General features: G+C 63.2%; 58 protein-coding genes and 1 tRNA gene (1 of these 59 running past the window's edge). 32 read left to right on the top strand and 27 right to left on the bottom strand.

Going from position 1 to position 56,018, the window contains the following annotated elements:
- Positions 1 to 306 carry the 5' portion of a hypothetical protein gene (locus BG61_RS17540; protein WP_035941763.1) on the bottom strand. Its footprint begins 36 nt before the window's first position, so only the first 306 of its 342 coding nucleotides appear in the window; it begins with the start codon at positions 304 to 306; its stop codon lies off the left edge, out of view.
- Between the two features lie 31 nt (positions 307 to 337).
- On the opposite strand from BG61_RS17540, the gene BG61_RS41300 reads away from it, so the two are divergent.
- The 17 genes from BG61_RS41300 to BG61_RS17460 all read left to right on the top strand — a co-directional run bounded on the left by BG61_RS41300 (position 338) and on the right by BG61_RS17460 (position 12,943).
- A complete protein-coding gene (locus tag BG61_RS41300) occupies positions 338 to 742 on the top strand; it encodes a hypothetical protein (protein ID WP_206540596.1) in 405 nt (134 codons plus the stop codon).
- Entirely contained in the window at positions 739 to 1,653 is a 915-nt protein-coding gene (locus BG61_RS41960) for a hypothetical protein (protein ID WP_129572326.1), read from the top strand. Before BG61_RS41300 ends, BG61_RS41960 begins: the two co-directional genes overlap by 4 nt.
- A gap of 67 nt (positions 1,654 to 1,720) precedes the next feature.
- Positions 1,721 to 3,145 carry a baseplate J/gp47 family protein gene (locus BG61_RS17525; protein ID WP_232256427.1) on the top strand — a complete coding sequence of 475 codons (1,425 nt, stop codon included), beginning with the start codon at positions 1,721 to 1,723 and terminating at the stop codon, positions 3,143 to 3,145.
- Positions 3,146 to 3,149: 4 nt separating this feature from the next.
- The gene (locus tag BG61_RS17520) at positions 3,150 to 4,055 is read left to right on the top strand and encodes a hypothetical protein (protein WP_051672600.1); all 906 of its coding nucleotides are present in this window, start codon (positions 3,150 to 3,152) and stop codon (positions 4,053 to 4,055) included.
- An 11-nt stretch (positions 4,056 to 4,066) separates the two neighbouring features.
- On the top strand, positions 4,067 to 4,891 hold the full coding sequence (locus BG61_RS17515) for a hypothetical protein (RefSeq protein ID WP_035939469.1): 825 nt from the start codon (positions 4,067 to 4,069) through the stop codon (positions 4,889 to 4,891).
- A complete protein-coding gene (locus BG61_RS17510; protein ID WP_035939471.1) occupies positions 4,892 to 5,110 on the top strand; it encodes a hypothetical protein in 219 nt (72 codons plus the stop codon).
- A gap of 21 nt (positions 5,111 to 5,131) precedes the next feature.
- Complete coding sequence (locus BG61_RS17505) at positions 5,132 to 6,838, top strand: beta strand repeat-containing protein (RefSeq protein ID WP_035939473.1); 1,707 nt, start codon at positions 5,132 to 5,134, stop codon at positions 6,836 to 6,838.
- Between the two features lie 100 nt (positions 6,839 to 6,938).
- Positions 6,939 to 7,280 carry a hypothetical protein gene (locus tag BG61_RS17500; RefSeq protein WP_035939474.1) on the top strand — a complete coding sequence of 114 codons (342 nt, stop codon included), beginning with the start codon at positions 6,939 to 6,941 and terminating at the stop codon, positions 7,278 to 7,280.
- Positions 7,277 to 8,809, top strand: a complete 1,533-nt coding sequence (locus BG61_RS17495; protein ID WP_035939476.1) for a hypothetical protein — start codon at positions 7,277 to 7,279, stop codon at positions 8,807 to 8,809. The genes BG61_RS17500 and BG61_RS17495 overlap by 4 nt, the downstream gene beginning before the upstream one ends.
- A gap of 53 nt (positions 8,810 to 8,862) precedes the next feature.
- On the top strand, positions 8,863 to 9,309 hold the full coding sequence (locus BG61_RS17490) for a glycoside hydrolase family 73 protein (protein WP_035939477.1): 447 nt from the start codon (positions 8,863 to 8,865) through the stop codon (positions 9,307 to 9,309).
- Positions 9,310 to 9,321: 12 nt separating this feature from the next.
- Entirely contained in the window at positions 9,322 to 9,735 is a 414-nt protein-coding gene (locus tag BG61_RS17485) for a hypothetical protein (protein WP_035939479.1), read from the top strand.
- Positions 9,736 to 9,755: 20 nt separating this feature from the next.
- A complete protein-coding gene (locus tag BG61_RS41955; protein ID WP_129572327.1) occupies positions 9,756 to 11,117 on the top strand; it encodes a hypothetical protein in 1,362 nt (453 codons plus the stop codon).
- Positions 11,114 to 11,473 (top strand): hypothetical protein, encoded by a 360-nt coding sequence (locus BG61_RS17480; protein WP_129572328.1) that lies wholly within the window; start codon positions 11,114 to 11,116, stop codon positions 11,471 to 11,473. The genes BG61_RS41955 and BG61_RS17480 overlap by 4 nt, the downstream gene beginning before the upstream one ends.
- An 80-nt stretch (positions 11,474 to 11,553) precedes the next feature.
- Complete coding sequence (locus tag BG61_RS17475) at positions 11,554 to 11,778, top strand: hypothetical protein (protein ID WP_035939597.1); 225 nt, start codon at positions 11,554 to 11,556, stop codon at positions 11,776 to 11,778.
- Between the two features lie 65 nt (positions 11,779 to 11,843).
- Positions 11,844 to 12,089, top strand: a complete 246-nt coding sequence (locus BG61_RS17470; RefSeq protein WP_035941761.1) for a hypothetical protein — start codon at positions 11,844 to 11,846, stop codon at positions 12,087 to 12,089.
- 9 nt (positions 12,090 to 12,098) lie between these two features.
- Positions 12,099 to 12,554, top strand: a complete 456-nt coding sequence (locus BG61_RS17465; RefSeq protein ID WP_035939484.1) for a hypothetical protein — start codon at positions 12,099 to 12,101, stop codon at positions 12,552 to 12,554.
- Positions 12,554 to 12,943: a DUF1353 domain-containing protein gene (locus BG61_RS17460; RefSeq protein ID WP_051672598.1), complete on the top strand. Its 390-nt coding sequence runs from the start codon at positions 12,554 to 12,556 to the stop codon at positions 12,941 to 12,943. Before BG61_RS17465 ends, BG61_RS17460 begins: the two co-directional genes overlap by 1 nt.
- Here BG61_RS17460 and BG61_RS44970 read toward each other — a convergent pair.
- From BG61_RS44970 to BG61_RS17440, 4 genes are all read right to left on the bottom strand, one after another.
- A complete protein-coding gene (locus BG61_RS44970; RefSeq protein WP_075584174.1) occupies positions 12,857 to 13,237 on the bottom strand; it encodes an AP2 domain-containing protein in 381 nt (126 codons plus the stop codon). The genes BG61_RS17460 and BG61_RS44970 overlap by 87 nt on opposite strands.
- 91 nt (positions 13,238 to 13,328) lie before the next feature.
- Positions 13,329 to 13,496, bottom strand: a complete 168-nt coding sequence (locus tag BG61_RS42830; RefSeq protein WP_161783681.1) for a hypothetical protein — start codon at positions 13,494 to 13,496, stop codon at positions 13,329 to 13,331.
- A gap of 32 nt (positions 13,497 to 13,528) precedes the next feature.
- Positions 13,529 to 16,126 carry a glycosyltransferase family 2 protein gene (locus tag BG61_RS17450; RefSeq protein ID WP_035939485.1) on the bottom strand — a complete coding sequence of 866 codons (2,598 nt, stop codon included), beginning with the start codon at positions 16,124 to 16,126 and terminating at the stop codon, positions 13,529 to 13,531.
- Between the two features lie 544 nt (positions 16,127 to 16,670).
- Positions 16,671 to 16,991 (bottom strand): ATP-dependent DNA ligase, encoded by a 321-nt coding sequence (locus BG61_RS17440; RefSeq protein WP_051672596.1) that lies wholly within the window; start codon positions 16,989 to 16,991, stop codon positions 16,671 to 16,673.
- A 92-nt stretch (positions 16,992 to 17,083) separates the two neighbouring features.
- Here BG61_RS17440 and BG61_RS17435 point away from each other — a divergent pair, with 92 nt between their 5' ends.
- On the top strand, positions 17,084 to 17,329 hold the full coding sequence (locus BG61_RS17435) for an AP2/ERF family transcription factor (RefSeq protein WP_161783680.1): 246 nt from the start codon (positions 17,084 to 17,086) through the stop codon (positions 17,327 to 17,329).
- Between the two features lie 217 nt (positions 17,330 to 17,546).
- On the opposite strand, the gene BG61_RS17430 is transcribed toward BG61_RS17435, so the two are convergent.
- The 9 genes from BG61_RS17430 to fdnG form a co-directional block, all read right to left on the bottom strand.
- Positions 17,547 to 17,783 carry a hypothetical protein gene (locus BG61_RS17430; RefSeq protein ID WP_051672595.1) on the bottom strand — a complete coding sequence of 79 codons (237 nt, stop codon included), beginning with the start codon at positions 17,781 to 17,783 and terminating at the stop codon, positions 17,547 to 17,549.
- A gap of 321 nt (positions 17,784 to 18,104) precedes the next feature.
- Positions 18,105 to 18,560, bottom strand: a complete 456-nt coding sequence (locus tag BG61_RS17425; RefSeq protein WP_035939489.1) for a GIY-YIG nuclease family protein — start codon at positions 18,558 to 18,560, stop codon at positions 18,105 to 18,107.
- A 122-nt stretch (positions 18,561 to 18,682) separates the two neighbouring features.
- A tRNA-Sec gene (locus BG61_RS41950) sits at positions 18,683 to 18,775 on the bottom strand.
- Between the two features lie 37 nt (positions 18,776 to 18,812).
- The gene (selB, locus tag BG61_RS17420) at positions 18,813 to 20,723 is read right to left on the bottom strand and encodes a selenocysteine-specific translation elongation factor (protein ID WP_035939490.1); all 1,911 of its coding nucleotides are present in this window, start codon (positions 20,721 to 20,723) and stop codon (positions 18,813 to 18,815) included.
- The gene (gene selA / locus BG61_RS17415; RefSeq protein ID WP_370818104.1) at positions 20,720 to 22,138 is read right to left on the bottom strand and encodes an L-seryl-tRNA(Sec) selenium transferase; all 1,419 of its coding nucleotides are present in this window, start codon (positions 22,136 to 22,138) and stop codon (positions 20,720 to 20,722) included. Before selA ends, selB begins: the two co-directional genes overlap by 4 nt.
- 60 nt (positions 22,139 to 22,198) lie before the next feature.
- A complete protein-coding gene (gene fdhE / locus BG61_RS17410) occupies positions 22,199 to 23,191 on the bottom strand; it encodes a formate dehydrogenase accessory protein FdhE (protein WP_035939492.1) in 993 nt (330 codons plus the stop codon).
- Positions 23,192 to 23,478: 287 nt separating this feature from the next.
- Entirely contained in the window at positions 23,479 to 24,138 is a 660-nt protein-coding gene (locus tag BG61_RS17405; protein WP_051672594.1) for a formate dehydrogenase subunit gamma, read from the bottom strand.
- Complete coding sequence (gene fdxH / locus BG61_RS17400) at positions 24,135 to 25,061, bottom strand: formate dehydrogenase subunit beta (protein ID WP_035939494.1); 927 nt, start codon at positions 25,059 to 25,061, stop codon at positions 24,135 to 24,137. The genes BG61_RS17405 and fdxH overlap by 4 nt, the downstream gene beginning before the upstream one ends.
- A gap of 10 nt (positions 25,062 to 25,071) precedes the next feature.
- On the bottom strand, positions 25,072 to 28,140 hold the full coding sequence (gene fdnG / locus BG61_RS17395; RefSeq protein WP_152565223.1) for a formate dehydrogenase-N subunit alpha: 3,069 nt from the start codon (positions 28,138 to 28,140) through the stop codon (positions 25,072 to 25,074).
- Between the two features lie 305 nt (positions 28,141 to 28,445).
- Here fdnG and BG61_RS17385 point away from each other — a divergent pair, with 305 nt between their 5' ends.
- The 3 genes from BG61_RS17385 (at position 28,446) to BG61_RS17375 (ending at position 32,453) form a co-directional block, all read left to right on the top strand.
- Complete coding sequence (locus tag BG61_RS17385) at positions 28,446 to 29,765, top strand: YihY/virulence factor BrkB family protein (protein ID WP_035939499.1); 1,320 nt, start codon at positions 28,446 to 28,448, stop codon at positions 29,763 to 29,765.
- A gap of 301 nt (positions 29,766 to 30,066) precedes the next feature.
- Positions 30,067 to 31,224: a porin gene (locus BG61_RS17380; protein ID WP_035939607.1), complete on the top strand. Its 1,158-nt coding sequence runs from the start codon at positions 30,067 to 30,069 to the stop codon at positions 31,222 to 31,224.
- A 221-nt stretch (positions 31,225 to 31,445) separates the two neighbouring features.
- Positions 31,446 to 32,453: a glycerophosphodiester phosphodiesterase family protein gene (locus BG61_RS17375; protein ID WP_035939609.1), complete on the top strand. Its 1,008-nt coding sequence runs from the start codon at positions 31,446 to 31,448 to the stop codon at positions 32,451 to 32,453.
- 67 nt (positions 32,454 to 32,520) lie between these two features.
- On the opposite strand, the gene BG61_RS17370 is transcribed toward BG61_RS17375, so the two are convergent.
- From BG61_RS17370 to BG61_RS17355, 4 genes are all read right to left on the bottom strand, one after another.
- A complete protein-coding gene (locus BG61_RS17370) occupies positions 32,521 to 33,381 on the bottom strand; it encodes a proteasome-type protease (protein ID WP_035939500.1) in 861 nt (286 codons plus the stop codon).
- A 138-nt stretch (positions 33,382 to 33,519) separates the two neighbouring features.
- Positions 33,520 to 34,317, bottom strand: a complete 798-nt coding sequence (locus BG61_RS17365; RefSeq protein ID WP_035939502.1) for a transglutaminase family protein — start codon at positions 34,315 to 34,317, stop codon at positions 33,520 to 33,522.
- A 28-nt stretch (positions 34,318 to 34,345) separates the two neighbouring features.
- Positions 34,346 to 35,299 (bottom strand): alpha-E domain-containing protein, encoded by a 954-nt coding sequence (locus tag BG61_RS17360; RefSeq protein ID WP_035939503.1) that lies wholly within the window; start codon positions 35,297 to 35,299, stop codon positions 34,346 to 34,348.
- 100 nt (positions 35,300 to 35,399) lie between these two features.
- Complete coding sequence (locus tag BG61_RS17355; protein WP_035939505.1) at positions 35,400 to 36,806, bottom strand: circularly permuted type 2 ATP-grasp protein; 1,407 nt, start codon at positions 36,804 to 36,806, stop codon at positions 35,400 to 35,402.
- Positions 36,807 to 37,100: 294 nt separating this feature from the next.
- Here BG61_RS17355 and BG61_RS17350 point away from each other — a divergent pair, with 294 nt between their 5' ends.
- Positions 37,101 to 37,823, top strand: coding sequence for a hypothetical protein (locus BG61_RS17350; RefSeq protein ID WP_035941759.1), 723 nt, complete (start codon positions 37,101 to 37,103; stop codon positions 37,821 to 37,823).
- A gap of 75 nt (positions 37,824 to 37,898) precedes the next feature.
- On the opposite strand, the gene BG61_RS17345 is transcribed toward BG61_RS17350, so the two are convergent.
- Positions 37,899 to 38,798, bottom strand: a complete 900-nt coding sequence (locus BG61_RS17345; RefSeq protein ID WP_051672593.1) for an alpha/beta fold hydrolase — start codon at positions 38,796 to 38,798, stop codon at positions 37,899 to 37,901.
- 147 nt (positions 38,799 to 38,945) lie between these two features.
- Here BG61_RS17345 and BG61_RS17340 point away from each other — a divergent pair, with 147 nt between their 5' ends.
- Together BG61_RS17340 and BG61_RS17335 are read left to right on the top strand one after the other, a co-directional pair.
- Positions 38,946 to 39,509: a CGNR zinc finger domain-containing protein gene (locus tag BG61_RS17340; protein ID WP_035939509.1), complete on the top strand. Its 564-nt coding sequence runs from the start codon at positions 38,946 to 38,948 to the stop codon at positions 39,507 to 39,509.
- A 53-nt stretch (positions 39,510 to 39,562) separates the two neighbouring features.
- Entirely contained in the window at positions 39,563 to 40,483 is a 921-nt protein-coding gene (locus tag BG61_RS17335) for a LysR family transcriptional regulator (protein WP_035939511.1), read from the top strand.
- Positions 40,484 to 40,492: 9 nt separating this feature from the next.
- On the opposite strand, the gene BG61_RS17330 is transcribed toward BG61_RS17335, so the two are convergent.
- Complete coding sequence (locus tag BG61_RS17330; RefSeq protein ID WP_035939513.1) at positions 40,493 to 40,912, bottom strand: hypothetical protein; 420 nt, start codon at positions 40,910 to 40,912, stop codon at positions 40,493 to 40,495.
- Between the two features lie 163 nt (positions 40,913 to 41,075).
- Complete coding sequence (locus tag BG61_RS17325) at positions 41,076 to 41,819, bottom strand: SDR family oxidoreductase (protein ID WP_035939515.1); 744 nt, start codon at positions 41,817 to 41,819, stop codon at positions 41,076 to 41,078.
- A 146-nt stretch (positions 41,820 to 41,965) separates the two neighbouring features.
- Here BG61_RS17325 and BG61_RS17320 point away from each other — a divergent pair, with 146 nt between their 5' ends.
- Complete coding sequence (locus BG61_RS17320; RefSeq protein WP_035939517.1) at positions 41,966 to 42,856, top strand: LysR family transcriptional regulator; 891 nt, start codon at positions 41,966 to 41,968, stop codon at positions 42,854 to 42,856.
- Between the two features lies 1 nt (position 42,857).
- On the opposite strand, the gene BG61_RS17315 is transcribed toward BG61_RS17320, so the two are convergent.
- Positions 42,858 to 44,171, bottom strand: coding sequence for an MFS transporter (locus BG61_RS17315; RefSeq protein ID WP_035939519.1), 1,314 nt, complete (start codon positions 44,169 to 44,171; stop codon positions 42,858 to 42,860).
- Between the two features lie 34 nt (positions 44,172 to 44,205).
- Complete coding sequence (locus BG61_RS17310; RefSeq protein WP_035939521.1) at positions 44,206 to 45,387, bottom strand: M20 aminoacylase family protein; 1,182 nt, start codon at positions 45,385 to 45,387, stop codon at positions 44,206 to 44,208.
- 184 nt (positions 45,388 to 45,571) lie between these two features.
- On the opposite strand from BG61_RS17310, the gene BG61_RS17305 reads away from it, so the two are divergent.
- Both BG61_RS17305 and BG61_RS17300 read left to right on the top strand, forming a co-directional pair.
- Positions 45,572 to 46,474 carry a LysR substrate-binding domain-containing protein gene (locus BG61_RS17305; protein WP_035939524.1) on the top strand — a complete coding sequence of 301 codons (903 nt, stop codon included), beginning with the start codon at positions 45,572 to 45,574 and terminating at the stop codon, positions 46,472 to 46,474.
- Positions 46,475 to 46,537: 63 nt separating this feature from the next.
- Positions 46,538 to 46,951 (top strand): hypothetical protein, encoded by a 414-nt coding sequence (locus BG61_RS17300; protein ID WP_035939525.1) that lies wholly within the window; start codon positions 46,538 to 46,540, stop codon positions 46,949 to 46,951.
- 164 nt (positions 46,952 to 47,115) lie between these two features.
- Here BG61_RS17300 and BG61_RS17295 read toward each other — a convergent pair whose 3' ends face one another.
- The 3 genes from BG61_RS17295 to BG61_RS17285 form a co-directional block, all read right to left on the bottom strand.
- On the bottom strand, positions 47,116 to 47,598 hold the full coding sequence (locus tag BG61_RS17295) for an HU family DNA-binding protein (protein ID WP_035939527.1): 483 nt from the start codon (positions 47,596 to 47,598) through the stop codon (positions 47,116 to 47,118).
- Positions 47,599 to 47,775: 177 nt separating this feature from the next.
- Positions 47,776 to 48,537: an endonuclease/exonuclease/phosphatase family protein gene (locus tag BG61_RS17290; RefSeq protein WP_232256429.1), complete on the bottom strand. Its 762-nt coding sequence runs from the start codon at positions 48,535 to 48,537 to the stop codon at positions 47,776 to 47,778.
- A 5-nt stretch (positions 48,538 to 48,542) separates the two neighbouring features.
- Entirely contained in the window at positions 48,543 to 50,819 is a 2,277-nt protein-coding gene (locus BG61_RS17285; RefSeq protein ID WP_035939532.1) for a VTT domain-containing protein, read from the bottom strand.
- 339 nt (positions 50,820 to 51,158) lie between these two features.
- Between BG61_RS17285 and BG61_RS17280 the strand changes: the two genes are divergently transcribed.
- The 3 genes from BG61_RS17280 (at position 51,159) to BG61_RS40110 (ending at position 52,649) form a co-directional block, all read left to right on the top strand.
- Positions 51,159 to 51,773 carry a LysE family translocator gene (locus tag BG61_RS17280; RefSeq protein WP_035939533.1) on the top strand — a complete coding sequence of 205 codons (615 nt, stop codon included), beginning with the start codon at positions 51,159 to 51,161 and terminating at the stop codon, positions 51,771 to 51,773.
- A 313-nt stretch (positions 51,774 to 52,086) separates the two neighbouring features.
- Entirely contained in the window at positions 52,087 to 52,257 is a 171-nt protein-coding gene (locus tag BG61_RS42825; RefSeq protein ID WP_158447157.1) for a hypothetical protein, read from the top strand.
- Between the two features lie 230 nt (positions 52,258 to 52,487).
- Entirely contained in the window at positions 52,488 to 52,649 is a 162-nt protein-coding gene (locus tag BG61_RS40110; RefSeq protein ID WP_035939535.1) for a DUF1328 family protein, read from the top strand.
- 132 nt (positions 52,650 to 52,781) lie between these two features.
- Here BG61_RS40110 and BG61_RS17270 read toward each other — a convergent pair whose 3' ends face one another.
- The gene (locus BG61_RS17270) at positions 52,782 to 54,191 is read right to left on the bottom strand and encodes an aminotransferase-like domain-containing protein (RefSeq protein WP_035939537.1); all 1,410 of its coding nucleotides are present in this window, start codon (positions 54,189 to 54,191) and stop codon (positions 52,782 to 52,784) included.
- 145 nt (positions 54,192 to 54,336) lie between these two features.
- Between BG61_RS17270 and aptA the strand changes: the two genes are divergently transcribed.
- Positions 54,337 to 55,665, top strand: coding sequence for an omega-aminotransferase AptA (gene aptA / locus BG61_RS17265; protein WP_035939539.1), 1,329 nt, complete (start codon positions 54,337 to 54,339; stop codon positions 55,663 to 55,665).
- A gap of 29 nt (positions 55,666 to 55,694) precedes the next feature.
- The coding region (locus tag BG61_RS17260) for an aldehyde dehydrogenase family protein (protein ID WP_035941757.1) at positions 55,695 to 56,018 on the top strand (324 nt) is incomplete at its 3' end.

Raw genomic sequence — 56,018 nt, 5'->3', positions numbered from 1 at the left:
ACGGTCTTCCCACATGCTGAATTTGTGCATGAAGTCCACTTCCCCGTTGCTCCAGCGGACAGTGATGTAACAGTCGATGCGATGAAGGCCCGGATAGTACTCGTAAGCCGGCGTACCGCCGACGTTCTTGATAGACGATATCTTCGCGGCGTTGGGACCGAGGTCCAACAGATACGGAATGTTCGACAGTTCCATATCCCGCGCGAGCGGCGCCTCGCAGTTTTGCGGAATGCCAGCGAGGTCGACGTCTTGTGCGTTGGCCGCCGATGAGACCAGCAAGATAGACAGCAGGGTTATGCGAATCATGGTTTCTCCATTTGCTCTTTGAGGGATTGAAATGCGTACGTGGGGAAGAATCGCCAATGCCGATGGCACTAAAACATGGGTCAAGGTTGAAACGGATGCGAACGGCTTTGATGACAATTGTTGGCTGACCACTCTAGCTCAAGCGCTAAAGCTGAATCTGGGAGAGAGCCCATTTTTTGCCAATACGGGCATTCCGCAGATGCAAACGATCGTCACTCAAGTCCTCCCTGATTTTTACGTAAATCAAATTCAGCAGCAGTTTTCCCCGCACTTCGCATCGCTCACTATCGCGCGCGTACAGGGATCATTCCCGCCGGTCTATCAAGTGACCGCCGTTTGCCACAACGGGGCGATATTGACTCCCTATGTGGACTCTTCGATCGTTGCTCCTCAACTCGATAACACGTTCACTCTCAATTCATCGACCCTAGCATGATCAAACGTCTTGCATTCCTGTTGCTGCTCGCCTGTTCGACGGCGAACGCACAGTTCACCTCAGGTCAGATTCTGACGGCGGCACAGCTTAACAATGCGTTTTCGAACGTTCTGTCGCTGTCGGGCGGGGTTCTAAATGGGCCGCTCACCGTCCCGACTCTTACGGTGACGGGTGTCCTCAATGCGCCGAATATTTCGATCCCGATCTCTGGTCTTTCGCCTGTTGCAGCGAATACGGTGCTCGCGAACGCAACTGGCTCGAGCGCTGCGCCGACAGCATTCAGCATGCCGAGCTGCAGCAGCTCGAACAGCTCTCTGCAATGGTCAAACGGCACCGGGTTCGTATGCCTGACGGGTGTCGCTCGAACGGGCAACCCGCTGTCTCAATTCGCCGCGACGACCAGCGCGCAGCTGCTCGGTGTGATCTCGGACGAAACGGGGAGTGGCTCGCTGGTCTTTGGCACGTCGCCGACGATCACAACGCCGAATATCGTCGGCACGACGACGAACAACAACGCGAACGCGGGTTCGGTCGGCGAGTATCAGTCGAACTCAACCGCAGGAACGTCGCTAACGAGTTCGACGGCGGCAAATGCAACGAGCATCACGAACCTGCCGGCGGGAGATTGGGATGTTTCGTGTGCGGTGACGTTCGCTCCGGCAGCCGGGGTAACGCCAACTGTCCTCGCGGCCGGCATCAATACGACCTCAGCGACTGTGCCGGGGTCTAATCTCGGCGGCTTCGTCCAGCTAGCCAGCGGGTTTCCTATCGCAGCAGCCCAGGTTTTGGAAACGCCGACCGTGCGTGTGAGTCTCGCGAGTCCGACGACGACGTTTTGCGTAGCGCAATCGACGTTCTCAGGCGGCACGATGACGGCGAACGGGTTCATCCGCGCGCGGCGAGTTCGATAACCAACACGCAAGTCTTTTAATCAGTCACAAGCCCGCTTAGGCGGGCTTTTTTATTGGCCCGACCTAGATGGCTACAACCATTAACCCAACGAACATCCCGTTGGTGATGACCGCGGCAGGGCCAACGACCACGCCCGTACAGACTCTGTATCAGAACCTGATCAATTTCGTGGCGTCGCAGTCGCCCGGCTTCACTGTATTGCCGGCTGGTTTGATCGACGACATCACCGGCACAGACGTCGGCGCACTTATCACCATTGATCAGGCTCGAGTCGACGCGATCAACTCTGTGACGCCTTTCGGCGCCAACGCATTCATCCTCGCCCAGCTCGGCGCGCAATTCGGCGTTCCGCAGGGCGTGGCGGCCAACGGCAGCGTCTTTGTGCAGTTCTCCGGGCCGCCAGGATTCGTATTTCAGCCGGGCTTCTTGGTCGGCGACGGTACAAACCAATATTCGCTGCAGGACGGCGGCGTTATCCAGGCGGGTGGCACCAGCCCTCTCCTGTTAGCTGTATCGACGAACAGTGGAACCTTCGCGATTCCGGCTGGAACGGTCTCGAAAATCGTCACGTCTGTCCCGAGTGCGTTTGCGGTCACGGTGACGAACCCGGAAGCGGGGACGCCGGCCACGACAACGGAAAGCGTTCAGGACTATCGGGCGCGCGTGCTGCAGGCTGGCCTCGTCACAGTGACGGGAACGCCGGCGTTCGTTAAGACTCTGCTCGGCAAGGTCACCGGCGTCCAGCAGCGTCTTATATCGGTCAATCAGTTGCCTGGCGGATGGCAGATCGTCTGCGGTGGCGGCGATGAATTCTCTGTCGCGACGGCGATCCTTCAGAGCGTTCCCGACATCGCGGCGCTTCAGGGTTCTCAGCTTGGCATCACCGCCATGACGGCAGCGAACCCCGTTGTCATCACGACGAACTTGCCTACTGGATTCAGTGTGGGTCAGACGTTCACGGTGACAGGCGCAACGCCGACTGCATACAACGTCACCTATACGGTCGGATCCATCGCTGGAAACACGATCACCACGACGACAAACGGCACCGCCTTCGGTGCCTATGTCGGAGGCGCCACGTTCTCGCCGAATCCGCGCGACGTTGTCGTTTCGTTGTTTCAGAACCCGAACACGTATTCCATTCCGTTCGTCAATCCGCCGCAGCAAAACGTGACGGCGGCGGTCACGTGGAATACGACGCTTCCGAACTTCACCGCGGGTCCATCGGTTAATCAGTTGGCGGCACCGGCATTGCAGTCTTACCTGAACAGTATTTTTGTGGGCCAGCCGATCAACCTGCTCGAGATGACGGCCACGTTTCAAAACGCCGTCGCATCGGTTATCGCGGCGCCGAATATCACTACTTTGCAGTTTGCCGTAGTCATCAACGGAGTCCCGGCAACGCCGGCCGCAGGCACCAGCATTATCCAAGGTGACCCCGAAGGCTTCTTCAACTGTTCCGCGACTGGTGTGACGGTCACGCAAGGCTAAATGTATGGCCGACATCGAGTCATTTTCCACGCTGCCGATGCAGCAAATAATTCCATCGTATTTATACCGGCAGTATTCCGACGATGTGAATCTTAGGGCGTTTGTTGACGCCTACAACTCGCTGTCTCAAGGGTATCTCTCGTGGTTCACCAGCACGCCGTTAGCGCTCTACACGTCGCCTAACATCACCGGCCCGCTACTGGACTGGATCGCGCGAGGAATCTACGGTATCCCGCGCCCGGTGCTGTCATCCTCGACGACAAGTAGAGTCGCTGGATACGACGCCTACGCCTACAACACGATGCCCTACAACGGGCAGAAGATCTCGTCCTCCGGCTCCGCGGCGCTGGCTTCCGATGACATCTACAAGCGGGTGATGACGTGGAATCTGTATCGCGGCGATGGGAAGGTCTTCACGATCGGATGGCTGAAGAACCGGATTAATCGGTTTCTCAACGGCGTGAACGGGACGGATTGGCCAGTTCAAAACAATCCTCCGTCCATAACCGTTTCCGGGAACATCTTCTCTATCACAGTGTTCTCGACGCCCGAGGCGCAGGCACTTCAGCAGTTATTCGCAAACAACGAACTGGCTGTGCCGTTCCAGTACGTCTATCAGTTTGTCAACGTCAATCTGATCAATAACGGCGGCATTTTGCAGATGACGCTGCCTCTCAATTTCCCAACGTCTCCGGATGGACTGGTGCCGGGAGCGCTTTGGTACAACGGCGGCGTCATATCGGTCATCCCTGGCGTCACGCCAAACCCGTCTGCGCCACCCGTGTTCTTCAGCCAAACGCTTACGCCTCAGGAGTTGCTAACCCTTGGCGGCGGCAATCTACCGCTCACGAATCCGGGCGACGGCACCCTCCAGTTATGGAATGACGCCGGCGTTATTTCGATTGCCTAAAAGGTGTATCAGTGGCTATTTTCACATTCGCGAACAACATCAGCACGACGCTGGCGGGCGCCGTCGCGCCCTCTGATACGTCGCTAACGCTTTCGAGCTCGGCGGGTCTGCCGGCCTCGATTCCTGCCGGCATGTCGTTGGTCATTACCCTCAACGATCAAGCGACGCGGGACAACTTCGAAGTCATCTATGCGGGCGCTGTCAGCGGAGCGACGCTGAGCAACCTGTCCCGTGGGCAGGAAGGAACGTCTGCGCTCGCGTGGCTAACCGGCGATTTCGCTTTTAGCGGACCGACCGCAGGTCAACAGCAATCGTTCGGGCAATTGGCTAAGGACAATGACTGGACCGGCTCGAACTCTTTCGAGCAATCCGTCGACGTAACGGGAGAAGTGACGGCCACTCAAGGCTTTCTCGTGCCGCATAACACGAGCAGCCTCGGCTATCAGCTGAGTTCGACTTTCGGCCCGTTCTCTGCATTCTTCTGCTCGCCTACCAATCAGGTAATGATTGGCAACACGTCCTTTCCGTTCTTCATTAGAGGCGCAAACGGAGGCAACGTATTTGGCATCGGTCAGACGCAAATCACCGTTATTCGCACATACAACACGCCCTTCGTTAACAACACGCCCGCTCCGATCATGGTTTCCGCAGCCACTTCTTCAACCGGAACGGGATCGATCGGCATCTTTATCAATGGCGTCGAATTCACCAATTCGTCGGCAACATCCTCCGGCCAAGCTTTGTGCGTATGGGCAATTGTGATGCCGGGGAGCACATACCAATACGTTACAACCGGATCAGTTTCACCAACCGCAACATTCACGGAAATACGATAAATGCCGGAAATCTTTGGTCTGCCGCAACCGCTGACGGGAAACGAGACGGTAACAATTCAGCAGGTTCAAAACGGGCAGATCGCACTTTGCACGATGCCCCTGTCGCAGCTCACGCAAATCCTCGGTTCGTCCACTCAATGGGCGACCAACCTCCCCACTACACGTCCTGATACGCCCGGAATTCTCTGGGACAACGGCGGCGTCGTTTCGATTTCCTGATTTCCATCCCCGGAAAATAAAATGAAAAAGTTTGTTGTTGCGGCACTCTTAGTGCCGCTGACGGCGTTCGCCCAGAGTTTTCCGTCTCCGACATTCAGCTCTCTCACGCTGCAAAATCCGCTTAGCTCCGCTAGCGGTGGCACGGGTGCTGCGAATGCTGGGGCAATCTCGGTAGGCGGCGACTTTACGGTCTCCGGCGCCAATCCGGTGACGCTCACGACGACCGGAACGACCAGCATCACGCTGCCGACAAGCGGCACGCTGCTCAATGGCACCACAGGTGCAACGGCCGGCGCGAACTCCAATATCACGTCGCTATCCGGACTGACGACGCCGCTGTCGGTTCCGCAAGGTGGGATTGGGAAGAACTCTCTGACGGCACACGGCGTCGCAATCGGCGCAGGTACGTCAGCCATCAACGTGACGGCCGCAGGGGCAGCCGGTACGTTGTTTGCCGGCAATGGCGCATCTGCCGATCCGTCCTTCCAGACGTTGAGCTCGCTCGGTATCGCTCCGCTTGCTTCGCCGGCATTCACCGGAACGCCTTCCGCGCCCACTGCACCACTCGGGACGAACACGACGCAGGTCGCGACGACGGCGTTTGTCGCTAGCCACTCGGACTGCGCGTCGATCCTCGATTTCGGCGGAAATAACCTCGGTGCGGCGAACAATGATGCAGCCTACGTGGCAACCATCGTTGCCAACCAGGCGACTCATCCCAACAACGTATGCATTTTTTTCCCGGCGGGTACGTACAACTTTGCTAGCCAGGCGGCTTTCGGATTTCCGAACGCGCCCGGTAGCATAACCGTGCGCGGTGCGGGCGCGGATAATACCGTGCTGAACTGGGCAAATGGCGGCGGTCTTTCGTTCAATTACCTGCTTGCCTCCAATTCCGTACACGTCGATGGATTGACCATTGCAAGCGGCGCATTGGGCGTCGGCCAGGGCATTTTCCTAAATCAATCGTCGGCCACGTTTGCTAGCGCTGCACTAAGTACCATCACGAACGTCACGATCCGTGGGACGGATGGATACTTCGGGGCCAAATTTTTCGGGATCGGCATCGATATTCGAGGCGTATCTAACGTCAATATCGATCACGTCCAGGCGATCGGGCCAGGTACGCCTGCTGGGACTGGGGTTCTCATTGCATCATCGGGAACGCTGCCACTGATCGTTTTCAACCTTAGCAATTCCAGTTTTGACCAGTGGAACGTCGGGCTTGAGTACGGCAACTTGGTGCAGGGCGTTCAGATGTCCAACATGAACTTCACCAACAATGTCAACGGGGTACGTGCATCGGGTGGATTGTCTGGACTGGATCAACTTAGTATCGTTGGAAGTCAATTCAACTCTGTTGCCAACGGTTTTAACATCCTTTTGCAGTCTGCCATTCCGAACGTACAAATCGCAAATAACCTGTTTTTGATCAACAGCAACTCGAGTGGCGTAGACCTTCAAAGCGCTTTGTCGACAACGACCATCACTGGAAATAGTTTCGAATCGAACACGGGCTCTACGTCTGGCATATTTGGCATTATCGTGAACGGATTTACGAATGGTGGAACGATCATCACCGGAAATTCATTCTTCACCCTAGGCAGTGGCATCACCCTGCAGGCGGCATCGAGGAACGTAAATGTTCAATCGAATGTGTATATAAACTGTGTTACGACCGTAGACAATTCCGGTACGAGCAATGTGATCGGCGGCGGCTCGCCCTGATGATCTGTGGCCCGATACAGTCGGGCCGCACCTAAAGTTCACGCATTCAAAACAACACACCCAGCCCCGCAAGGGGCTTTTTCTTTTCCTGGACCGATTCATGGATTTCACCGCCGTCGTCGAAGTGGGTTGCGCGGGCTTTGCCGCTGTCAGTGGCGTCTTTGGGTGGCTTTGGCAGCGGTCAGAGGCGCAGCGAGACAAGACGAGCAAGGAACAGGGCGACGCCATCAAAGAGCAGTCGCTTGCCATCAAGGAACTGAACAAAGCGCTCGACGCGCACAAGCTCCACATCGCCGAGACGTACGTGACACAGACCGAGCTGACGAAAGCGGTGGGCAGTCTCGAGCGCTCCATTGAACGCCTTATTGAGGCGGTCAACCAGAACGCAACCGAAATGCGCGAGGGGTTCCGACTCCTACAACAGACAAAGGCGGACAAGTGAACGTCACACGTATTTCCAGCGTCACCTCGTTTGTAGCGGATACGACGCTGAGCGGACGCTACATCTTTGAAGAAGGCGGAATGCTCCAGCCGGCGGCAGGCGTGACCCTCACGTTCTCGAAGGCGCTGATCGACGCGAACGACTTCCAGCAGATCTTCGACCTGTCCAAAGGCGGCACGATCGCCGGGACCATCTACAACGAATACCACTCCGCGTCGTGGTTCGGCGCGGATTACACCGGGCTCAGCCAATCTGGCACAAAGGTGCAAGCCGCGTTCGATTCGCCTCTCACGCAAAACGTAAAGTGCGTTCGCGGGATGTACCTGTGCAGCGGCGCGGAGCTCACGCTGGTCGACAAGCACCTGATTTGCGCGAGCTACCCTTCGGGCAACACGACGGACGGCGTTATGTTCCGTTGGTCGCAAGACATGGGGCCAGGCACGGCAGCACTGCGCGTCTTTTCGGGCGGCAGGAAACTGGAAAACGCGCAGTATCGTGGTTTCCGCATGCTTGGTCCGGGACAGAAAGGCGCCGTCATGGGTACGACGTCGGCTGGCTGCCAGATGGATGGCATCGTTTTCGGCAACGGCGGCAATCACAAGTTCGACGCGAAGGACATCTTCGTGACCGGCGTGCGCTTCGCCTATACCGCATGGACCAACAACGGGCATAGCTCGCTCGATAACCTGGGCGGAACCGGCAACTTCGCAACGTGGTGCATCCTCAGCACCGGCGGCGACTGGAAGTGGACGAACTGCTCGAGCAACGCGGAACTCTGCGCTGCCTTCTACTTGCCGAAGAACGGGAGCATGGGCGTTCACGCCGACATTGAGGACTATTTCAGCGGTTTCAGCCCGTATTTCGTCTATCAATCAGATACGCTCGATCCGCGCCTTCCTGGCACGGCGACAGCTGGGCTTACCGTGGCGTCCGTCTGGAAGCGCGTCGCGTGCGAACGGCTGGGCAACGCGTTCATCAATCTCGTTCCGGTTGATTCGAGCATCTTCCAACTGAAATTAATTGCGACCGGCTGGGACTCGTTTGTCAGCGGCGCTGCGACGATTCAAGCGGAAGCGTCCGATTACGCGATCAAGGCGGGCTACATCGAAGGTCTGGACCTGGACGACGCTCTCGACTCCGGCGGTGCGGGAACGCTCGCGACGTTCGACCTCGGCGTCATTCAGGTCAGGAACTCGAACGCGCGCGGAATCACCGCGCGCAACGTCCACAACGTCCCTGCCGCCGGGAAGACCTTCCTAGAAGGGACAACAAACGCGCTCATCGCCGCGCAGACGTCCAAGCTGCCGGTTCTGACGATCCCTGCCGGCGCAACGATCGGCACCTACTCGGCCACGGACCTCGAGGCGTGCAGCCGCACGAACTGGTTCCCCATGGCCCGCACGGCTCAAAGCCTTGGTGCTGCGCGTGCAGTTCTTTCCACAAGCGGCGACGTTGCAACTATCACGCTGTCGGAGGCACTGCCCAACGCAGTGTCATTCACCGTCAACCTGCTCCCTTCAGCTAACTAGCTGACGCCTCACCGTTCCCCGGCCATTTTGGCCGGGGATTCACGGAGACACTGATGAAACCCGATGACTTCATTGCCGCAATTTCGCCGGCGGCTCAAGCATGCGCGGCAAAAACCAAGATCCCCGCGTCATTCACTATCGCACAGGCCGCTCTTGAATCGGGCTGGGGTGCCGCATGCCCCGGCTTCAATCTGTTCGGCATCAAAGCGGATGCGTCATGGCATGGCCCCGTCACCGAACAGGTGACGCATGAAGTCGTGAAGGGCAAGCCAATCACGATCACGGCGAAATTCCGCGCGTACAGCGATTGGCTTGGGAGCATCGAAGACCACGCATCGTTTTTGACGGGCAACCCGCGATATAGCGGTGCGTTCGCCTATGCGAGCGGATCGACGTTCGCTCGAGCTGTGGCTGCCGCAGGGTATGCCACTGATCCGGACTACGCAACTAAGATCATCAGCATCATCAAGGCGCACAACCTTTCGACACTGGATTCGTGATAAGGGAATTCCATGGCATCGAACCTCAAATACAGCGTCACGCTTAAGAATGACCAGCAAGCAGCGATAACGACGAGACTCGGCGCCAGCGCCGCATACGATCTGTATGACGGCACGCAACCGACGTCGCCCGAAACCGCCGTCACCACACAGAACCTTCTCGCCACACTTGTCTGCTCGACGACTCTGGCACCAGCACCTTCGGGCGGCGTGCTCATCCTCAACGCCATCAGCAACGGCACTGGCACCGCGGCTGCAGGCACGGGCAAGACGGCCAATTGGTACCGTCTACGAACTTCGGCTGGCGTCGCTCATGTAGACGGTACGGTCGGCATCAGTGGCTGCGACCTGAACCTCAACAACCCGAACATCGCCACCGGTCAAACGGTTAGCGTGTCGTCGAGCACGTACACGAACGGAAACTGATCTCGTAATCGGAGGCACGCATGGGGAGCCTATCCGGTTCGACAACCATTCTCGCGGGCACAGAGACATTCAATCTCTCGTCGCCCGCACAGACGGACTGGATCGAGTTTCACGCGTCAACAACGCCGAACCGCATGAGCGGAGCTGGCTCGACCATTGGCTTGCCGACACTGCTAGGTTCCGGCGTCTCGTGGGGCACGTTCGCATTCGGCCTTGGCTACACGTGGACCGGCGGCACTCCGCAAGCCTCTGGAACCGCCGTCAAGGAAGGCATTTTCGTCAGCGCGACAACGGCAACAGCCGGGCAGGGTTTTAAATTCACCCTCCCAGCGGACACGACTAGTCGCACGGTTACGATTTATTGGGGTGGAAATAGCTGCGCCTCGCAGATTGATATTTCGCTGTCAGACGGAAGCGCAGCCCCGGTACAGCATCTGCCTGCCGCACCGGGTTCAGGTGCGTCTCAGTTTCTAGCCACTACGCTTACGTATAGCGCGGACTCGGCAGGCAAACAGCTGATCTGTCAGCTTACTGCCAAGTCGATTATAGGCGGCGGCGGTAACGTGTGGATGGGGGCAGCTAAGTACCTGAATGCCACGGCTACATCCACTGGCGCAGGGGCCTCAATTCAGGGTGGGAATACTGGCTCTGCCATCGGGGCGGTGTCGATTTCCCGATCTGCTGCACAGGGCCAGGCGAAGAATTCTGGAGCCACTTCCGGGGCCGTGGTTGTGAGTGGTTCAGGCGCCGGCACGCAGACGGCAAATGCGGTCTCTTCGGTGGCGCGAAGTGCCATATCTGGCACTTCGGCATCGACTCAGGCAAGCAACACGGCGGCGGCATCTGGCTCTGTCGGAATCTCCGGCGCGGCGGCAAGCACTCAAGCGCCGAATGCCTCGACCGCATCTGGCGCAATCGGCAATGTCTCGCAAGGCAGCGCGGCGAGCACGCAAGCGAAGAATGTGTCGGCGGCGGCCGGCGGCGTATTGGTTTCTGGTTCTGGCGCGTCTGTCCAATCGGAAAACGTCGTTGCGGCATCGGGAAGCGTCGTCTATTCGGTCATTTCTGGTGCGGGATTATCAACCCAAGCCAAGACATTATCCCTGGCGATTGGTGCAGTTTCCGTCTCCGGTTCGGCGGCATCGATGCAGGCGCCCAATAGCGATTCTTCGACTGGCGTCGTTGTTGTGTCGGGTTCTCTCGCGTCAGTGACTCAGCGACCCAGCTTGAGTGCTGCGATCGGCCAGGTTACTGCGACTTCGTACGCTGCCGATCAGAACTATCTCGTCACAGTCGCGCCGCGGCCATTCTGTTCCATCGCTTCGGTTCGACCATTCTATTCGGCGGAATTAGCCCGCTATTTCTACGTGAAATGCGCATGAACTTCAATCTGACTCCACAGTTGAGCCTGAAAGACCCGCGCGAGACGGTTGTGATAACGATGGATGCGACGGCTATGCTGGCACCCGGAGAAACATTAACAGGGACGCCGGAAGTTTCTATCAAAGCGACTGCAGGCGCCGATTCAACGCCCTCTCTGGTTCTCTCGGGCGTGGTCATAAATTCGGTTCCTCTGACGCTACTCAAGGGCAAGGCGATCGCAATTGGCGCTGCAGTTCAGGCCGTCTGCTCGGCGGGCACATTCGGCAGTCAGTATTGGATCGCCATTACGTGCCAGACCAGCAATCCGAACAAGATATTGGTTTTGAAGGCAGCGTTGCCGATGTCGTCGCAGTAATCGCCGGTCCCTACCGACCTTACCCAATCTTATGCATCTTACGGCCGCCTACGGGCGGCTTTTTTGTTGGAGAAATGGAAATGAACAACGCATCGTCCTTGATCACCGGCGGCGCCACTCTGACCGCAGCTTCGCTCGTGCCGGCCGTCCAATGGGCCTCGATGGGCTTCCCAATGCCCATGCCGCCCGAAGTGCAACTGCTCGTCGCGGGCGCACTCGTGACGGCGATTCACGCGGTCTGCAACGTCCTTGCGGCCCGTGCCGCGGCGAAAGCAGAGCCCAAAGCGCCTGCAGTGCAATCGTGAATCGCGCTCTGTGCTGCCTCGCGGTGGCGTCTCTCGCCGGCTGTGCCGGCACGGCGTCATATAGCGTGAAACCGTTCTATGAGCCGAACACGAAGCAAATCATCTGCTGTGAGGCCTCCGCCCAAAACGGAAAGGATATCAGTTCACTCACGTTCGATCTGTCTATGGCGCCAGACAGCACCGTCACCGTTCACTTCGCTGAAAACGGCGTCGGAGCCACGGCTCCACTGAATGCGCAAGGCGCCGTCATCAGCAATGTCGCTGGCGCGGCCTCCAATGCCGCAGCCGCGGCTATCAAACTCGCTCCTTAAGGAAATCCCATGCTTCGCAAATTCGCGCCCTTCATTGCGGCAGGCGTCATCGCGTCCGTTGTCTCGGCATGCGCCTCCGCTCCCGCTCAATCGCCCGCTCAATTGCTGTCCGCTGTGCATACCCAAGTCGGCATCGCTTGCACCGCCGCCGTCCCGTCTCTCAACTCCATCAAGGCGCTCGAGCCAGGCCTGACCGCGGATCAAGCGGCAGTCGTCGACAAGGTGTATTCGGATGCAATCGCGTTCTGCGCTGTGCATGATTCGGTCAGCGTCGCAAGTGTCCAGGCGTTTGCGAACACGTCGATTCCGGCCGCGCTGCAACTCGTGAACGATTCGTCGCTCTCGCAGAACGACAAGACGCTCGTGGCCATCGGCGCAATTGCGCTGCAGACCGCACTGAACACGGCAATTGCTCAGTTCAATGCGGCGGCTCCCGCTTCGGCTCCGGTCGGCGCGAGCGCGTAATGAGCAAGTTCCTGACGTCTCTCGTGATGCAGAACGCGACCGACCAGGATGACGGGAAGTGGCGGCTCACGCAGCCGCTCGTCTATGACTCGGACGTCGCCGGACGAGTGTTCGTTGTGCCGGTGGGGTTTGTGACTGACTTGGCATCAGTGCCGCGGGTGCCGATCGCTTACCTGCTCGCGGGCGGCACTTCCGCAGAGGCATCGGTCGTTCACGATGCCATCTATACCTATCACTGGGTATCTCGGGAGATTGCGGATGCTGTTCTGCGCGAAGCATCCGCTGTCACTCAGGTTCCCTGGCTACGCCGCCAAATCATGTGGCTCGCAGTTCGCTGCTTCGGTGGCAGTCACTGGGATGCCCCCATGATTAGCGAAAAGTCCGTGTAATTCGTCGGCCGCCTTGCAGTAAGCTAGGTGCGCCTCTTCGGGAGTATCGAAGAGGCCAAGATGCCTTTGCTTCCAGTTCACCACAATGTAGGCCCTCCATTTTCGATTCTGAGCATGCCAGCAAACGCCTTTGAATCCTGACTTGTTGTTCTTGCTCAGCGACCGGTTATGCTGGTTTTGCGAGTGAGTGGCCTTGCGGAGATTGTCTATCCAATTTTCGCTCGGGACCAGATTCTTATGGTCAATGAGCGGCACGAACTCCCCATAATAAATGGCCCATGCTTCGAAGCCCATCACGGCATAACAGGCGATCTCTTGTATTCGCCTTTTACAGCCAATATGCTGTATCCCGCTACGCCAGCATGATCGGCGTAGCGGCACCCCTCTACGCGCCTACGCGCACATCAACCAGCGGCACCAGCGGGACGATACGACAACCGCGATCTCCCGCTTCGTCCGCTTCCCGCTTGCTCTGCGTGACAAAGGTAAGATCCCGCTTCGGATCGTACACATGCCACGCAACAACATTCTCTTCTGCACTATTATTGTTCATTGCTTCCCCGATTTTTAGGTGTGGGTTTCTTGTTATTCGATGTCTAACGTCATAAACGGTGTCGGGCTTACGAACCGTAGCCCGAGCACTCGTCTATTGATGAACTCAAACACATACACAGGCACTGCCGACCTCGCAAATACTCTAATTCCCCAAGTCTCGCCCTCCCGGACTCGAATATCTGTCAACTCGAAGCGCACCGGCTTTCCGAGGTCTGCCTTGGTCAGGTCTAGAACGACGTGATCCTTAATCTCGTTGTTAGGACTGACTATCTCGACTCCCACCAGTCCCTGCTTCACGAAGTCCACAGACATGACGAAAGAGACTGCGGCCAGCTTCCCGGCACGCGGTGCGACGCGGTATTCCCTGAACGGCATGGAGGACAGCGAGTCGCTCAGCTCCAGCGAAGATCCGGCGTTCCTCCATCCCATCCGATCGCTGAACTGCTTCACCGGCACAAACTGCGGAGCAACGGCGCCCCATAGGTCAGCCCTCCTGCGGAAGACACGCAATCTCCACGAATAACGAGCCATATGGCGAAGGCCAGCTAGCTCGCTTGCCTGGGCGAGGGATAGAGATGACTGACCACCCTCCACAGTAGGAAATCCTGTCGTGGCGCGCACCCAAGCTGGCAGCCTATGGAGACGCCGCGCTTGTTCCGACCAACTTGCCTCGCCGCCATGACGACGCTGCATCTCAGCGATAACGCGGGCGTTTTCCTTTCCAGAGAAATGCTCTTCGCAATACGACGAGTTCGCCTCTTTTATCTTTTGCTGATCGTACTTACCGGAGACGACGTCCTTCAAGCCAAAAAGCCAAGACGTCGACGCGAATGGGTAGTTAACGACAATGGCGTTCTCACCGTCCTCAATATTGTCAAACGGCGGGGTATTCGGAACGATCGCGACGGCGTTTAACAGTTTCGCCGTGAGCAATGCGTGTTGGGTCTTAAACCGATTATTCCGCGTCTCACTCGGAGCGTGCAGAACATAATCAGGAGAGAACCGAGCGAAGCGCCGCATCGCAAACAAGTATCCCGTTTCGAAAGGCAATAGAGTGACCCGCATGCCAGTCGGAAGGCGGTCAAGGTCGGTCCGTTCATCGTCGTCTGGCTTTGGCGCCACGAGGTGAATTCTTGCCCCTTGCTCCGCGAGGCTGACCAACGCCGGGAAAACTATCGACCACAATCCCTTATTCCGGTGTGACCCGCCTGCACACGCAATGACTATCTCGCCTTCCGCTTTGTGCTCGCGGAAATCGACGGAAAGAGCACGCTGATCGAAGCTCGATACTGGAAAAACGGTCAGATTCTCGTGAAGTTTGTTCTCTTTAAAATAACCCAGCAGGTTGGCGCTCGATAGCAGCACGCCACTGAACAGTTTCAGGTCCTCGCGAAGCTTGGGTAAACGGAAATCTTCGCCGGGCACGGACACCTCTTTGTTCTCAACCAACATTGGCAAGTTGTCGTCGAGGAAAAAGTAAGTGGGAATGCCCAGTGCTTTAGCCGCTTCAATCCAAGGTCGGAACGCAGAAATATGTCGAACGAAGATAACCGAGGTGGCTCGAGCGAGTTCCTCTACGCCGAAACCTCCGTGGTAGGAGATGACGCGCACTCGACGGGCAACTTCCGCGGGAAGCATGTCGAAATACAGAGTCGTTGAAGCGTTGTAGTGGAGGTTGACGACGAGTGTGTATCCATCGTCGGACTTCTTCGGCGGCTGCCATTCCGGGATTTTCCAGCCGCGCGCTTGTGCATGCTTTTGCGCCAAGCTGTCGCAAACGGACTGGGTACTGATACCGTGGTCTGGATTGGGCAACAAAACCTCGTACTCAGGGATGTTCGCCGGCCGAAGCGCTTCGTTTCTTGACGTTCGCATCCACTCGTCTACAGCCCAACTATCGAGCGCATATGTGTTGCCCAGGCTGTCGGATGTCATCGGACCGTCTTCGCGTCCGACCGCGACGTCGACGAACCTAACTTCGTACCGCTCGGCCGCTCTGCACCAAAGATCCCAGTCGCAGACTCGAGCGATGACGATGTGGGGGTCGTAGAAACCGATGTCTTCGATCATGTCCCTTGGCATGAGGACCCCGTTGTTGGGAATGAAATTCCCAAGCCGAAGGTGGCCTTGTGACCTTGCGGACCCGAGCCGCATGTCAATAATTTCTCCCGTCTTCTGGTCCTTATGCGACCACTCAACGTGCCCATAAACGATCGCCGTAGGAAACTTCTCGGATTCCGCAAGAAGCTTTTCAAGGGCGTCATCATTGAACATTGTGTCATCGAAGGCGAACGAAATCCGGTCGGCGCGAGCGCGCACGTACGCCTCATACTCAGAGATTGCGGGCAGACCTATGTTCTTCGGGTGACGAAGGCAACTGATTCGCCCGTCTCTACGCTGAAATTCCGCGATCTGATCGGCAGTTCCATCAGTGCTTGCGTCGTCGATTATGATGAGTTCGATATCGTCGAGCGTCTGTGACAGGATTGACTCCACAGCCCTCTTGAAGAGGCCGCTTTTGCCGCGCCGAAAAGTGGGAAGCAGGACCGATAGCTTGGGTTTGACGTCTGCGTCGTACGAAAAACCCGGGATCCAGATGGTGTCGGAGATCAGTTCTTTTACTTTCATTCTGTAATTTTTTCCGGCTGGCCGAAGTTGGCGTGGATTTTACCGTAAGGGCTTACAGTAAACGCTATTCGTCTTATCGAATTTTTGTCTGAGCTTGGCGCCATAAAAAAGTCCCGCCAACCAGCGAAGGTTGAGCGGGACCATCAAGCGCAGCGCGCCATGCAAAACGCGCTTGTTTCTATTATCAGATGTTTGGCGCCTAGTTCAAGGCGCGAAATGATTCGCTGTATTTCAGATTTAGTTGTCGCCCTTCCTCGCCCACTGCAGCAGCTCAGTCCGGGGGCTAAACCGAGGCGAGACGAGCCATGCCGCAAAGACCGGTTCCCATTCCTCCCAAACGTAATCGTCGAGATCGAACTCCTCATCGATCCGGCCGGTGCCGTGCTCGCACAAAAACGCGAAGACTATCTGGCTTCCGTTCCAATACGCGGTCATGCAGTCGGCAAATCGGCGGCGGTGCCACGCGGTTGGTCCTTGAGCAACATCGCCAACTGAGATTCGAATTCATCGGCGGTCATTGGGAGTTCTCCGATTGAGGGTTTCTCTATCTAAGCGAGGCGCGGCCCCAGCCCAGCGCAGCCGGTCGCCCGAAATCCGCATTCTTGATTTTCAGCCAATCGAGCGACCTCCCGCGCTCATACCGCGACGAAAGCCGCTTGGCTATCATGCCTTCGAGGTCTAGGGCCTGCGCTTGCTCGAAAACCCATTCGCCGGCGCCGAAGATGCCGTTCGCGAAAATCAGCGTCTTCGTGTCGGTGATGGCTTCGCGGAGGTGGCTCTTGCGCTCGGCGAGCGGCAGCGCGCGCAGATCTTCGCCGTCGATCGAGAGGGCGTCGAATAGGTATAGGCGCGCCGGATGCCACAATTCAACCTTCGAGGCAGATGTGGGGTGACGAACAAAACGGCAGCCGCTGCACATGTATGGTGCATTAGTTTACAACACTAATGGCCCTCCATATGGACCGTCTATCCCGGACCGTCAACCCGCTGGAGCGCGTGGGTGTCTGCCGCCGTGAGACGGCGCGTGGTCTGCGCTTCGAGGCATACATCTACGTGACAGAGCGGCGTCGCTCGCGGCGCGTCTACATCGGGACGTTCGATACGCTCGATGAGGCATCACACGCCTACAACAAGGCAGCGATAGAACTTCATGGCGACCACGCGCGGCTGAACCCTGTCGGCGTCGTTGGCCAGGCCGACTGACGAACAGTTCAGTTCTAGGACGTTCGTGCGCGCGATGCAGGGACCAGTGACAACAACAAAAAGACCGCCGCTTGCAGGCGGCGGTGCAGAGGAGTTGTACAAGGAGAGCACACCATTGCAAATGCGCTCAAGAACAGTCTAGTACCTTTCGGGCGAATCGCAAGCGCCCGCGGGAGCGGCGGCGCATCCTTCGAGCGCTCGATTCAGGTCAGACGCATCAATCATCCTCGTCATACCTGAAAGGGGGATGCATCGGCTGGGTGGTGTCTATTCCGGCCATCTGAAGCGCCGCATCAATCCGTATTAACTCAGCACGGAAATTCATCTCCCAGGTCTCGCGTTCAGCGGTGCACAGTTTCCCGTTGTGAATCGCCAGTGTGTAGCGTGCGAGCAGCAGCGCGTCGACGAGCTTGGCTTCACGCTCGGCTTGCTCGATAAACGTTTTCGGTTTCATGGTCGCCTCCTTGTCGGAGGCTGAGCATTGTTCGATCCCGGCACGTCTTCGTCATCGTCACTTCCTGTCGCTCGGACCCAGAACGCACAGCCGAACTCGGCTCGCGCGATCACTTGGACGCTCCCGCCGCGCTCACAGCGCGCGTGCGAAGTGCCTTCTAAGTTGCCGCCCCAGTGCTCACATTTCCAGCAGGCGTGCTCCGCCCCGTCGTTTTCGAACAGGCCCATCGCGGCCTCGCAAATGCTGTATGGATGTACAGTACGATACGCCAAAACAGTCGGGCGGTGGGCGGAGAGCTTTTAGGAATTGCGGCGAACCGATTTATGCCGCCTCGGATAGCGCCTTCTTGGCAATTCTCTCCAGAATGATATTCCCCGATGTCTTCATGGCGTTGAGATACGGTTTTAAGCGGCGAACGTAATGATCCTCTACGCTGCCAAGCCAGTCATAGGGAATCCCGCCAACACACCAGTATCGATCGAAAACCTTTCCGCTACGCTGATGCGCCATTAGCCGCTCGTATATTCTCATGGCTCTGCCGACATACGCGATTTCATTGTTGGAAATGAGAACATAGATTCCCCAGCAATTTGGACCATCACCACGAGTATATGGCTCGGCGTCTCTGATGATTTCCTCGCCGGTGTGCAGCAGAACATGCGCGTTCGCTGTGAACCAGCCGTCATAGGAAAAGTCGTTGGCTCCGACACGGAAGAAGTTGAAATCGTCGACGATGGGGTCGCCAGTCGGCTCAAAAGTATGAAGCGGGATTGCCATGGATGTTCCTTGGTCCAATATCGTCAACCGACTCTAGGCGCATGTTTCGGGCAGAAAAACACACACCATATCGTTTGAGTCTAGATTTTTCAGGGGCCTCGGAATCCTGCAAACCATTGCGGCGGAAGGCAGCAGGAGTCGAACCTACCTGGGAGCGGCTGACGCCCCCAACTGGGTTTGAAGCCCAGCCGCACCACCGGATACGGATGCCTTCCTGCAGAGAAAAAACGAGCCGCGCAGCCGGTCGATCTTTCAGATCAACTCGTGCCAGCGGCTATCGACGCGCACCACGTGACGTTCGCGGTGGAAGCGAGTATACCCAACGCGGTCGAAGAATTCCAAAACCTGTATCGCGCGCTTGCGCCCGAGCGCGCTTGCGTCGCGAAACGGTGCTGCCGCGAGCGCGCCGCCTTGCTTCTCCGCTTCCGAAGCGACGAGCAGCGCCAGTTCGCGAATCGCGTCGCGATGATAGAAAAGATCGCGCACGACCTGGAACACCTCGCCGCGCCGCGCAAGCTTGCGCAGCAGTTGCCGCACGCGCTCCTCCGGCACGCCGTGCGCGCTCGCGAGATCGCGTACCCAGGGCGGATCGAAACGGCCTCGCGCAATCGACGGAAGCAGCGCATCGGCCAGCGCCTGTTCGGCGGCGTCGAGGGTGACGGCATGCGTCGGCAGATGCAGCCACGGCCCGCTGCGCGCGATCGTCCCTTCTTCCAGCGCAGCATCCACGAGCGCGCGCCACAGCGCGTCGGGCACGAGCGGCGCGGCGATGCGGCGAAGACGCGCCGTGTCGGCGCCCTGCTCGTCCGGCGAGCGCTCGTGAAAAACACGCAACGCGTCGACGAGCCGGCCGGCCAGCGCATCCCATTGCGAACGCGCGACGAGCATCGCATCGTCGGGCAACGGCACGACGCGCGTGTCGTCGGGCAACGTCAGCGCGGCTGCGGGCATGCCCGTGAGATGCTCGAGCAGCGAACGCGGCAGGCCGTGCGGCGCGCAAGCGAGGAGCGGGTCGATGCGCCCCGTGTCGAGCATCGAGTCCAGCGCATCGAGCCACGCGCGCCGCTCGGGCGTGCGGCGCTTTCTCGCTGGCCCGAACGGATCGAGCACACGCCCCCCGCCGACCGTGCGGTTCGCCTGCGCATTGCGCACGATGAAGCGGTCGCCGGGCAGCGCGCACACGGGCTGATCGAAGACGAGCTGCACGCGCGCCCGCTCGCCCGCGTGCAGCTCGTCGCCATCGAGCAGCGCGACATGCGCGACCCGGTGCGTCGTGCCGAGGTGCACGTGCAGCGGCGCCCAGTGCGTGAGATCGAGCCCGGCATCGGGCAGGAGCGTGAGATCGGTGTCGATACGCTCGGAGGCCCGCGCGAGCCGCGCATCGACGATCCAGTCACCGCGCGCAATCGCATCCTTTTCGATGCCGGCGAGATTCAGTGCGCAACGCTCCCCCGCGCGCCCCGTCTGCGCCGCGCGATTCTGCGCGTGGATGCTGCGCACGCGCACGGGTTCGCCCTTCGGCGCGAGCAGCATCGTATCGCCGACATTCACGCGCCCCGAGAACACCGTGCCCGTCACGATGGTGCCCTGCCCGGCGAGCGTGAACACGCGGTCGACCGCGAGCCTGAACAGCCCGTCGTCGCGCCGCATCCGCCAGCGGGCGGCGGCCGCGCGCAAATGCGCGTCGAGTGCGGCGACGCCCGCGTCGTTCTCGCGGGTCGCGTTGGTGTCGAAAAGCGGCGCGTCCTTCAGCGCGCCCGGCGCGAGCCACGCTGCGATTTCCTCGTGTACTTCGATGAGGCGCGCCTCATCGACGCGATCGGTCTTCGTCACCGCGACCGCGCCCTCGGTCACGCCGAGCAATTCGAGGATCGCGAGATGCTCGCGGGTCTGCGGCATCACGCCGTCGTCCGCGGCGACGACGACGAGCGCAAAGTCGATGCCGCATGCCCCCGCTGCCATCGTGTGGACCAGCTTCTCGTGGCCCGGCACGTCGATCAGGCCGAGCACGTCGCCGTTCGCGAGCGGCACGTACGCATAGCCGAGCTCGATCGAAATGCCGCGCGCCTTCTCTTCCTTCAGCCGGTCGGTATCGACGCCGGACAGCGCGCGAACCAGCGTCGTCTTGCCGTGGTCGATGTGGCCCGCGGTGCCTGCGATCATGCGCCCGCGCCCTTCGGTTGCGGCGCCGAATACGCCTCGAGTTGCGCGATGAACGCGGCTTCGTCGGCGGCTTCCAGGCAGCGCAGGTCGAGACGCAGCGCGTCGTCGGCGATCCGGCCGATCACCGGGCGCGGCAGCTCGCGCAGCACCTTCTCGACCTTCGCCAGTTGCCGCCCCGGCCGCTTGCCGCTCGCAAGACGCACCGCGACGCCGTAGCTCGGCAGCACGTCGACCGGCAGCGCACCGCTGCCGATCTGGCTGAACATCGGCTCGATGGCAATGGAGAATTCGTCGCCGATCGCGCGCAGCAGCGCGGGCGCGATGCGCTCGGCGGCATTGCGCATGTCGTCGGCGGGGCGCGTGAGAAGGCGCAGCGTGGTCAGCCGGTCGCGCAGGAATTCGGGCGCCCGGTAGAGGCGCAGCACCGGTTCGAGCGCGGCGAGCGTCAGCTTGCCGACGCGCAGCGCGCGCTTCAGCGGATGCTTCTTGATCTTCCCGATCAGATCCGCCCGGCCGACGATCAGCCCCGCCTGCGGCCCGCCGAGCAGCTTGTCGCCGCTGAACGTGACCAGATCCGCGCCGCCTTCCACCGTCTCGCGCACGGTCGTCTCGCGCGGCAGGCCCCATTGCGTCAGGTCGACGAGCGTGCCGCTGCCGAGATCGACCGCCACCGGCACGCGGCGCGCCTTGCCGAGCGAGGCGAGTTCGTGCAGCGCGACTTCCTTCGTGAAGCCGCTGATCGCGTAGTTGCTGCAATGAACCTTCATCAACAGCGCCGTGCGATCGCCGATCGCCTCGTCGTAATCCTTCAGGTGCGTGCGGTTGGTCGTGCCGACTTCGCGCAGCTTCGCGCCCGCCCGGCTCATGATGTCCGGAATGCGAAACGCGCCGCCGATCTCGACCAGCTCGCCGCGCGACACGATCACTTCCTTCTTCGACGCGAGCGCGGACAGCGTAAGCAGCACCGCCGCCGCGTTATTGTTCACCACAGTCGCGGCTTCGGCGCCCGTGAGCTCGCAGATGAGGTCGTCGATCAGGTCGTCGCGGTCGCCGCGGCGGCCGGTTGCGAGATCGAATTCGAGGTTGGCCGGACGCGTGAGGACATCGACGACCGCCTGGACCGCGGCGTCCGGCAGCAGCGCGCGGCCGAGATTCGTATGGAGAACCGTGCCGGTGAGATTGAAGACGGTGCGCACGCTGCCGCGCGCCCGCTCGCGAAGCAACGCGCCGACCGATTGCGCGAGGCGCGACTCCTCGAGCGCGTCCAGGCACGCGCGGCCCGCCTGCGCTTCGCGGCGCCAGTCGTCGAGCGTGCTGCGCAGCGCGGCAAGAGTCTGCGTGCGCCCATATTCCGCGACGAGCGGCTCGAATCCCGCCGATGCGATCATCCGCTCCACCGATGGCACCCGCGCCATCAGCGACCTCAGTGCGACGCTCGTTACTTCGCTCACGCCTTCGCCCCCGTTTCCTGACTTTTATTCCTGGCCCTGAGCCTGGTCCGTCTGGTCCGCCTGTTCCGGCCACAGCCACGGATGCGGCGACGCACGCCGGTAGCCCTCCTCGCCCATCAGCAGGTCGAGCGTAAGGCTCGCGAGATCGTCGGCGAAAGGCTCGAAATCGTAGGCCTTGTCCTGGTAGCCGATCTTCCGGTACGTATGGCACTCGTCACACGATTCCGCCTTCAGCCACGCCTTCTTCGCCGACTCGTTGCGGGCTTCCTGATCGGCGTGTGCCGCGCCGATCGCGTGATACGCAATGCCCTTCGTCGAGTCGCAACTGGAGCACTTCGTGCGGACCATGTGCCATTCGGTGGCGCACAGGCCGCACTGCAGATAGCGATAACCCTCATACGCGCCGCCGACCCGCACGACGCTCGCGACCGGATGCGAGCCGCACAGCGGGCACAAGCCCGGCGTGTCGAGATAAGGCAGTTGCGACGGGTCGATGCGGCTCGCGAAGTCCGTCCACACCACCTGCAGCGCCGCCATGATGAACGGCGCGCTCGCCGGGTCGACTTCGGCAAAGCGCTGGGCAAAGATGGCGTCGGCCTGGGCGTCGAGTTCCTTCGCATCGAGCGCGCGCAGCTTCTCCATCAATTGCACGAGCGGAGGCGTGAGCGGGCCGGCCGATTCGACGGCGTCCAGGAGGCGCAGCAGGACGTCGCGCCAGGCCGGATCGCGCTCGCCGGAGAGCGCCGGGATGAGCGGCATCGAATGCTGCTGGGCGCTCCTGATCAGCTCGACGCTCGGCGGCGTGGCTTCGAAACCGGTCAGCGCGCGCTGTTGCGCATCGGCAAGCGCGGCCATCAGCCGCAGATAGCCGGCGATCGGATTGCTCGCGTCGGCGAGTTCGCGCAGCCGCGCGGCGCGCGCCGGAAAAACCCTCTCGCGCTCGGGGCTCCGGATGCGCGGAATCGCCGACGGATCGAGCGATTCGATCTGATCGGCTTCGAGAATGCGTTGGACCACGGGAATACCTCTTGAGACTGAATGACGCGACTTTCGCGTTCGACGACGGCCGAAGAAACGCACCTGCGACCGCCCGTCGGCGCCGCGCCCGTGCCGTGCAGGGGGCAGCGGTTCGCGCCGAAAGCGCCCGCAAAGGATAGCAGCTTCCGTCGCGGCGCGTGGCCAGCGAACGTGACGGCCGGACGACCTTTCGAAAGGCCTGCCTGCAACAAAAAACCGCCGCCCCGCAAAGGGCGGCGGCCGGCTTCGGTGATGCACCGGGCTCACCGGAAACAGCGGAAAAACAGCTACTTTCCGATGATTTCCCTGAACCACCGCGGATGGTGCTTGCGCGCCCATCCGTAGGTCACGGTGCCGCGCACCATCGCGCCTACCGAGCCCTTCACCCAGATCGCCGCGTAGATATGCACGACGATCCCGATGATCAGCAGCCACGCCGCAATCGCGTGGACGACCGACGCGAGCCGGATGATCCCGATCGGGAAATAGAACGAGAAGTAGCGGCGCCAGATCACGATGCCGCTCACCAGCAGCAGCAGGAGACACGCGACCATCACGAAGAACAGCACCTTCTGGCCGGCGTTGTAGCGTCCGATCTCGGGCAGCCTGTCCTCGCGGTTGTTGAGCACGTCGCCGACCTGCTTCATCCACTGCATGTCGTCCTTGTCCAGATAATTGTGATGCCAGAAACGCAGCATCAATATCAGGAACGAAAGGAACATCACGACGCCGACGAACGGATGCAGAATGCGTGTCCACTGCCCGCCGCCGAGCACGAAATACAGGAACGACATCGCCGGATGGAACATGGCGAGCCCGGACAACGCGAGCAGCACGAAGGTGATCGCGGTGATCCAGTGGTTGGTGCGCTCGTTCGGCGTATAGCGGACGATCAGGCGATTGCCCTTCACGTCCCTCAACTCGTGGTTCAGGTCATCGTGCTTCATGAGCGCTCCTCGTTGCGACCGTGCTTGGCCTCGTCGGCTTCGCGCGCTGCCACCAGTTCGTCTTCCTCCGTCACCTCGTTCGGACCGACCCGGGTGTAGTGGAAGAAGCCCGCCAGGGCGGCGACCGCGACGCCGGCAAGCGCCAGCGGCTTCGCGAGCCCCTTCCACAGCGAGACCAGCGGACTGATCGACGGATTCTCGGGCAGGCCGTGATAGAGCGTGGGCTTGTCGGCGTGGTGCAGCACGTACATCACGTGCGTGCCGCCAACGCCCGCCGGGTCGTACAGACCGGCGTTCTTGAAGCCGCGCTCCTTCAGGTCCTCGATGCGGTCCTCCGCCTGCGCCTTCATGTCCTCCTTGGTGCCGAACATGATGGCGCCCGTCGGGCAGGTCTTCACGCAGGCCGGTTCCTGCCCGACCGCAACGCGGTCGGAGCAGAGCGTGCACTTGTATGCGCGATGATCCTGCTTCGAGATGCGCGGCACGTTGAACGGGCAGCCCGTCACGCAGTAGCCGCAGCCGATGCAGTTCTCTTCATGGAAATCGACGATGCCGTTCGTGTACTGAACGATCGCCCCCGGCGACGGGCACGCCTTCAGGCAGCCCGGGTCCTCGCAGTGCATGCAGCCGTCCTTGCGGATCAGCCATTCGAGGTCGCCGGCCGGATTCTCGTACTCGGTGAACCGCATGACGGTCCACGAGTGCTCGGTCAGGTCGCGCGGGTTGTCGTACACGCCGATCGAATCGCCCACTTCGTCGCGCAGGTCGTTCCATTCCATGCAGGCCGTCTGGCACGCCTTGCAGCCGATGCACTTCGACACGTCGATCAGCTTCGCGACCGTCCCCGTGACGGGATCGCGGACCTGCGGCGTGGGCGTCGTGGTAGCGGAGACGCGTTTGATATCGAGTGATTGCAGAGCCATCTCTTTCCCCTTATGCCTTCTCGACCTTCACGAGGAACGACTTGAATTCCGGCGTCTGGGAATTCCCGTCGCCCACGGAGGGCGTCAGCGTATTGACGAGATAGCCCGGCTGCGTGAGGCCCTTGAAGCCCCAGTGCAGCGGGAGACCAACGGTCTGCACTTTCTTTCCCTCGATCGTCAGCGTCCTGATGCGCTTGGTGACCACCGCCACCGCCACGATGTGCCCGCGGTTGCTCGACACCTTCACCCGGTCGCCGGCCACCACGCCCACCTCCTTCGCCAGCTCCTCGCCGATCTCCACGAACTGCTCCGGCTGGATGATCGCGTTCATGCGCGCGTGCTTGGTCCAGTAGTGGAAGTGCTCGGTCAGACGATAGGTGGTCGCCGTATGCGGGAAGTCCTTCGCCGTGCCGAACGCGGCCCGGTCGTCCGGGAACACGCGCGCCGCCGGGTTGCTGACGGCCTCCTTGGTGTTCGGATAGAGCGGGTTGTAGCCGAGCGGATTCTCGAACGGCTCGTAATGCACCGGGAACGGACCTTCGTTCATGCCGTCGCGGGCGAAGAAGCGCGCCACGCCTTCCGCGTTCATGATGAACGGGTTCATGCCGTTTTCAGGCGGCTCGTCGGCCTTGAAGTCGGGGATGTCCGGGCCGCTCCAGGTCTTGCCGTTCCACGCGATCAGCTTGCGCGTCGGGTCGAAGGGCTTGCCGGCGAGGTCGCACGACGCGCGGTTGTACAGCACGCGCCGGTTCGCCGGCCACGCCCACGCCCAGCCGAGCGTCTGGCCGATGCCCGTCGGGTCGGAGTTGTCGCGCCGGCCCATCTGGTTGCCCGCCTGCGTCCACGATCCGCAGAAAATCCAGCAGCCCGACGCGGTCGAACCGTCGTCGCGCAATTGCGCGAAGCTCGCGAGCTGCTCGCCCTTCTTCGCGATGACCCTGGTCTTGTCGACGGGATCGGTGACGTCGGCAAGTGCCTTCCCGTTGAACTCCATCGCGATTTCTTCGGGTGTGGGGCTCTCCGGGTCCGCGTACGGCCAGGTCATCTTCAGGATCGGATCGGGGTACTTGCCGCCCTTCTCGCGATACGCCTGACGCATGCGCAGCCACAGCCCGGACATGATCTCCAGGTCGCTCCTCGCCTCGCCCGGCGGCTGGGCGCCCTGCCAGTGCCACTGCAGCACGCGGCTCGAACTCACGAGCGAGCCGCGCTCCTCCGCGAAGCACGAAGTTGGCAGGCGGAACACCTCGGTCTGGATCTTCGCCGGATCGACGTCGTTGAACTCGCCGAAGTTCTTCCAGAACTCGGACGTTTCCGTCGCGAGCGGGTCCATGATGACGAGCCACTTCAGCTTGGAGAGGCCGAGGCTGATCTTCGCCTTGTTCGGCGCGGCGGCGAGCGGGTTGAAGCCCTGCGCGATGTAGCCGTTCATCTTGCCCTGCGCCATCAGCTCGAACACCTGCAGCATGTCGTAGGACTTGTCGAGTTTCGGCAGATAGTCGAAGCCGAAGTTGTTCTCGGCCGTGGCGTTGTCACCCCACCAGGACTTCATGAAGCTCACGTGGAACGCGCGGTAGTTCTTCCAGTAGGAGAGCTGGTTCGGCCGCAGCGGCTGCGCCGCGCGCTTCGTGATGTAGGCCTCGTAGTCCTGTTCGCCTTCCATCGGCAGCGTCATGTAGCCGGGCAGCAGGTTCGACATCAGGCCGAGGTCCGTCAGGCCCTGGATGTTCGAGTGCCCGCGCAGCGCGTTCATGCCGCCGCCCGCGATCCCGATGTTGCCAAGCAGGAGCTGCACCATCGCACCCGTGCGGATCATCTGCGCACCGACGGAGTGATGCGTCCAGCCGAGCGCGTACAGAATGGTGCCCGCGCGGCCCGGAACGGCGGTGGAGGCGAGCATCTCGCAGACCTTCAGGAATTTGTCCTTCGGCGTGCCGCACGTCTTCTCCACCTGCTCGGGCGTGTAGCGCGAGTAGTGCTGCTTCATCAGGTTGTAGACGCAGCGCGGATGCTGCAGCGTGGGATCGACCTTGGCGAAACCGTCGTCGCCGCGCTCGTAATCCCAGGTGGATTTGTCGTAGTTGCGCTTTTCCGGGTTGTAGCCCGAATAGATCCCTTCATTGAACGCGAAGTCCTCGCGCACGATGAACGAGAAGTCCGTGTAGTTCTTCACGTACTCGTGCTGGATCTTGTCGTGCGTCAGCAGGTAGTTGATCACTCCGCCGAGGAACACGATGTCCGTGCCGGTGCGAATCGGCGCGTAGAAATCCGCAACCGATGCGGTGCGCGTAAAGCGCGGGTCGACGACGATCAGACGCGCCTTCCTGTGCGCCTTCGCCTCGGTCACCCACTTGAAGCCGCACGGGTGCGCTTCAGCGGCGTTGCCGCCCATCACCAGAATTACGTCCGCGTTCTTGATGTCGACCCAATGGTTCGTCATCGCTCCACGGCCAAACGTCGGGGCAAGACCTGCCACCGTCGGGCCGTGTCAGACACGCGCCTGGTTGTCGAACGCGAGCATCCCGAGACTGCGGATCGTCTTGTGCGTCAGATAGCCGACTTCGTTGCTGCCCGCCGACGCGGCGAGCATGCCCGTGGTCAGCCAGCGGTTCACCTTCTTGCCGTCCGGCGTGGTCTCGACGAAGTTCGCGTCGCGGTCTTCCTTCATCAGCACGGCGATGCGGTCGAGCGCGTCTTCCCACGAGATGCGCTTCCACTCGTTCGATCCGGCCGCCCGGTACTCGGGATACTTCAGCCGGCTCGGGCTGTGGATGAAGTCGATGAGCGCCGCGCCCTTCGGGCACAGCGTGCCGCGATTGACGGGATGGTCGGGGTCGCCTTCGATATGGATGATGCTCGCCTTCGCGTTCTTGGCGTTGTCGCCGAGACCGTACATCAGGATGCCGCAACCGACTGAGCAGTACGGGCAGGTATTACGGGTTTCCGTTGTGCGCGACAGTTTGTACTGACGGACTTCTGCGAGCGCGGGAGCCGGCGAGAAGCCCATCAGGGCTAGACTCGATCCGGCGAGCGAACTCGCTGAGACCTTCAGGAACTGGCGCCGGGACATTTGCAACATGGCCGCCTCGGCTAAATATGTGGGGTACCCCGATTATATGGTCTTCACTCAACTCTCGCCGGGGCGGCGCGGGCGAAGCGATACACGGACTTACACGTATACGGCGCCTTTGACGCTTTTTTGAGCTTCGCCGCGCCCTTCCCGCAGAACATTCGCACGCTCCCGCCATGCCCGGCCCCCCGCCGGCCCCTTGTCCGGCGCGGCCTCGCGCGTACCCGAACGCGCGCGCTGGAACGGATTCTGCTCTTGACGGACAGGCATTCAGCACAGCGAGCGCCCCACCCATCGAACAGCCGAGGTCCGCGATGAGCACCCTCTCCACGCAGAAAATCCAGGCCGTCGTCAAGAAGGACGCTTCGTGGGCGGTCGGCGCCCTCAGGAAGTTCGGCGAAGACCGCTGCGCCGCGATGGCCGCGAGCATCGCGTTCTACTCGGCGTTTTCGCTCGCGCCGACGCTCGTGATGGTGATCGCGGTCGCGGGCTGGGTGTTCGGCGCCGAGGCCGCGCGCGGGCAGCTGTTCCATCAGGTCAATGGCCTGATCGGCGACCAGGCGGCGGCGGGCGTGCAGAGCATCGTCGAGAACGCGCACCGCAGCGGCGGCACCGGCATCGCGGCAGTCATCTCGTTCCTGCTGCTCGCGATCGGCGCATCCGCGACGTTCTCGTCGCTCAACACCGCGCTCAACCTCGTGTGGCCCGTCTCGGGCGACCAGAAGTCGAGCGTGTTCGCGATGGTGCGCGTGCGGCTCATCTCGTTCGGGCTCGTGCTGGGCGTCGCGTTCCTGCTGATCGTGTCGCTCGTGCTCGACACTGCGATCCAGGCCGTCGGCCTGTGGCTTTGGGGCGATTCGCCGTTCGTGATCATCGGCGACGTCGTGCAGCTCGTGGCGGGTCTCGCGGTTCTGTCGGTCGCGTTCGGCGCGCTGCTCAAGTTCCTCCCCGACGCCACCGTGCAATGGCGCGACGCGCTTGTCGGCGGCGCCGTCGCGGCGGTCCTCTTTTCCGCGGGCAAGAAGCTGTTCGCGTTCTACCTGACCCACGCGGGCACCGCAAGCGCGTTCGGCGCGGCAGGCTCGCTCGCCGTGCTCCTGATGTGGCTGTACTTCTCGGCGGCGGTCCTTCTGCTCGGCGCGGAGTTCTCGGCGGCACGCGCGCGCCTGCACGACCCGCGCGGCGCGTGGGGCATGCAGGGCGGCAACGTGCCCCCGGGCAGCCGCGCGAAGATCGGCTCGATGCTCGCCTCGTCCACCCGCGACGTGGGCGAGCCCGTCGGCGGCATGCACGGCGGACCCGCCGTGCCCGCGCACGCGCGCCGCTCGATCGGCTCGCGCGCCGGGCGCTCGCAGCAACTCACGCAGCAGGCGCGCAGGAAGGTGTCCGCGCTCGCCACGGCACTTTCGCTCTCGCGCAAGGTGGCACGCGCCGAGACAACGGCAACGCGCGCCACCGCGCTCGCGATGATCGGCGCGGGCCGCAAGGCGTCGCAGGCAAACGAAATGGTGCGGCGCCACCCGTGGCGCGCGATGCTCGTCGCGGCGAGCGCAGGCATGGCCGTCGCGCTGTTGTCGCACCGCAGCGCGCAGCGCCCCTCCGGCACCCGAAAAGCGCCCCGAAACGACGCATGAAAGAGGCCACCGGCGCTCCGGGCGTGAACCCGATTTATTACGGAAATCGCGCTAATGAGCGTAACGAATTAGTAATAGCCCTTTCGCCGTCACTCATTCCGAAAGCTTTCGGAACTTTTTTGAGAGGGGTCTGTCGTGCACACTTCGCACGAAAAAACGGCTGAAACCCTTGACAGCCGGACCTGCAGGCAAAGTGTCGGTTTTTTGAGACAGGTTATTTTTTTCAGTTCTTAAGTTTTGAAACACTGCGTTATTCTCTGCGCCGGTAACAACGATTTTAATCATTCGCGTGGAGAATTCGATGAAACGATTCGCACTGACGTCCCTCTCGCTGGCCATGCTCGGCGCAGCTGGTGCGGCACAAGCACAATCCAGCGTGACGCTGTACGGCGTGGTCGACGCAGGTCTTGGTTACGTTAGCAACGCCAATCAAGCCAGCGACAGCCTGTGGGGCATGATCAACGGCAACCTGTCGGGCAGCCGCTGGGGCTTGAAGGGCACGGAAGATCTGGGCGGCGGCCTGAAGGCGATTTTCCAGTTGGAAAACGGCTTTGACCCGGGCACGGGCCAGTTGAACCAGGGCGGTCGCGAATTCGGCCGTCAGGCTTACGTGGGCTTGAGCGGCGACCAGTGGGGTACGGTGACGTTGGGTCGCCAGTACGACCCGTCGGTCGACATGGTTCAGGGCCTCACGGCAGACAACAACTGGGGCGGCATCTTCGCAACGCCGGGCGACATCGACAACTACGACAACAGCCTGCGCACGTCGAACACTGTCAAGTACGTTTCGCCGAACTACGCGGGCTTCCAGGTTGAAGGTCTGTACGGCTTCAGCAACCTGGCAGGCGCAACGGGCCAAGGCCAGACGTGGAGCGGTGCAGCAACGTATAACAACGGTCCCCTGGGTCTCGCGGCCAGCTACCTCTACACGAACAACCCGAGCGCAAACCGCGCGACCGGCTGGAACAGCCCGTCGTCGGACTCGCTGTTCAACAGCCCGGTCAACATCGGCTACCAGACGGCTCACTCGATCGGCATCGCTCGCGCCGCGGCATCGTATGCATTCGGCCCGGCAACGTTCGGCGCTTCGTACAGCTTCTCGCAGTACAAGAGCGACGGCAACTCGACGTTCCAGTCGCAGGAAAAGTTCAACACCGCCAACGCGTTCGTGAACTGGCAGCTGTCGCCGGCGATCCTGCTCGGCCTGGGCTACACGTACATGAAGGCTGACGGCGACACGTCGGCGCACTACAACCAGGTCAGCATCGGCGCGGACTACTCGCTGTCGAAGCGCACGGACCTGTACGCGATCGGCGCATGGCAGAAGGCAAGCGGCACGCAGAAGAACGCAGACGGCGTGACGACTTCCGACGCTCAGGCTTCGATCGGCTCGTATGGCTTCTCGAGCGGCGCGGACCACCAGGAAATGGTGATCGTCGGTATCCGCCACAAGTTCTAAAGTCGGCAACGGCGCGGCGCTCACGCGGCGCGCTCACGAAGACTCGCGGTATCGAACCCGCCACAGGCATTGCCTGTGGCGGGTTTTTTCATGGGCGGCGGTTTTGCGCCGGCAGCCTGCCGATGTCCGTCATAAACCGTCAAATCAACCGCACTCGCGCGGGCGACGCGGGGCGGGCGACGCAGAATGGCAGGCCTCGCGTCCGCCACGGAGACCTGAAGATGCACCCACGTTCAATCGCGCGCGTCCTTTGCACCGTCGCCGCCATGCTGGCCGCTGCCGCTTGCGGCACCCGCACGCCCCACCCGGACGGGCAGCCATTCGCGGGCGACAGCCGCCTGCCGCACATCGTGGCGCATCGCGCAGGCGCGGGCGACTTCCCCGAGAACACGCTGCTCGCTATCGAAGGCGCGCTGCGCAATCGCGCCGACATGATCTGGCTCACCGTCCAATTGAGCAGCGACGGCGTGCCCGTGCTGTACCGTCCCGCCGATCTCGCCGTCAACACGCAGGGCGCGGGGCCGGTCGCAGGAAAGCGCTTCGATGAGCTGCAGCAGTTGAATGCGGGCTGGAACTTCGAGCGCGTCGACGAAAGCGGCGCGACGCGCCGGCCTTACCGCGCGCTGCCGGTTCCCGGCGCCGGACTGCAACCGCTCGCCGTTCCCTCGCTGCGGCAGGCGCTCGAGGCGATTCCCGCGCCGCTTGCGGTGATCCTCGACATGAAGGCGCTGCCCGCCGGGCCGCAGGCCGAAGCGGTCGCGCGGGTGCTCGGCGACATGCACGCCTGGAACCGCGTGCTGATCTACTCCACCGACGCGTCGTACCAGAAGGCCTTCGCGCGCTTCCCAGAGGCGCGCCTCTTCGAATCGCGCGATGCCACGCGCACGCGGCTCGCGGCGGTCGCCCTCGCGGGCGAATGCGTGGAGCCGCCGGCCGCGTCCGCGTGGACGGCGTTCGAACTCAGGCGGAAGATGGAACTGACGGAGACGTTCACGCTCGGCGAGGCGCGCTCGCCGGTCGACGCCAGGCTGTGGACGGTGGAGTCGGTCAGGTGCTTTCGCAGCCGCACGCATGCGGACATTCTGGCGATCGGCGTCGATACGGCCGACGACTACCGCGCCGCCGCCTGTCTCGGCATCGATGCGGTATTGACGGATTCACCCCGGAAGATGCGCGCGGTGAAGGCCGGGATCGGAGCCGAAACGCCGTTGCGATGCGCGCCGCGCTGACTGGCCCGAGACAGGCAGACCGGAACCCGGGCGAGGGCGCGGCATAACTCCGCGACATAACCCCGCGCTACTCCTGCGGCTTGCTCTGCACGTTCTGCGCGAGCGTCTGCGCGGGCGCGTCGGCACCGCACGGCAGGTCGCCGATCACGAGACGCGGCACGGTGGACACCACCTGGCGCGGCCGCAGGGGCACGTCGGCGGTATCGGTCCACGACGGGTTCGGGATCTCGCCGAAAATCTGGCGCAGGCGCTCGCCCCACGTGCGATGGATCATCTGGTAGTAGTCGCTGTCGTTGTCGAGCGAGGCGAAGCGCGTGACGCGCAGCGAATTCTTTTCGTAGACGAGCAGATCGAGCGGCAGCCCCACCGAGAGGTTCGAGCGCAGCGTCGAGTCCATGGAGATCAGCGCGCACTTCGCGACTTCGTCGAGCGGCGTGGACGGCGTGATGACGCGGTCGATGATCGGCTTGCCGTACTTGGATTCGCCGATCTGGAAATACGGGCTCACGCGCGTCGATTCGACGAAATTGCCGGCCGCGTAGATCATGAACAGACGCGGTCCCTGCCCGCAGATCTGGCCGCCCAGAATGAAGCTGCAATTGAAGTCGACGCTGAATTCCGCGAGCGAAAGCGCGTCGCGCCGATGCACTTCGCGCACCGCGTCGCCGACGATGCGCGCCGCGTCCGCCATGGTCGCCGCGTTGTACAGCGTGGGACGCGCCGGGTCGGAGGGATCGGCGAGCAGATGCATGACGGCCTGCGTCAGCGCGAGGTTGCCCGCGGCGAGCAGCACCAGCACGCGCTCGCCCGGCTGCTCGAAAACCGCCATCTTGCGCGCGGCGCTGACATGGTCGACGCCGGCGTTGGTGCGCGTGTCGGAAAGGAACACGAGTCCCTCGTCCACGCACATGCCCACGCAATAAGTCATGTCGTCCTGTTCCGGAAAGATGCAATCACGCTATTGTACTGGCGCGTCTGCAGTGCCGCATTCACCGCTCCGGTGCCGCGCCGCACTTCACTGTACTTTACGGCAGATTCGCCCGCCGCTTGCGCGCCGGGACCCGGTTTACTGCTCCGTTTGTGCGTCCACGGACACATGCACCGAGAGCCGCTCCTCCTTGCCGCCGACACGCGATCCGCGCACCGGCGCCGCCGCTTCGTAGTCGCGCGCGACCGCGAGCCGGCAGTACCGTCCGCTCGCGAACCTCGTGTGCGTGACGTCCACCGACACCCAGCCGTTGTTGACCCACACGTCCACCCACGCGTGGCTCGCGGCGTGCTCCACGTCGCCCGGGTCGATATAGCCGCTCACGTAGCGCGCCGGAATACCGCGCGCGCGGCAGCACGCCAGCATCAGGTGCGCGTGGTCCTGGCAAACCCCGTTGCCGAACTCGAGCGCCTCGGCGGCCGTGCTCGTCACCTCCGTCACGCCCGGCAGATAGTTCACTCGCGTCTCGATGCACTCCGCGAGCCTGATGAGCGCCGCGGGCGAATCGATCGACGGCACGAGGTGCGCCAGTTCGCGGATCGCCGGATCGGGCTCGGTGAGCGCGGTCGGGCACGTGTAGTGTTCGAGCGGGATGGGGCCGGCGTCGTCGTAGAGGCGGCCTTCGTCGAGCAGGGTCGTTTCCACTTCGCCCGCCACCGTCAGGTGGATCTCGCTGTGCGGCTTCGTCAGGACGAGCGTGTGCAGCGTGTTGCCGTAGGCGTCGCGGGCGTAGTCGAGCTTGGCGGGCGCGTCGATATGCCAGCGCCGCACCAGTTGCGACGCGCCGTTCGCGGGCGTGAGGCGCAGTTGCTGGATCGAATACTGGACGGGCGCCGCATAGCGGTAGTTGGTGTCGTGGCGGATGGTGAGGAGCATGTCGGTTCCTTCGATAGTTCGTGCCACGTCAGGCAAGGGGCAGCATCAAGAACGAGCGCATCACGCGCATGCCGAGTTCGTCGACCCGTTTGAGGAATTGCGTCAGATAGGCGTGCACCCCGGTTTCCAGTATCTGCCGGATGTCCGCGTAGAGCACGTCCGCGCGCAGCTTGCCGCCGAAGCGCTCGCAGTCGTTCGAGTTGGGCGTGCGCAGCTTGACGAGCGTCTCGCAGACCCCGTCGAGCGACGCGAGGAGCGATCGCGGCATCTGCTCGTTGAGGATCAGCAGCTCCACGACCCGCGACGGCGTCACGACGTCGCGGTACACCTTCCGATAGATCTCGAGCGCCGAAACAGAACTCAGGATCGATGTCCAGTAGTAGAAATCCTCAAGCTGGCGCGCGGCTTCGCGCGAATTGGGCTCGGCGTCGGCGAAACGCACGTCGAGGATGCGCGCCGTGTTGTCCGCGCGCTCCAGATAGGTGCCCAGTTGCATGAAGTAGTACGCGTCGTCGCGCAGCGCCGTGCCGACCATCACGCCGCGGCACAGGTTCGAGCGGTACTTCACCCATTCGAAAAGCGTATCCGGGCTGTGCTGCAGTTCGCCCGACGCGATCCGCTCGTTGTATTCGAGCCACGTGTAGTTGATGGTTTCCCAGCCTTCCGTCGTCAGCGTGCCGCGCACGGCGCGGGCGTTTTCGCGCGTCGCGTGCAGGCAGGCGATGATGCTCGACGGATTGCGCTGGTCGGCGACCATGAAGTGCAGCATGTCGTCGCGCGAGTCGGAGTTCGGATGGCGCTCCTCGAACATCGCTTCGAGTTCGGAGATGCGCAGCACCGAGCGCTGCGCACGCGCTTCCTGCTCGGGCGTCTGCGGCAGCAGCATGCCTTCCAGGTTGATGTCAAGCATGCGCGCGGTGTTCTCCGCGCGCTCCATGTAGCGCGCCATCCAGAAAAGATGGTCAGCGGTGCGGCTTAGCATGATGGCGTTCCGTTCGCGTTGGTTCGTTCCCGAGCGCGTTCGCCGCCTTCCCGCGCGGGATGCGGCGCGCCCTTTCTGGCCGGTTGTTCTCGTTGTCCGTTCAATCCACCATCCAGGTGTCCTTGGTCCCGCCGCCCTGCGACGAATTCACGACCAGCGACCCCTCCTTGAGCGCGACGCGCGTGAGCCCGCCCGCGCACATGTTGACCTCGCGCCCGGACAGCACGAACGGGCGCAGGTCGATGTGGCGCGGCGCGATGCCCGACTCCACGAAGGTCGGGCACGCGGAGAGCGCGAGCGTCGGCTGCGCGATGTAGCCGTTCGGGCGCGCGATCAGGCGCGCGCGAAACGCCTCGATCTCGGCTTGCGTCGACGCCGGCCCGACCAGCATGCCGTAGCCGCCCGCGCCGTGCACTTCCTTCACGACGAGTTCCGGCAGATGCGCGAGCGTGTATTCGAGGTCGGCGGGCTTGCGGCACTGGTAGGTCGGCACGTTGTTCAGGATCGGCTTCTCGCCGAGATAGAACTCGATCATGTCGGGGACGAACGGGTAGATCGACTTGTCGTCGGCGATGCCGGTGCCCATCGCGTTCGCGAGCGCCACGCGCCCCGCGCGGTACGACGTGAGGAGGCCGGGAATGCCGAGCGCCGAATCCGCGCGAAAGGCAAGCGGGTCGAGGAAGTCGTCGTCGAGGCGCCGGTAGATCACGTCGACGCGGCGCGGCCCCTGCGTCGTGCGCATGAAGACGTAGTTCTCGTCGACGAACAGGTCCTTGCCCTCCACCAGTTCCACGCCCATCTGCTGCGCGAGGAACGAATGCTCGAAATAGGCGGAGTTGTACATGCCGGGCGTGAGCACGACGACGACCGGATCGTCGACGCCTTCCGGCGCGATCGAGCGCAGCGTCTCCAGCAGCAGGTCCGGGTAATGCGCGACCGGCGCGATGCGGTTCTGCACGAAGAGTTCGGGAAAGAGCCGCATCATCATCTTGCGGTTCTCCAGCATGTACGACACGCCCGACGGCACGCGCAGGTTGTCTTCCAGCACGTAGAACTCGCCCGCCGCGCCCGCGCGCACGACATCGACGCCCGCGATGTGCGCGTAGACGTCGAGCGGCACGTCGACGCCCTGCATCTCGGGGCGATACTGCGCGTTCGTATACACCTGCTCCGCGGGCACGCGGCCGGCCCGCACGATGTCGTGGTCGTGATAGATGTCGTGGATGAAGAGGTTGAGCGCCTGCACGCGCTGGCGCAGACCGGCTTCGAGCGTGCGCCACTCGTCGCCGGGGATGATGCGCGGAATCATGTCGAAGGGAATGAGCCGCTCCGTGCCCGAGAGGTCGCCGTTCACCGCGAACGTGATGCCGACGCGCCGGAACAGCAGGTCAGCTTCGGCCCGCTTGCGCGCGATGGCTTCGGGAGGCTGCGCCGTGAGCCAGCGCGAGAAGCGTGCGTAGTGAGTCCGCACGGTTTCGTCGTGACGCATTTCGTCGTAGATCTGCATCGTGTGCGTCCTTTTTGAGTGCGGGTTTCAGGGCCGCCGGGCGACGGCTTCTGGTGCGGGCCGCCTGTTTGACGCGTGTGTGGTCATTTCAGTATCGGTCGTAAGAGCAAAGGGTGTGCCATTTTTTTTGGGGTGATTGTGCGGGAGATAACGGGGTTGCCGCGCGGGAGCGCTTCAATTGGGTGCGTGGGAGGCGGTGGCGGGCGGGGATGGGATGTGGGGGATGCGCGGTTTTGGTGCGGCGTGGATAATGCCGGTCGCGTTCAGATCGACGCTTCCACGCTGGAGACCACCATGAAAAACATCGAAACTGTTCTCGCATACCTCGCGAAATGCGAACCTCACCGTTCAGATCGGGCCCGCAATCGTTCCCCGCACATTATCGACAAGATAGTACGTTTCCTCTTGTGGACCGGGATCGGACTTTTCATTGTCGCTCTCGTGCTGGCGGCAGCCGCAAAAACCCACATTGTGATCGCGAAGGGGGCACTTCTATCCGGCGCTTTGATGATCGCGGCCAGCCCACTCCTGATATTGGCAAGTGGATTCGTTCAAACACTTAGCCAAATAGCCATGGCTTTCCGTTGGAAGAAAAAGTCGCTTCAGATTTTTATGGAGGAACTGAAAAACGATCGTCGGCGTGTTCGCTTTCTCGCGCGCTCATCCGAGCATACGCTTAAAGAAGTGCAGCATTTTCTGAAGCTGAAGATCGACCGCATCGAAAAGAGGATTTCACAATTCTTTGGCGACAAGGCCGCGCTCCTCTCTCTGCTGGCCGTGACATATTCGCTTGTAAAAGACGTGGGTGGCGTCGCGTGGCTCATGGCCACGTTTCAACTCGGCTTCGCCCCGGGAAACTACGCGAACGCAGCGTGGCTCATGGCGCTCGCGTTGATTTTCGGGATTTCAATTGGTGCACTGGCGCTGAAAGTACTGCAGCGACGCTACGCCTACCAACTCGAACTTGTAGAAATGGCGTTGATCTTTCATCCCGCGAAAATCCAGACGACGTCGTGAACGGGTAAGCTATGTCCGATAAAAAAGTCCGCCAATGGCGGACTTTTTATTGCATTGTTCAAACAGCAGAACCCCTTACCCCAACAACCGCCGAATCGCCGCCGCAATCTCGTCCACGTGCGTTTCAATCGCAAAATGGCCGGTATCCAGCATTTCCACGACCGCAGCCGGAATATCCCGCTTGTACGCCTGCGCCCCGGGCGGAATGAAGAACGGATCATGCTTTCCCCAGATCGCGAGCGTCGGCGGCTGGAATGTGCGGAAGAAAGCCTGAAACTCCGGATAGAGCTTCACATTCGACGCATAATCCAGAAACAGATCCAGCTGGATATCCTTATTGCCCGGCCTTTCGAGCAAAGCCGCGTCGAGTGTATAAGACTCCGGCGCGATCGAATCCGGATTCGGTGCGCCATGCACATATTGCCAGCGCGTGCCTTCGAAATTCAGAATCGCATCCGCAATGACCTGCCGATTTTCCGCGCTCGGCTCGGACCAATAGCGGCGAATCGGATCCCACGCGTCGCCGAGCCCTTCCTCATACGCATTCCCGTTCTGCGAAACGATCGCGCTGATCCGCTCCGGCTGCGCGAGCGCCAGCCGGTAACCCGTTGGCGCACCGTAATCGAACACGTAAATCGCATAACGCGTCAGCCCCAATGCATCGACGAACGCCTCCGCCGTCTTTGCCAGCGCCGCAAACGAGTACTTGTAGTCTCGCCCGGCCGGCACCTCGGTGAATCCGAACCCCGGCAGGTCCGGCGCGATCACGCGATACCGGTCCGCCAGCCGCGGAATCAGTTCGCGGAACATGTGCGACGACGACGGAAACCCGTGCAGCAGCAGCAGAACCGGTCCGTCGGCGGGGCCGGCTTCGCGGTAGAACACATTCACTCCATCCGCTTCTATGCGCTTCAGAGCGATAGCGGGAATCGCGGGGACCGCGGGAACGGCAGGGGTGGCGGCTTGATTCGACATGACTGACTCTCCGTTGGAAGTTGACTCGACCGATCGGTTGAAACCGTTATAAGTTAAAAACAACGGTTACATCATAGCGACGCCTCGTAACTTGTCAAATAGTTTTTTAGCAGTTACATTTGAGACATCCGCTTAATAAGGCCTGTCATGCCCGACCCCATCCTGATCGCCGACCACCCCGCCCTCGACCTGCTGAACACGGTCGCGAACGTCGACGGCAAGCCGCTCGACTTCTGGCAATCCGACGAAGACGTCACGCAGTGGCTCGCGCAGGCGGGCGTGACACAGCCGGACGAAGCGCCGTCCTACCCGCCGCTCGCCCTGCGCGATGCGGCGCGGTCCTTGCGCGAAGTCGTGCGCAAGCTCGTCGCGCAACGCAAGGCTGGCGAGAAGCTCGATCTCGCCGGCCTGAACGCGTTTCTCGCACGCGGCCGGTATGAAGTACAACTGGTGGAGGACGATGCGGGGAACCTGCATGTCGAGCATCGACACGAGCAGGCGACGCCCGAGCAACTGCTGATGCCGCTCGCGCAATCGGCGGCGGAACTGCTCGCCACCGCCGACTTCAATCTCGTGCGTAAATGCGAGCATCCGGAATGCACGCTGTATTTCTACGACCGCACGAAGTCGCACCGGCGGCGCTGGTGCAGCATGGCGCTGTGCGGCAACCGACACAAGGTGGCGAGCTTCCGCCGCCGGCAGGAGAAATAGCCGTCCGGGCGCGCCGCGCCCGGTCCGCCGCCAATCCTTGAACAACAACAACCATGAAACGCCAATTCGACGACGTCCAGCTTGGCAGCATCGAACTGTTTTGTCTCGCGGCCGAACTGGCGAGCTTCACCGCGGCCGCGACGGCGGCGGGAGTCACGCCGGCGGCCGTGAGCCGGTCGGTTTCGCGGCTGGAGGAACGCATGGGCGTGCGGCTTTTCGTGCGCACGACGCGCCAGATCCGCCTGACCGACGCCGGCCGCGCCTATTTCGAACAATGCCGCGACGCGCTCGCGCAACTCGTCGAAGCGGAGCGGCAGGCGACGGGCCAGCAGGTCGCGCCGGCCGGCGTGCTGCGCATCAGCATGCCGACGCCTTATGCGCACTATCGCGTGCTGCCGATCCTCGCCGAGTTTCGCGAGCGCCATCCGCAGGTGCGCGTGGAAGTGCACATCAGCAACCGCAACATCGACTTCGCGGAAGAGAGCTTCGACCTCGCGATTCGCGGACGCGCGCCGGACGAATCCAACCTGATCGCGCGCAAGCTCGAGGACGCGGAACTGGTGATCGTCGGCACGCCGGGCTATCTGAAGCGGGCAGGCAAGCCGAAGTCGCCCGACGACCTGGAGCGCCACGAGTGCATCCTGTTCGACCTGCCGAGCAGCGGCCGCCGCATTCCGTGGCTCTTCATGGAAGACGGCGCCATGACCGAGCGCATGATGGACGGCGCCTACTCCACCGCCGGCGACGTGCTGGGCGGCGTCACGCTCGCGCGCAACGGCGCGGGGCTGTTCCAGACCTACCGGTTCGTCATCGAGCGCGACCTGCAGGCGGGAACGCTCGTCGAGGTGCTGCCGTCCTTCGGCGGCGCGTCGCGGCCGTTCGTGCTGATCTATCCGCACAGCCGCCACATGTCGGCGCGGGTGCGCAGTTTCGTCGATTTCCTCGTGGAGAAGCTGCGCGACCGCGGCGCCTGAATTCCGGCGTCATTGCGCCGCGGTGCCTGCGCGGATCGACCGGTAGTAGGCGATGCCCGCGTCCAGGTGCTTTTTGAACGCAAAGCCCTCTTCGATCATCGCGTCGAAGTCGGCGCGCGCAATCTTCATCACATAACTGTGTTCGGTCGTGAGGAGCACGCAGTCGCCGTCAAGCTGGCGCGGGCTGTACCACTTGCCGGGGCTCGCATGGCCCGACGGATAGCTGCGCCCTTCGTACTGCACCTGCCAGCCGCCGTCGAGGAGAATCCAGACGTCGTCCGCTTCGTCCGCCGATCCCGCAACAACGGTGGCCGCCTGCGCCTCCCACTCGCGCGAGTGGCCGATGACGTAGCGCAGCTGTTCCGTCGACAGACCGGTGAAGAAAGGCGTCCTTCTCAGCAGATAGAGATGGGTCGTCGAGGCTCTCATGGGCGGGTTTCCTGACAGTGGTGGCGCACGTATCGCAGAATCCAATGAGCAACGGCAGCAATGCGGCGAATGCAAGGCGAAGCAGGAGTTTCATGTGCGTTCCGGTGGCGGGCGCCGGCCTTTCGTCCGTCCGGCCCTTCGTCCGCCGCTTTCGATATGCGCGTCAGACGACCCCGCCGTTCGCGCGCAGGACTTGTCCGTTCACCCAGCCGCCGTCGGGGCCGGCCAGGAACGACACCGCCGACGCGGCCTCTTCCGGCTGGCCAAGCCGCTCGAGCGGCGCCATCTTGACGAACATGTCCACCGTCTTCTCGTCCTTTCCCTCGAAGAACAGCTCGGTCGCGATCGGACCCGGTGCAACGGCGTTCACGGTGACGTTGCGGCCGCGCAGTTCCTTCGAGAACACGCGGGTGAACGATTCGACCGCCGCCTTCGTCGCGTTGTAGACCGCGTAGCCCGGCAGGTTCATCCCGACCGAGCTGCTCGAGAAATTCACGATGCGCCCGCCGCCGTTGATACGCGCCGCCGCTTCGCGCAGCGTGTTGAAGGTGCCGCGCACGTTGATGTCGAAGGCCTGCGAGAAGAAGTCGTCGGTCGTGCCGGCGAGCGGCATGGTCTTCAGCACGCCCGCGTTGTTCACGAGCACATCGACCTTGCCAAGCTTCTCTTCGGTGGTGTCGAACATCCGGCGCACGTCGTCGGGATTGCGCACGTCGGCCTGCACCGCGATCGCCTTCGCGCCGTTCGCCTCGAGCTCGGCGACGACGGCGTCCGCCTCCTTCGAGCTCGACGCATAGTTGACCGCGACGGCGAAGCCATCGCTGGCGAGCCGGCGCGCGACCGCCGCACCGATGCCGCGGGCGGCGCCGGTCACGATGGCAACACGTGCGTTCTTGATCTGGTTCATGATTTCTCTCCTCACAGCGGGTTATTGGGGTTGCCGGGGTTGTTGCCGTTGGTGAGGTGAATCATGGATCATTCGGATTGGGAGATCATTACCCGCAAAGTGGCATCATCGTTCCATTTACTTCAATAATGTTTCGGAATTCCGTCATGGACCGTTTTCAGGAGATGCAGGTTTTCGTGCGCATCGCGGATCGCCGCAGCTTCACGCAGGCGGCGGACGACCTGCAGGTCCCGCGCGCAACCGTCACGAACATGATGAAGCGCCTGGAAGCGCGGCTCGGCACGCGGCTGCTCGAACGCACGACGCGCACGGTGCGCCTGACACACGACGGCGAGGCGCACTACCGCCGCTGCGTGCGCCTGATCGCGGATCTGGAGGAAGCGGAAGGCTCGTTCCGGCATGCCGACCCGAAGGGGCTGCTGCGCGTGAATCTGCAGGGCACGCTCGCGAAGCACTTCGTCGTGCCCGCGCTGCCGGATTTCATCGCGCAGTATCCGGACATCGAGCTGTATATCGGCGAGGACGACCGGCTGGTCGACCTGGTGCGCGAAGGCATCGACTGCGTGCTGCGCGCGGGCCAGTTGCAGGATTCATCGATGGTCGGGCGGCGCGTGGCGCTGCTCGCCCAGGTGAGCGTCGCAAGCCCCGCGTACCTCGCGAAGTACGGCGAACCCGCCGATCTCGAAGCGCTGCCGGCACATCGCGCCATCAACTACATTTCGAGCGGCACGGGCAAGTCGGTGCCGCTCGAATTCACCGTCGGCGACCACGTGGAAGCGGTCCAGCTCGCGGCGTCGATCTCCGTGACCGGCGCCGACCTGTACACCGGGGCGGCCGTCGCGGGGCTCGGCATCGTGCAGGTGCCGCGCTATCGCGTGGGGAGCGAACTGGCGGACGGCCGCCTGAAAATCGTGCTGCCGGACCTGCCGCCGCCGCCGATGCCGGTATCCGTGCTCTACCCGCAGCACCGGCAGCTTTCGTCGCGTGTGCGCGTGTTCGCGCAGTGGCTGCGGGACATTTTCGAGACGGCCGCCTAGATCAGTCGATCGCCTCGCCCGAGCGCTCCTTCATGAACGCCACGGCGACGAGGCTCGCCACGCCGCACGCGATCACGTACCACGCGGGCGCCAGCGTGCTGCCCGTGACGACGATGAGCGAGGTCACGAAGAACTGCGCGAACCCGCCGAAGATCGCCACGCCCACGCTGTAGACCACGGCGGCACCCGTCGCGCGCACGGCGCGCGGGAACAGTTCGCCGAGCATCGCGCCGACGCCGCCTACGTTGATCGCATGCACGCACGAGAGCGCCGTCACCACGGCGAGCAGCGTTGCCGCGGAAGGCCACCGGTTGAGCGCGACGAACGCCGGATAGATCGCGAGCATCAGCACGATGCGCGTCGCCTGCGCCATCCGGTTGCGGCCGAAGCGATCCGACAGGTGGCCGCCGATGGGCGCGAGCACGAACAGGATCGCGCCCGACACGCAGCCGGAAAGCATCGACGTCCACGCGGGCAGGCCGAGCATCTTCACGCCGTAGATCGACAGATAGAACACGATGATGAAATGCGCCGCGGTGCCGCCGATCGTGAGTCCAAGCCCGGTGAGCACGGCGCGCCGGTGATCGCGCAGCACGTCGATGAGCGGCAGCTTCGGCGGCTTTGCGGCGAGTGCGCGCGGCGGCTCTTCCTCGAGCGTGCGGCGCAGCCACCAGCCGACCGGCACGATCAGCGTGCCGATCACGAACGGCACGCGCCAGCCCCAGCTTTCGAGCTGCGCGGTCGAAAGCGACGCGGTGAGCAGCACGCCCGTCAGCGCGCCCGCAAGCGCGGCGATGCCCTGGCTCGCGAACTGCCACGACGCATAGAAGCCGCGCCGGTTCGCAGGTGCCTGTTCGAGCAGGAGGGTCGTCGACGCCCCGACCTCGCCGCCCGCCGAAAAACCCTGGATGAGCCGCGCGATCACGAGGATCACGGGCGCGGCGACGCCGACCTGCGCGTAGGTGGGCGCGAGCGCGATCATCGCGGTGCCGGCGGCCATCAGCCCGAGCGTGAGGACCATCGCGTTCTTGCGGCCGGCGCGATCGGCGTACATGCCGATCATGAGCCCGCCGAGCGGCCGCGTGAAAAAGCCGACCCCGAAGCTCGCGACCGCGAGCAGCAGCTGGCCGAGCGGATCGTGCACGGGAAAGAACAGCTTGCCGATCAGCAGCGCGAAGAAGCCATAGACCGTGAAGTCGTAGAACTCCAGCGCATTGCCGACCGCCGCCGCCGTCACGACCCGCGCGCGGCTCTGCTTGCGCGTCAGGACTGCGCCCGGGGGGGGCGAAACGCCTGCCAACGTGTGTGTCTTCATGATGTCTCTCGATGCGCGGCGCGCCGCAGTGGGTTCAGTCGGCGAGGTACGCTTCCGCGAGCCGCACCCAGTAGCTCGCGCCGATCGCGAGAATGTCGTCGTTGAAGTCGTAGCCGGGGTTGTGGACCATGCAGCCGCCCTTGCTGCCGGTGCCGTTGCCGATCCAGGCGTAGCTGCCGGGGCGCACTTCGAGCATGTACGCGAAGTCTTCGCTGCCCATGAGCGGCGCTGCGGCGTCGTTCACGCGCCCCGCGCCGAGCATCTTCTTCGCGACATCGGCGGCGAACGCGGTCGGCTCGTCGTGATTGACGAGCACCGGGTAGCCCAGTTCATAGTCGATGTCCGCCTCGCAGCCGTACGCCGCCGCCTGCGCATGCACGAGCGCGGTGATGCGTTGCTGCAAAAGCGCGCGCACGCCGGCATCGAGCGCGCGCACGGAGAGCTTCATCAGCGCGGTCTGCGGAATCACGTTGTGGGTATCGCCCGCCTGCACGCTGCCGACCGAGACCACGGCCGGCTTTTGCGCATCCACTTCACGCGCGACGAGGCTGTTCAGCCCCAGCATGATCGACGCGACCGCGGGCATCGGATCGCGCGCGAGATGCGGCATCGCGCCGTGGCCGCCATGGCCGCGCACGGTGATCGTCACACGGTCCGACGAAGCCATGCCCGGGCCGGGGCAAAAGCTCATGTCGCCCGCGGCGAAGCCCGGCATGTTGTGCAGCCCGAAGACGGCGTCGCAGGGAAACCGTTCGAAAAGCCCGTCCTCGATCATCGCGCGCGCGCCGCCCTCGCCTTCCTCGGCCGGCTGGAAGATCACGTTGAGCGTGCCGGAGAACTGCCGGCTTTCGGCGAGATAGCGCGCGGCGCACAGCAGCATCGCGGTGTGGCCGTCGTGGCCGCAGGCGTGCATCGTCTTCGGCGTGGCGCTCGCGTAGGGGAGGCCCGTGGCTTCCTCGATCGGCAGCGCATCCATGTCGGCGCGCAAACCGATGCGCCGCGCCCCGCCGCCGTGCCGCAGCACGCCTACCACACCCGTGCCGCCCAGCCCGCGATGCACGTCGTAGCCCCACTCGGCGAGCAGTTGCGCGACGAGTGCGCTCGTGGCCGTTTCCTGGAACGCGAGTTCCGGGTTCGCGTGGATACGGCGGCGCACGTCGACGAATTCGGGCGCGATGGCGGCGATGCCGGGAATGACGGGTTCGACTGACAGCATGAAGGCTCCTGTGCGCTCACGCGGGTGAGGCGCGGTGTTTCGGGTGACTAAGGGGTAAATAAGGTGTGACCGGGAGATGACTTGTTGCAACCAAGCATATAAAGTCGAAAAGAAAACCAAAAGACAGTTATTTCGCCGTACGACGACCTCCGGTTGTCGGCATAAACCCTAGGTTCCCGCCAGCATGAAGTATCACCAGTTGCGCGCGTTTCTGAGCGTCGCCGAACAGGGCAGCATTCGCGCGGCGGCGCGCAGCCTGCATTTGTCGCAGGCCGCGCTGACGAAAGCGCTCAAGGAGCTGGAGCAGCATCTCGGCGTGCCGCTCGTGCTGCGCACGGCGCGCGGCGTGCAGCTGACCGCGTTCGGGCAGCAGTTGCGCATCCGCGCGCAGCTCATGGTGACCGAGATGCGGCGCGCCGAAGACGACATCGCGCAGATGAAGGGCGCCGCCAACGGCAGCGTGAGCGTCGCCGTCACGCCGGCGGCGGCGATCTCGGTCCTGCCCGAGGCTTATCGCGCGTTTCGCCGCGAGATGCCGAATGCGCGCGTGAGCTTCATCGAAGGGTTTCCGGGCGTCGCGCTGCCGCGCCTGCGCGACGGGACGCTCGATTTCGTCGTCGCGGTGATCGTGCCGGAGCATCTGGGACCGGAGTTCGATCACGCGGAACTGTACGAGAGCCGGTCGGTGGTGGTCGCGCGGCGCGATCATCCGCTCAGTCATTGCACGTCGCTCGCCGAACTGGCGGGCGCGGAGTGGTTGCTCAATCCGTCGCCGGAAAGCTCGACGCGCGCGCTGCTCGACTTCTTCGACGAGCTTGGCCTGCCCGCGCCGCAGCGCGTGATCGAATGCCCGAGCTTCGTCATCGCGCGTGGCCTGCTGTGCGGCTCGGATGCGATCGCGGCGATGCCCGCGCCGCTCGTCGATCATTCGTGGGCCGGCGAAGGGCTCGTCGTCCTGCCGGTCACCGACCGTCTGCCCGCCATTTCAGTAGGCGTCGTGACCCGCCGCGACAGCCCGCTCACGCCAGCCGCGTCGCTGTTCGTCGATTGCCTGCAGCACGCGGCGCGGCAGCGCAAGAAAAGCTGAGCCGGGCGGCGTGGCGGCATCCTGCTTGCTGGCATCGTGAGCAATGCCTGAAGGAGGACGACCATGCTGCTCATCGACGACGAAATCGCGCGCCTCGAATCCCTCGCCCCGTTCTTGCTGAGCGAAGCGAAGGCGGCCCTTGCCAGCAACGTGGGCCATGCGTTCACGATGGAACTCGCGGAGCACGTGCCGCCCGGCCTGCGCATCCGCGCGCCCGATAACCCGAACGACGATCGTGACGCGCCGCCCTGGCCGCTCGATCTCTTCGTCGGCTTGCCGCTTGTCGAGTTGCGCCGGCTCGCGAACGCAACCGACGGCGCGCGCGAAAGACTGATCGCACGGTTCGGCGCGACCTTCGTGCCGCGTCTGTCGCGCGCGATCCGGCAGCTCGCGCCCCATGACATCCACTACGAAGCAGGCCGCCAGAGTGAGAAGGGAACGCTCACCGTGTTGCTCGACGAACCCGCGGCCGGGTAGAAGGAGCGGCAGCTGGCGCGAAGTAGCAGCCGGTTGAAAGAAGCCTTCCTGATCATTCGAAAGGGCGCACGCATAAAAAAAGCCAGCTTCGAAACGAAGCTGGCCTTGTGCGGAACCGCCTGACTTGAAACGCAAATGCAGCGCTAAAGAAGCGCTAATGAAGCTTACGCTGCTGCGTCCTTCAGCTTCTTCAGCGCGCGTGCCTTGATGCGCACGCTGGCCGGTTTCGCCGGGAACCAGCGCTCTTCGCCCGAGAACGGGTCCTTGCCGAAGCGCTTCTTCTTCGCCGGCACGGTTTGCGCCGAGATCTTCAACAGGCCCGACAGCGTGAACTCGCCGGCGCCCTTCTTGTGGACGGCGCCGAGGATCGTGTCTTCCAGCGCGGACAACACGGCCTTCACGGCTTTCAGATCGACCGTTGCGCGGTCTGCAAGATGAGCGGCAAGCGACGCTTTCGTGAAGGTGTCCTTGATCGGCGACAAGGCACCCGCCTTCACGGCAACCTTCTTGGCCGCGACAACTGGCTTCGCGGTGACGTTCTTCGCGGCAACCTTCTTAGCTGCTGCTTTCTTTGCCGGAGCGGCGGCGGCCTTCGTGGCAACCTTCGTCGCGGCTTTCTTGGCAGCGGTTTTTGCGGAAGTCGGCATGTTTCTCCTACCTGTTGTGGTCAGTGATTTCACAATACGTGCACGCGAATGCGCCCGTATCAAGGCCGGATTCTACAAGCGACGCACGCGTTCGTGCGAGTCTTTTGCGTTTTTATACCCTTTTTTCAGGGGTTTTCTGTCGCATCGATGTGACGGACCATGTCGGAGGCAGTGCCTTCACGCTGAAAGCGAAGCTTCGTTGGCAGCAGACGGAGCGATATGCGCGATGAGCGGATAGTGATCGGATGCGATGCGCGCGAGCGCGCTCCTGTGCGCATCGACGCGAATCAGGCGCTCGCCGGGATGCACCCAGATGCGATCGAGCGCGAAGAGCGGGTAGCGCGTGGGAAACGTGCGCGGCGCGCTCGCGCGATAGAAATGCGTGACGAGCCGGCGCAGCGTGCGCCCATAGACGAACCATTCGTTCAGGTCGCCAAGCAGGATCACGGGCATCGCGGGCGTATCGAAGCTTTGCAGCACCTGCTCGACTTGCGCCCGCCTTTCACTCGACGCAAGCCCGAGATGCGTCGCGACCACGCGCCACACTTCGCCGCCGCAGTCGATGTCCGCATCGAGCGCGCCGCGCGGCTCGCGGCTCCTGAACGACAGGTCGAGCGTGCGCACCGCGCGCACCGGAAAGCGCGTCAGCACGGCGTTGCCGTAGCGGCGCGCCGCCGTGTCGAGCGTCGGGCCTTCCACGGCGTTCAGGCCGGTCATCCGCTGCAGGATGTCGAGCACGTTCGGCGCATCGCTGCCGCCGAGCGGCACTTCCTGAAGCGCGAAGATGTCGGCGTCGATCTCGCCGAGCACCGCGCCGATGCGCTCCGGCGCGAGCCTGCCGTCGATGCCGACCGCGCCATGCACGTTGTAGGTGGCAATCCGCAATTCGCGCGACAGCGTCACGCCTTGCTCCATCGAGTCGATCTGCACGTCGCTCATGAAGCTCATGAGTTCACCTCGTCGGCCCGCTTCGGATCGGGCGGGACGTCGCGCGGCGGGGCGCTGGTTGCCCGAAAGCTCGCGGCGCGCACGGCTTCGTCGCTCGCCCGCGCCTTGTCTTCGTCGCTCGCTTCGGGGGCCTCGCCGTTCGCCGCGCCGGCGCGGCCGAGAAAGCGCTGCAGGAGCAACGACAACCCGACGAGCGTCACGCCGATGCCGATCAGAATCGCGAAAGAACCGGCTGTCGGATGGCGCAGCGACGCGACGAGCTGATGCGCGAACGCGACCGTCAGCAGGATGCCCGGCCCCATGCCGAGCAGCGTGCCGAGCATGAAATCCCGCATGCGTATGTGCGATGCGCCCGCCATCAGGTTGACGATGGCAAACGGCGCAACGGGCAGGATGCGCAGCACGACGACCGCCACGATGCCGCGCTTCGCCACCCGCTCGCTCAGCCTGTTCACGCGCGTGCCGGCCACGCGCCGCACCACGTCGCGGCCGAGCCAGCTGCCGAGCAGATACGTGACCGCGGCCGCGGCCATCGTGCCGACGAGCGCGTAGGCACTACCCATGCCCGCGCCGAACACGAGGCCGGTCGTCGCGATGAGAAGCGTGATCGGCACGGACACGACCGCGGCTCCCACGTAACACAGCACGATCCAGAGCGGCGCGAGCGGCAGCGACTCGATGTGGCGCGTCGCCCGCGTGAGCGCCTTCAGGTTCAGATAGTCGCCAAGCGGCGTCCAGTGCCAGAGCCCCGCCAGCCCGACGATGACGAGCGCGAGCACGCCGAGGAGCGCGTAGCGTCCGGCGAGCGGCCGCGCCTTCTCGACCGGCACGAACTGCCCGACGAGCTCGTCCGGCGCCACGGGCGTCTCGGGATCGATCAGCGCTTCGGAGGGAATCAGCTGGTCGAGGTCGGGCGAGACGGCCGGATTCAGGGGTTCGAGCGTGCGATGCTCGCTCGCGTCGCGCTGCAACGCGGCGATCGCTTCGTTCATGCTGTGCCGCGCCGTGCGTTCGCGCGCAACGTCGCAGAAATCGCAGCCGAGATGCTCGGCGAGCAGGAGATCGCGCATGCGTGCGATCGCCGACTGGATGCGCGGATCGCCGTTCGCATCGATCGCGATGTTGCACTCGGTGTCGAGCACCATCGAGCGGTTGTTGAGATTCGCCGAGCCGACGAGCAGCAGGTCGTCGTCGACGATCATCAGCTTGCTGTGCACATTCACGCATCCTTCAGTGAGCCCCGGCACGCACGGCGACAGGATGCGATAACGGTCGTGCGCGTCGGCGGCCGTGAGAAGCTGGTGCAGGCGCGAGCGCAGCACGCCCATCGTCACCTCCTGCAGCCAGCCGCTCTGGTTGCGCGGCACGACGATCGCGAGATCGGGACCGTCGGGCTTTTCGAGCGTTTCGCGCAGCGCGGCGCCGATCGTCCCCGACGTGAAGTACTGGTTCTCGATGTAGATGCTGCGCGCAGCCCGCGCGATCGCATCGAGATACTGCGCGCGGATCTGGCGCACCGCCGCCCGCCCGCCGTAGGCCGGCTCGGTGAGCGAGATCGCGAGGTCCACGTCCTCGACATCCGCTGCGCGCGAGGGCGGCCACGGATCGCCGTCGACCGGCACGCGGTGCGAGCGGATCGCGAAGCGCCGGCCGCAGGCGCGCTGCCAGCGCTCGCGTGCGAGAAGGCCGATTTCGCGGGCGGCGTCGCCGTCGAACATCGTGTGGATGTCGTGAAAGGGCTGGTACGGCGCGTTGCCGGCGTCGCGGCGCAGCGGGTTCTTCGCCGCATGCTCGGGCGTGTCCCAGCGCGAGCGCGTGAGATCGAGGCCGCCGACGAACGCGAGCCGGTCGTCGATCACGACCATCTTCTGATGATGCGAGCCGCCGAGCGGATGCTTGCCGTCCATCTGGAACGCGATGCGCCGGTGCGTGCGCCAGCCCATCTTGTAGACCGGCAGCCACTCGCGCTCGAATGCGTAGAGCATCGCGAAGTCCCATGCGAGGATGTAGATGCGCAGGCGCCGGCGCTTCGCCGCGACTTCATGCAGGAAGTCGCCGAGGGCTTCGGGAAAACCGTCGTCGACACCTTCGGGGGTCAGCTTCATGCGGCTGTCGATATCCCAGCCGAGGATGAAGACCGTGCGCTGCGCGCGCGTGATCGCTTCGCGCAGCACGCGAAAGTAGTCCGAGCCGTCGACGAGCAGGCTGAAGCGCCCGGCATGTCGCACGCTCGCGCAATTGCGTCCCGGGTCGTGAAAGGGCTCCGCGCTCATGCGTCACCTTCGGGCGTCGCCGGGCCGTGCTCCAGTGGTCCCTTCAATTGCCCGGGTGCGACGCACACGGTGCGCTGGATCGTCGATGTCATTGCGTCGTCCTGTATTCGTCCTGTTTGTCTGGCGCGTGTTCGTGGCGCGTGTCTGCGATTCGAAAAGGTTTTGCAAGCCTCATGCCTGAGCGTAGCCCGCAATTCGCCATGCCGCACGCACGTCTGGGCGCCGCCGTGCCGTTCACCGTACCGGAAATCCTCCATCTATCTGTACCGGTACTGTACCGATCCCTTTCAATACACTGAGGCCTGAATTCGAACCAATCCATGAACGAGGATCACCGACATGCCCGCCGACCTGCTGAGCGCCCTTCCCGCCGCCGTGCTCTTCGCGCTGGTGACGACGATCACGCCCGGCCCCAACAACACGATGCTGCTCGCCTCGGGCGTGAATTTCGGCCTGAAGCGCACCGTGCCGCACCTGCTCGGCATCAGCGCGGGGGTCGCGTTCCTCATGCTCGCCGTCGGCCTCGGACTCGCGCAGGCGTTCGAGCGCTTCGCGTGGCTCTACACGGTGCTCGAGACGGCGAGCGTCGTGTATCTGCTGTATCTGGCGTGGAAGATCGGCACGTCGTCGTCCGTGCAGGCGCGCGACGGCGAGCGCCGGCCGATGCGCTTCTACGAAGCCGTCGCGTTCCAGTGGGTCAATCCGAAAGCCTGGATGATGGTGCTCACGGCCGCCACCACGATTCACCTGCACGCGAGCCTTTCGCTGAACGCGGCGCTGATGGCGCTCGTGTTCATCGTGGTGGGCCTGCCGTGCATCACGATGTGGGCGGCGTTCGGCATGTCGCTGCGGCGCTTTCTCGGCCGCCCGCGCTGGCTGCGCGCATTCAACCTGACGATGGCGGCGCTGCTCGTTCTGTCGCTCTATCCGATCGTCGTGCGCGCGCTCGCCTGACACTCGCTACCGCCTCGCGCAACGCGGCGCGCCTGCCTCGATATCCGCGCCGCAATGCGAAGCTGGAATTTCGTCAAACCATACGACGAACCCTCTTTGCCAGTGCGCCCGACCGGTGCATACTGGTCCATACACGCCGGCGCGCAATTTATGCAGTCCCGCTTGCAAGTTTGGGACTCGAGTGCCCACCCGTTGTCCCATCCACCTCTGATGCCGCTGGAAGCGGCCTTTGCCCGGCGTGTACGTACCTTGCTTGCCCGTCTAATTCGCGCCACGTCTGGCGCGGCTTTGAAATCTGTCCAAGGAGTACGCCATGTCTGGAGCCAATCGCCCATCCGGTCCTGCAACGCGGAAGTCCCTAGATCTCGCCGATCAAATCGAACGCGATGAACTGGAGAACAATCTGCCGGATGCGCTGAACAACGTCGACGACGAAGACGATTTCGACGACGAACCCGACTCCGGTAACCATCCGGGGCACTAGGCCGCCCCAGTTCGTTCGCCCGCCCGTCGGGCGCAACACAATTAGCCGCATCGCCACCAGGCCGTGCGGCTTTTTTGCGTCCTGCTTCGACGCACATACGGGTGGGCACGAGCGTTGCTTGAGTGGGCATGCCGCCGGTCCCGTGCGGCACGGAACTGATACGCCATGGCGGCGACGGCGTCAGCCAGCACGCTAACTAAACCGATAAATCGGACCTGTGGAGGGTTTTCATGCTTCGATACGCTGTCATTTTCTTCATCATCGCGATCATCGCGGCGTTCTTCGGCTTTGGCGGCATTGCGTCGGGCGCGGCTGAAATCGCGAAGATCCTGTTCTTCATCTTTATCGTCATCTTCCTGGCGACCCTCCTGCTCGGCGTGTTCAGGCGATGACGCTGCGAAGCGAAAGTGGCGCGCACGGCGCGCCGCGCCGATAAAAAAGCGCGAGCAGGTTCGCGCTTTTTTATTCGGCTGATGCGGAACTCGATGCGATCGGGTATCGGCTGGATCGCCTGCGTCTTACCGCTATTCCAGCGATTTCTTCAGGAACCCCCACAATGCGTCGTCGCCCGAATACGGCACGTTGAACCGGAACCACGCACTCGCGGCGTCGCCGGGACGAAAGTACGACCCCGGCGCGAGCCAGATGCCGTGAGCGAGCGCGCGCGTCGCGACTGCGCCCGCTTCCTTCGGCTCGACCGGCAGCCGCGCCCAGAGGAACAGCCCCGCGCGCGGCCGGTGAAAAAGTTCGAGCCCGAGCGCGTCCATGCGCTCCTCGACGCGCCCGTGCGCTTCCTTCAGCCTGTCCACGACGAACTCGACGTGCCGCGCATAGCGCCCTTCCGTCAGCACCTTGTCGACGATGCGCTCGGTCGTCTCCGACGACGTCAGTCCCACCGCCATCTTCGTGCGCGCGAGCTCGCGCAGCACGTCGCGCTCGGCGACCACGTAGCCGCAGCGCAGCGCGGGCGTGATCGTCTTCGCGAAGCCGCCCACGTAGAGCACGCGGTTGAGCCCCTCCATCGCGGCGAAGAGCGGCGCGCCGGCGGGCGCGAGCTCGCGGTTCACGTCGTCCTCGACGACCCACAGCCCGTGCCGCTCCGCGATCTGCAGCAGCCTGAACGCCGACGCCATGCCGAACGTCGCGCCGGTCGGATTCTGCAAGGTCGTGTTGAGAAAAATCGCCTTGGGCCGATGCTCCACGACGAGACGCTCGAACACGTCCGTATCGATGCCCTGCGCGGTGCGCGGCACGCCCAGCACGGTCAGCCCCGCCAGCTGAAGGATCTGGAGCAGGTTGCAGTAGCCGGGGTCCTCGACGACCACCGCGTCGCCCGGGCGCAGCAGCGTGCGCACGATCAGGTCGAGCGCCTGGGTGGCGCCCGCCGTGAGCAGCACGTTCGAGGCGGCGTCCACCGGCAGGCCGTGCCGGTCGAGCTGTTCCGCGATGCGCTCGCGTAACGGCGCGAAACCGTACGGATGCCCGTAGTCGGCCATGCGCGCGGCCGGCACGCGGCTCAACGAGCGCAGCGCATGATGCAGCCCGCTCTCGTTCACCCATTCGTTCGGCAGCCAGCCGCAGCCGGCCTTGATCGGCACGGAATGGTCGGCGAAAACGTCCGACAGGAGCCACGTCGCGTTCAGGCTCGGGGGCTGCCAGTCGAGCGAGCGCGTGCGCTCGCCGTGCCTGCGCGCCGCCACGCGATACCCCGAGCCGCGCCGCGCGACGACGAGCCCCATCGACACGAGCCGCCCGTACGCCTCGGTGACGGTGAACGTGCTCAGCCGCTCCGCCTGCGCGAGCCGCCGCACGGAAGGCAGCAACGCACCCGCCCGCATCGATTGCTCTTCGATGGCGGCGGCGAACGCGCGCACGAGTTGTTCGACGAGCGTTGGCGCCTGCGCCCGGTCGCGTTCCAGCTTGAGTTCGATCATGGGTCGAGAATAGCGCCGCCCGCCGGCGCATACCAATACAGTTTCCAGCATTTTGCCAGCACAGTTGGCAGCGCAGTAGCGCAACTGTCTATGCCGCGCCCTTTTTACGAGGACTAGAGTGATCGTTCTTTCTGAGGAGACCACCATGAATTCGCGCGCCGTCATCGACGACCTTTCTACCTTCTGGATGCCGTTCACCGCCAACCGCCAGTTCAAGGCCGCGCCGCGGCTCCTCGAAAGCGCGAAAGGCATGTATTACCGCTCGACCGACGGCCGCGAGATCCTCGACGGCTGCGCCGGCCTCTGGTGCGTGAATGCCGGCCACTGCCGCGACGAAATCGTCGAGGCCGTGCAGAAGGGGCTCGCCACGCTCGACTTCGCCCCGACGTTTCAGATGGGCCACCCGCTCGCGTTCGAGGCGGCGTCGAAGGTCGCGGCGCTGATGCCCGAAGGGCTCGACCGCATCTTCTTCACGAATTCGGGTTCGGAGTCCGTCGATTCGGCGCTGAAGATCGCGCTCGCGTATCACCGCGCGCGCGGCGAAGGCCAGCGCACGCGCCTGATCGGCCGCGAGCGCGGCTATCACGGCGTGGGCTTCGGCGGCATTTCGGTCGGCGGCATCGCGCCGAACCGCAAGGCGTTTTCGGGCGCGCTGCTGCCGTCCGTCGATCACCTGCCGCACACGCACGACCTCGCACACAACGCGTTCTCGAAGGGGCAGCCCGCCTGGGGCGAGCACCTCGCGGACGAACTGGAACGCCTCGTCACGCTGCACGATGCGTCGACGATCGCCGCCGTGATCGTCGAGCCGCTCGCGGGTTCGACCGGCGTGCTGGTGCCGCCCATCGGCTACCTGCAAAAGCTGCGCGACATCTGCACGAAGCACGGCATCCTCCTGATCTTCGACGAAGTCATCACCGGCTTCGGGCGTCTGGGCAAGGCAACGGCAAGCGAATACTTCGGCGTGAAGCCGGACCTCATCACGATGGCGAAGGCCATCAACAACGCCACGGTGCCGATGGGCGCCGTCGCGGCGCACCGCAATGTCCACGACACGATCATCGGCGCGGGCGCGGCCAACGCCATCGAGCTTTTCCACGGCTATACGTACTCGGCGCACCCGGTCGCGGCCGCCGCGGCCGTCGCGACGCTCGACCTGTATGTGCGCGACAGGCTGTTCGAGCGCGCGGCATCGAAGGCCGAGAAGTTCGAGAACGCGGCGCATGCGCTGCGCGACGCGCCGTTCGTCAAGGACGTGCGCAATCTCGGGCTGGTTGCGGGCGTCGAACTCGATTCGCGCGACGGCGCGCCGGGCGCGCGCGCGTATGAAGTGTTCGTGAAGTGCTTCGAGGCGGGCGTGCTCGTGCGCTTCACCGGCGATATCCTCGCGTTCTCGCCGCCGCTGATCGTCGAGGACGACCAGATCGACCAGATCTTCGGCACGGTTCGCAAAGTGCTGGAAAGCGTGAAGTAAGCCAGCATCAACTCAAGGAATCTATCGACATGGGTCAGTCACATCAGAGCGAAACGCGCGTTGCGGCGCTGTCGCATTTCATCGGCGGACGGCGGGTGGACGGCACGAGCGACCGTTTCGGCGACGTGTTCAACCCGGCCACCGGCGCGGTTTCGTCGCGCGTGCCGCTCGCGAGCGTCGCGGAAGTCGATGCGGCCGTCGCCGCCGCGAAAGCCGCATTCCCCGCCTGGAGCGAAACCGCGCCGCTCAAGCGCGCCCGCGTGATGTTCAAGTTCAAGCAGCTGCTCGACGAGCACCACGACGAGCTGGCCGAGCTCATCACCCGCGAGCACGGCAAGGTGTTCAGCGACGCC

Origin of the sequence: Caballeronia glathei (assembly GCF_000698595.1) — a bacterium.
Lineage (GTDB): Bacteria > Pseudomonadota > Gammaproteobacteria > Burkholderiales > Burkholderiaceae > Caballeronia > Caballeronia glathei.
The sequence above is the reverse complement of the archived record's forward strand: the minus strand, read 5'-3'. Positions and strand labels throughout refer to the sequence as shown.

Coding starts and splice junctions, on each gene's coding strand:
- BG61_RS41300 (WP_206540596.1), top strand. CDS start 338: ATGCGTACGTGGGGAAGAATCGCCAATGCCGATGGCACTAAAACATGG.
- BG61_RS41960 (WP_129572326.1), top strand. CDS start 739: ATGATCAAACGTCTTGCATTCCTGTTGCTGCTCGCCTGTTCGACGGCG.
- BG61_RS17525 (WP_232256427.1), top strand. CDS start 1,721: ATGGCTACAACCATTAACCCAACGAACATCCCGTTGGTGATGACCGCG.
- BG61_RS17520 (WP_051672600.1), top strand. CDS start 3,150: ATGGCCGACATCGAGTCATTTTCCACGCTGCCGATGCAGCAAATAATT.
- BG61_RS17510 (WP_035939471.1), top strand. CDS start 4,892: ATGCCGGAAATCTTTGGTCTGCCGCAACCGCTGACGGGAAACGAGACG.
- BG61_RS17505 (WP_035939473.1), top strand. CDS start 5,132: ATGAAAAAGTTTGTTGTTGCGGCACTCTTAGTGCCGCTGACGGCGTTC.
- BG61_RS17500 (WP_035939474.1), top strand. CDS start 6,939: ATGGATTTCACCGCCGTCGTCGAAGTGGGTTGCGCGGGCTTTGCCGCT.
- BG61_RS17490 (WP_035939477.1), top strand. CDS start 8,863: ATGAAACCCGATGACTTCATTGCCGCAATTTCGCCGGCGGCTCAAGCA.
- BG61_RS17485 (WP_035939479.1), top strand. CDS start 9,322: ATGGCATCGAACCTCAAATACAGCGTCACGCTTAAGAATGACCAGCAA.
- BG61_RS41955 (WP_129572327.1), top strand. CDS start 9,756: ATGGGGAGCCTATCCGGTTCGACAACCATTCTCGCGGGCACAGAGACA.
- BG61_RS17480 (WP_129572328.1), top strand. CDS start 11,114: ATGAACTTCAATCTGACTCCACAGTTGAGCCTGAAAGACCCGCGCGAG.
- BG61_RS17475 (WP_035939597.1), top strand. CDS start 11,554: ATGAACAACGCATCGTCCTTGATCACCGGCGGCGCCACTCTGACCGCA.
- BG61_RS17465 (WP_035939484.1), top strand. CDS start 12,099: ATGCTTCGCAAATTCGCGCCCTTCATTGCGGCAGGCGTCATCGCGTCC.
- BG61_RS17460 (WP_051672598.1), top strand. CDS start 12,554: ATGAGCAAGTTCCTGACGTCTCTCGTGATGCAGAACGCGACCGACCAG.
- BG61_RS44970 (WP_075584174.1), bottom strand. CDS start 13,237: ATGGGCTTCGAAGCATGGGCCATTTATTATGGGGAGTTCGTGCCGCTC.
- BG61_RS42830 (WP_161783681.1), bottom strand. CDS start 13,496: ATGAACAATAATAGTGCAGAAGAGAATGTTGTTGCGTGGCATGTGTAC.
- BG61_RS17450 (WP_035939485.1), bottom strand. CDS start 16,126: ATGAAAGTAAAAGAACTGATCTCCGACACCATCTGGATCCCGGGTTTT.
- BG61_RS17435 (WP_161783680.1), top strand. CDS start 17,084: ATGGACCGTCTATCCCGGACCGTCAACCCGCTGGAGCGCGTGGGTGTC.
- BG61_RS17430 (WP_051672595.1), bottom strand. CDS start 17,783: ATGAAACCGAAAACGTTTATCGAGCAAGCCGAGCGTGAAGCCAAGCTC.
- BG61_RS17425 (WP_035939489.1), bottom strand. CDS start 18,560: ATGGCAATCCCGCTTCATACTTTTGAGCCGACTGGCGACCCCATCGTC.
- selB (WP_035939490.1), bottom strand. CDS start 20,723: ATGATCGCAGGCACCGCGGGCCACATCGACCACGGCAAGACGACGCTG.
- selA (WP_370818104.1), bottom strand. CDS start 22,138: ATGGCGCGGGTGCCATCGGTGGAGCGGATGATCGCATCGGCGGGATTC.
- BG61_RS17405 (WP_051672594.1), bottom strand. CDS start 24,138: ATGAAGCACGATGACCTGAACCACGAGTTGAGGGACGTGAAGGGCAAT.
- fdxH (WP_035939494.1), bottom strand. CDS start 25,061: ATGGCTCTGCAATCACTCGATATCAAACGCGTCTCCGCTACCACGACG.
- BG61_RS17385 (WP_035939499.1), top strand. CDS start 28,446: ATGAGCACCCTCTCCACGCAGAAAATCCAGGCCGTCGTCAAGAAGGAC.
- BG61_RS17380 (WP_035939607.1), top strand. CDS start 30,067: ATGAAACGATTCGCACTGACGTCCCTCTCGCTGGCCATGCTCGGCGCA.
- BG61_RS17375 (WP_035939609.1), top strand. CDS start 31,446: ATGCACCCACGTTCAATCGCGCGCGTCCTTTGCACCGTCGCCGCCATG.
- BG61_RS17370 (WP_035939500.1), bottom strand. CDS start 33,381: ATGACTTATTGCGTGGGCATGTGCGTGGACGAGGGACTCGTGTTCCTT.
- BG61_RS17365 (WP_035939502.1), bottom strand. CDS start 34,317: ATGCTCCTCACCATCCGCCACGACACCAACTACCGCTATGCGGCGCCC.
- BG61_RS17360 (WP_035939503.1), bottom strand. CDS start 35,299: ATGCTAAGCCGCACCGCTGACCATCTTTTCTGGATGGCGCGCTACATG.
- BG61_RS17355 (WP_035939505.1), bottom strand. CDS start 36,806: ATGCAGATCTACGACGAAATGCGTCACGACGAAACCGTGCGGACTCAC.
- BG61_RS17350 (WP_035941759.1), top strand. CDS start 37,101: ATGAAAAACATCGAAACTGTTCTCGCATACCTCGCGAAATGCGAACCT.
- BG61_RS17345 (WP_051672593.1), bottom strand. CDS start 38,798: ATGTCGAATCAAGCCGCCACCCCTGCCGTTCCCGCGGTCCCCGCGATT.
- BG61_RS17340 (WP_035939509.1), top strand. CDS start 38,946: ATGCCCGACCCCATCCTGATCGCCGACCACCCCGCCCTCGACCTGCTG.
- BG61_RS17335 (WP_035939511.1), top strand. CDS start 39,563: ATGAAACGCCAATTCGACGACGTCCAGCTTGGCAGCATCGAACTGTTT.
- BG61_RS17330 (WP_035939513.1), bottom strand. CDS start 40,912: ATGAGAGCCTCGACGACCCATCTCTATCTGCTGAGAAGGACGCCTTTC.
- BG61_RS17325 (WP_035939515.1), bottom strand. CDS start 41,819: ATGAACCAGATCAAGAACGCACGTGTTGCCATCGTGACCGGCGCCGCC.
- BG61_RS17320 (WP_035939517.1), top strand. CDS start 41,966: ATGGACCGTTTTCAGGAGATGCAGGTTTTCGTGCGCATCGCGGATCGC.
- BG61_RS17315 (WP_035939519.1), bottom strand. CDS start 44,171: ATGAAGACACACACGTTGGCAGGCGTTTCGCCCCCCCCGGGCGCAGTC.
- BG61_RS17310 (WP_035939521.1), bottom strand. CDS start 45,387: ATGCTGTCAGTCGAACCCGTCATTCCCGGCATCGCCGCCATCGCGCCC.
- BG61_RS17305 (WP_035939524.1), top strand. CDS start 45,572: ATGAAGTATCACCAGTTGCGCGCGTTTCTGAGCGTCGCCGAACAGGGC.
- BG61_RS17300 (WP_035939525.1), top strand. CDS start 46,538: ATGCTGCTCATCGACGACGAAATCGCGCGCCTCGAATCCCTCGCCCCG.
- BG61_RS17295 (WP_035939527.1), bottom strand. CDS start 47,598: ATGCCGACTTCCGCAAAAACCGCTGCCAAGAAAGCCGCGACGAAGGTT.
- BG61_RS17290 (WP_232256429.1), bottom strand. CDS start 48,537: ATGAGCGACGTGCAGATCGACTCGATGGAGCAAGGCGTGACGCTGTCG.
- BG61_RS17285 (WP_035939532.1), bottom strand. CDS start 50,819: ATGAGCGCGGAGCCCTTTCACGACCCGGGACGCAATTGCGCGAGCGTG.
- BG61_RS17280 (WP_035939533.1), top strand. CDS start 51,159: ATGCCCGCCGACCTGCTGAGCGCCCTTCCCGCCGCCGTGCTCTTCGCG.
- BG61_RS42825 (WP_158447157.1), top strand. CDS start 52,087: ATGTCTGGAGCCAATCGCCCATCCGGTCCTGCAACGCGGAAGTCCCTA.
- BG61_RS40110 (WP_035939535.1), top strand. CDS start 52,488: ATGCTTCGATACGCTGTCATTTTCTTCATCATCGCGATCATCGCGGCG.
- BG61_RS17270 (WP_035939537.1), bottom strand. CDS start 54,191: ATGATCGAACTCAAGCTGGAACGCGACCGGGCGCAGGCGCCAACGCTC.
- aptA (WP_035939539.1), top strand. CDS start 54,337: ATGAATTCGCGCGCCGTCATCGACGACCTTTCTACCTTCTGGATGCCG.